Source organism: Ruegeria sp. D7, from assembly GCF_056534355.1.
The window spans coordinates 111,475-166,180 of the sequence record NZ_JBQFPG010000008.1 but is presented as its reverse complement, the minus strand read 5'-3'; the positions used below and the strand labels follow the sequence as shown (position 1 = coordinate 166,180).

At 58.1% G+C, this 54,706-nt stretch carries 61 protein-coding genes and 1 riboswitch (1 of these 62 cut by a window edge); of the genes, 28 read left to right on the top strand and 33 right to left on the bottom strand.

The features are described 5' to 3' along the window. The 4 genes from ACRZ9U_RS13260 to ACRZ9U_RS13245 form a co-directional block, all read left to right on the top strand. A protein-coding gene (locus ACRZ9U_RS13260; protein ID WP_170404863.1) for an alpha/beta fold hydrolase crosses the window boundary here: on the top strand, positions 1-500 show its 3' portion. The gene continues 250 nt to the left of window position 1, outside the view; 500 of the gene's 750 nt are visible here — the last part of the coding sequence; its start codon lies off the left edge, out of view; it ends in the stop codon at positions 498-500. Then, positions 500-1,507: an alpha/beta fold hydrolase gene (locus ACRZ9U_RS13255; RefSeq protein ID WP_170404866.1), complete on the top strand. Its 1,008-nt coding sequence runs from the start codon at positions 500-502 to the stop codon at positions 1,505-1,507. The genes ACRZ9U_RS13260 and ACRZ9U_RS13255 overlap by 1 nt, the downstream gene beginning before the upstream one ends. Positions 1,508-1,527: 20 nt before the next feature. Continuing rightward, on the top strand, positions 1,528-2,142 hold the full coding sequence (locus ACRZ9U_RS13250; protein ID WP_170406395.1) for a hypothetical protein: 615 nt from the start codon (positions 1,528-1,530) through the stop codon (positions 2,140-2,142). A 73-nt stretch (positions 2,143-2,215) separates the two neighbouring features. Next, entirely contained in the window at positions 2,216-2,926 is a 711-nt protein-coding gene (locus ACRZ9U_RS13245) for an alpha/beta fold hydrolase (RefSeq protein ID WP_170393627.1), read from the top strand. Here the strand turns inward: ACRZ9U_RS13245 and ACRZ9U_RS13240 are convergent. Both ACRZ9U_RS13240 and phaZ read right to left on the bottom strand, forming a co-directional pair. After that, a complete protein-coding gene (locus tag ACRZ9U_RS13240) occupies positions 2,923-3,507 on the bottom strand; it encodes a DUF6151 family protein (protein ID WP_170404869.1) in 585 nt (194 codons plus the stop codon). The genes ACRZ9U_RS13245 and ACRZ9U_RS13240 overlap by 4 nt on opposite strands. Next, positions 3,504-4,775, bottom strand: coding sequence for a polyhydroxyalkanoate depolymerase (gene phaZ / locus ACRZ9U_RS13235; RefSeq protein WP_170404873.1), 1,272 nt, complete (start codon positions 4,773-4,775; stop codon positions 3,504-3,506). The genes ACRZ9U_RS13240 and phaZ overlap by 4 nt, the downstream gene beginning before the upstream one ends. Before the next feature lie 111 nt (positions 4,776-4,886). On the opposite strand from phaZ, the gene ACRZ9U_RS13230 reads away from it, so the two are divergent. The 4 genes from ACRZ9U_RS13230 to ACRZ9U_RS13215 all read left to right on the top strand — a co-directional run bounded on the left by ACRZ9U_RS13230 (position 4,887) and on the right by ACRZ9U_RS13215 (position 8,724). Then, positions 4,887-6,689: a class I poly(R)-hydroxyalkanoic acid synthase gene (locus ACRZ9U_RS13230; protein ID WP_170404877.1), complete on the top strand. Its 1,803-nt coding sequence runs from the start codon at positions 4,887-4,889 to the stop codon at positions 6,687-6,689. Between the two features lie 132 nt (positions 6,690-6,821). Continuing rightward, positions 6,822-7,268, top strand: a complete 447-nt coding sequence (locus ACRZ9U_RS13225; protein ID WP_029621740.1) for a phasin family protein — start codon at positions 6,822-6,824, stop codon at positions 7,266-7,268. Between the two features lie 137 nt (positions 7,269-7,405). After that, entirely contained in the window at positions 7,406-7,960 is a 555-nt protein-coding gene (gene phaR / locus ACRZ9U_RS13220) for a polyhydroxyalkanoate synthesis repressor PhaR (RefSeq protein ID WP_170404880.1), read from the top strand. A gap of 8 nt (positions 7,961-7,968) precedes the next feature. Beyond that, the gene (locus ACRZ9U_RS13215; protein ID WP_170404883.1) at positions 7,969-8,724 is read left to right on the top strand and encodes a trypsin-like serine protease; all 756 of its coding nucleotides are present in this window, start codon (positions 7,969-7,971) and stop codon (positions 8,722-8,724) included. Between the two features lie 9 nt (positions 8,725-8,733). On the opposite strand, the gene ACRZ9U_RS13210 is transcribed toward ACRZ9U_RS13215, so the two are convergent. The 5 genes from ACRZ9U_RS13210 to ACRZ9U_RS13190 all read right to left on the bottom strand — a co-directional run bounded on the left by ACRZ9U_RS13210 (position 8,734) and on the right by ACRZ9U_RS13190 (position 14,779). Further along, positions 8,734-9,933, bottom strand: a complete 1,200-nt coding sequence (locus tag ACRZ9U_RS13210) for an aminotransferase class I/II-fold pyridoxal phosphate-dependent enzyme (RefSeq protein WP_170404886.1) — start codon at positions 9,931-9,933, stop codon at positions 8,734-8,736. A gap of 112 nt (positions 9,934-10,045) precedes the next feature. After that, positions 10,046-11,350, bottom strand: coding sequence for an NAD(P)/FAD-dependent oxidoreductase (locus ACRZ9U_RS13205; protein ID WP_170404890.1), 1,305 nt, complete (start codon positions 11,348-11,350; stop codon positions 10,046-10,048). A gap of 12 nt (positions 11,351-11,362) precedes the next feature. Further along, on the bottom strand, positions 11,363-12,721 hold the full coding sequence (locus ACRZ9U_RS13200; RefSeq protein WP_170393610.1) for a glutamine synthetase family protein: 1,359 nt from the start codon (positions 12,719-12,721) through the stop codon (positions 11,363-11,365). Further along, on the bottom strand, positions 12,721-13,401 hold the full coding sequence (locus ACRZ9U_RS13195; protein ID WP_170404894.1) for a type 1 glutamine amidotransferase: 681 nt from the start codon (positions 13,399-13,401) through the stop codon (positions 12,721-12,723). Before ACRZ9U_RS13195 ends, ACRZ9U_RS13200 begins: the two co-directional genes overlap by 1 nt. A 58-nt stretch (positions 13,402-13,459) precedes the next feature. Then, entirely contained in the window at positions 13,460-14,779 is a 1,320-nt protein-coding gene (locus ACRZ9U_RS13190; RefSeq protein WP_170404897.1) for a glutamine synthetase family protein, read from the bottom strand. Positions 14,780-14,990: 211 nt separating this feature from the next. Between ACRZ9U_RS13190 and ACRZ9U_RS13185 the strand changes: the two genes are divergently transcribed. Then, the gene (locus ACRZ9U_RS13185; RefSeq protein ID WP_170404900.1) at positions 14,991-15,800 is read left to right on the top strand and encodes a M90 family metallopeptidase; all 810 of its coding nucleotides are present in this window, start codon (positions 14,991-14,993) and stop codon (positions 15,798-15,800) included. Here ACRZ9U_RS13185 and ACRZ9U_RS13180 read toward each other — a convergent pair. The 4 genes from ACRZ9U_RS13180 to ACRZ9U_RS13165 form a co-directional block, all read right to left on the bottom strand. Next, positions 15,797-16,603, bottom strand: coding sequence for an ABC transporter permease (locus tag ACRZ9U_RS13180; RefSeq protein ID WP_170393602.1), 807 nt, complete (start codon positions 16,601-16,603; stop codon positions 15,797-15,799). The genes ACRZ9U_RS13185 and ACRZ9U_RS13180 overlap by 4 nt on opposite strands. Further along, on the bottom strand, positions 16,600-17,487 hold the full coding sequence (locus ACRZ9U_RS13175; protein ID WP_170393600.1) for an ABC transporter permease: 888 nt from the start codon (positions 17,485-17,487) through the stop codon (positions 16,600-16,602). The genes ACRZ9U_RS13180 and ACRZ9U_RS13175 overlap by 4 nt, the downstream gene beginning before the upstream one ends. 80 nt (positions 17,488-17,567) lie before the next feature. After that, positions 17,568-18,317: a transporter substrate-binding domain-containing protein gene (locus ACRZ9U_RS13170; RefSeq protein ID WP_170393598.1), complete on the bottom strand. Its 750-nt coding sequence runs from the start codon at positions 18,315-18,317 to the stop codon at positions 17,568-17,570. A 33-nt stretch (positions 18,318-18,350) separates the two neighbouring features. Beyond that, positions 18,351-19,127: an ABC transporter ATP-binding protein gene (locus ACRZ9U_RS13165; protein ID WP_170393596.1), complete on the bottom strand. Its 777-nt coding sequence runs from the start codon at positions 19,125-19,127 to the stop codon at positions 18,351-18,353. A 366-nt stretch (positions 19,128-19,493) separates the two neighbouring features. Here ACRZ9U_RS13165 and ACRZ9U_RS13160 point away from each other — a divergent pair, with 366 nt between their 5' ends. Together ACRZ9U_RS13160 and ACRZ9U_RS13155 are read left to right on the top strand one after the other, a co-directional pair. Beyond that, the gene (locus ACRZ9U_RS13160) at positions 19,494-19,649 is read left to right on the top strand and encodes a DUF5993 family protein (RefSeq protein ID WP_223118239.1); all 156 of its coding nucleotides are present in this window, start codon (positions 19,494-19,496) and stop codon (positions 19,647-19,649) included. Positions 19,650-19,658: 9 nt separating this feature from the next. Then, the gene (locus ACRZ9U_RS13155) at positions 19,659-20,237 is read left to right on the top strand and encodes a disulfide bond formation protein B (protein WP_170393594.1); all 579 of its coding nucleotides are present in this window, start codon (positions 19,659-19,661) and stop codon (positions 20,235-20,237) included. A gap of 31 nt (positions 20,238-20,268) precedes the next feature. On the opposite strand, the gene ACRZ9U_RS13150 is transcribed toward ACRZ9U_RS13155, so the two are convergent. The 6 genes from ACRZ9U_RS13150 to secG all read right to left on the bottom strand — a co-directional run bounded on the left by ACRZ9U_RS13150 (position 20,269) and on the right by secG (position 24,634). After that, positions 20,269-20,706 (bottom strand): tellurite resistance TerB family protein, encoded by a 438-nt coding sequence (locus tag ACRZ9U_RS13150; RefSeq protein WP_170393592.1) that lies wholly within the window; start codon positions 20,704-20,706, stop codon positions 20,269-20,271. Between the two features lie 21 nt (positions 20,707-20,727). Continuing rightward, complete coding sequence (locus ACRZ9U_RS13145) at positions 20,728-21,177, bottom strand: tellurite resistance TerB family protein (RefSeq protein ID WP_170393590.1); 450 nt, start codon at positions 21,175-21,177, stop codon at positions 20,728-20,730. Between the two features lie 41 nt (positions 21,178-21,218). After that, positions 21,219-21,512: a DUF1330 domain-containing protein gene (locus ACRZ9U_RS13140; RefSeq protein ID WP_170393588.1), complete on the bottom strand. Its 294-nt coding sequence runs from the start codon at positions 21,510-21,512 to the stop codon at positions 21,219-21,221. Between the two features lie 71 nt (positions 21,513-21,583). Continuing rightward, entirely contained in the window at positions 21,584-22,360 is a 777-nt protein-coding gene (locus tag ACRZ9U_RS13135; protein ID WP_170404903.1) for an isocitrate lyase/PEP mutase family protein, read from the bottom strand. A gap of 102 nt (positions 22,361-22,462) precedes the next feature. Further along, a complete protein-coding gene (locus tag ACRZ9U_RS13130; RefSeq protein WP_170393584.1) occupies positions 22,463-24,106 on the bottom strand; it encodes a CTP synthase in 1,644 nt (547 codons plus the stop codon). Positions 24,107-24,265: 159 nt separating this feature from the next. Further along, on the bottom strand, positions 24,266-24,634 hold the full coding sequence (gene secG / locus ACRZ9U_RS13125; protein ID WP_010439184.1) for a preprotein translocase subunit SecG: 369 nt from the start codon (positions 24,632-24,634) through the stop codon (positions 24,266-24,268). A 151-nt stretch (positions 24,635-24,785) separates the two neighbouring features. Between secG and nthA the strand changes: the two genes are divergently transcribed. From nthA to ACRZ9U_RS13095, 6 genes are all read left to right on the top strand, one after another. Next, the gene (gene nthA / locus ACRZ9U_RS13120) at positions 24,786-25,400 is read left to right on the top strand and encodes a nitrile hydratase subunit alpha (protein ID WP_170404906.1); all 615 of its coding nucleotides are present in this window, start codon (positions 24,786-24,788) and stop codon (positions 25,398-25,400) included. Continuing rightward, on the top strand, positions 25,397-26,074 hold the full coding sequence (gene nthB / locus ACRZ9U_RS13115; RefSeq protein WP_480902024.1) for a nitrile hydratase subunit beta: 678 nt from the start codon (positions 25,397-25,399) through the stop codon (positions 26,072-26,074). The genes nthA and nthB overlap by 4 nt, the downstream gene beginning before the upstream one ends. Further along, a complete protein-coding gene (locus ACRZ9U_RS13110) occupies positions 26,071-26,400 on the top strand; it encodes a nitrile hydratase accessory protein (protein ID WP_170404914.1) in 330 nt (109 codons plus the stop codon). The genes nthB and ACRZ9U_RS13110 overlap by 4 nt, the downstream gene beginning before the upstream one ends. 220 nt (positions 26,401-26,620) lie before the next feature. Beyond that, entirely contained in the window at positions 26,621-27,913 is a 1,293-nt protein-coding gene (locus ACRZ9U_RS13105; RefSeq protein WP_170393577.1) for an adenylosuccinate synthase, read from the top strand. Further along, the gene (locus ACRZ9U_RS13100) at positions 27,913-28,155 is read left to right on the top strand and encodes a DUF2842 domain-containing protein (RefSeq protein ID WP_170393574.1); all 243 of its coding nucleotides are present in this window, start codon (positions 27,913-27,915) and stop codon (positions 28,153-28,155) included. The genes ACRZ9U_RS13105 and ACRZ9U_RS13100 overlap by 1 nt, the downstream gene beginning before the upstream one ends. A 79-nt stretch (positions 28,156-28,234) precedes the next feature. Continuing rightward, positions 28,235-28,942, top strand: coding sequence for a YfaZ family protein (locus ACRZ9U_RS13095; RefSeq protein ID WP_170404917.1), 708 nt, complete (start codon positions 28,235-28,237; stop codon positions 28,940-28,942). A 98-nt stretch (positions 28,943-29,040) separates the two neighbouring features. Here ACRZ9U_RS13095 and ACRZ9U_RS13090 read toward each other — a convergent pair whose 3' ends face one another. Then, positions 29,041-30,729 (bottom strand): hypothetical protein, encoded by a 1,689-nt coding sequence (locus ACRZ9U_RS13090; protein ID WP_170404920.1) that lies wholly within the window; start codon positions 30,727-30,729, stop codon positions 29,041-29,043. Between the two features lie 120 nt (positions 30,730-30,849). On the opposite strand from ACRZ9U_RS13090, the gene ACRZ9U_RS13085 reads away from it, so the two are divergent. Continuing rightward, complete coding sequence (locus ACRZ9U_RS13085) at positions 30,850-31,557, top strand: thiamine diphosphokinase (RefSeq protein ID WP_170404923.1); 708 nt, start codon at positions 30,850-30,852, stop codon at positions 31,555-31,557. Here ACRZ9U_RS13085 and ACRZ9U_RS13080 read toward each other — a convergent pair. Genes ACRZ9U_RS13080 through ACRZ9U_RS13065 form a run of 4 tightly spaced genes read right to left on the bottom strand, consistent with a single transcriptional unit; the run spans position 31,502 to position 34,982 of the window. Beyond that, a complete protein-coding gene (locus ACRZ9U_RS13080; RefSeq protein ID WP_170404926.1) occupies positions 31,502-32,416 on the bottom strand; it encodes a DMT family transporter in 915 nt (304 codons plus the stop codon). The genes ACRZ9U_RS13085 and ACRZ9U_RS13080 overlap by 56 nt on opposite strands. 45 nt (positions 32,417-32,461) lie before the next feature. Further along, positions 32,462-32,878 (bottom strand): GFA family protein, encoded by a 417-nt coding sequence (locus ACRZ9U_RS13075; RefSeq protein ID WP_170404929.1) that lies wholly within the window; start codon positions 32,876-32,878, stop codon positions 32,462-32,464. Between the two features lie 27 nt (positions 32,879-32,905). After that, positions 32,906-34,279, bottom strand: a complete 1,374-nt coding sequence (locus tag ACRZ9U_RS13070) for an L-serine ammonia-lyase (protein ID WP_170393564.1) — start codon at positions 34,277-34,279, stop codon at positions 32,906-32,908. Between the two features lies 1 nt (position 34,280). Next, positions 34,281-34,982: a glutathione S-transferase family protein gene (locus tag ACRZ9U_RS13065; protein WP_170404933.1), complete on the bottom strand. Its 702-nt coding sequence runs from the start codon at positions 34,980-34,982 to the stop codon at positions 34,281-34,283. A 167-nt stretch (positions 34,983-35,149) separates the two neighbouring features. Here ACRZ9U_RS13065 and rpiA point away from each other — a divergent pair, with 167 nt between their 5' ends. The 6 genes from rpiA to ACRZ9U_RS13035 all read left to right on the top strand — a co-directional run bounded on the left by rpiA (position 35,150) and on the right by ACRZ9U_RS13035 (position 41,350). Further along, entirely contained in the window at positions 35,150-35,935 is a 786-nt protein-coding gene (gene rpiA / locus ACRZ9U_RS13060) for a ribose-5-phosphate isomerase RpiA (protein WP_170404935.1), read from the top strand. A gap of 129 nt (positions 35,936-36,064) precedes the next feature. Further along, positions 36,065-37,423: a glutathione-disulfide reductase gene (gor, locus tag ACRZ9U_RS13055; protein WP_170393558.1), complete on the top strand. Its 1,359-nt coding sequence runs from the start codon at positions 36,065-36,067 to the stop codon at positions 37,421-37,423. Positions 37,424-37,495: 72 nt separating this feature from the next. Beyond that, complete coding sequence (hflK, locus tag ACRZ9U_RS13050) at positions 37,496-38,638, top strand: FtsH protease activity modulator HflK (protein ID WP_170393723.1); 1,143 nt, start codon at positions 37,496-37,498, stop codon at positions 38,636-38,638. Next, complete coding sequence (gene hflC, locus ACRZ9U_RS13045; RefSeq protein WP_170393556.1) at positions 38,638-39,534, top strand: protease modulator HflC; 897 nt, start codon at positions 38,638-38,640, stop codon at positions 39,532-39,534. The genes hflK and hflC overlap by 1 nt, the downstream gene beginning before the upstream one ends. Continuing rightward, entirely contained in the window at positions 39,534-39,728 is a 195-nt protein-coding gene (locus ACRZ9U_RS13040; RefSeq protein WP_170393554.1) for a DUF2065 domain-containing protein, read from the top strand. The genes hflC and ACRZ9U_RS13040 overlap by 1 nt, the downstream gene beginning before the upstream one ends. A gap of 179 nt (positions 39,729-39,907) precedes the next feature. Next, positions 39,908-41,350, top strand: coding sequence for a Do family serine endopeptidase (locus ACRZ9U_RS13035; protein WP_480503421.1), 1,443 nt, complete (start codon positions 39,908-39,910; stop codon positions 41,348-41,350). Positions 41,351-41,579: 229 nt separating this feature from the next. On the opposite strand, the gene ACRZ9U_RS13030 is transcribed toward ACRZ9U_RS13035, so the two are convergent. The 5 genes from ACRZ9U_RS13030 to ACRZ9U_RS13010 all read right to left on the bottom strand — a co-directional run bounded on the left by ACRZ9U_RS13030 (position 41,580) and on the right by ACRZ9U_RS13010 (position 45,807). After that, positions 41,580-42,248: a Crp/Fnr family transcriptional regulator gene (locus ACRZ9U_RS13030; protein WP_170393550.1), complete on the bottom strand. Its 669-nt coding sequence runs from the start codon at positions 42,246-42,248 to the stop codon at positions 41,580-41,582. Between the two features lie 109 nt (positions 42,249-42,357). Next, positions 42,358-42,963 carry an inner membrane-spanning protein YciB gene (locus ACRZ9U_RS13025; protein ID WP_170393548.1) on the bottom strand — a complete coding sequence of 202 codons (606 nt, stop codon included), beginning with the start codon at positions 42,961-42,963 and terminating at the stop codon, positions 42,358-42,360. Between the two features lie 16 nt (positions 42,964-42,979). After that, positions 42,980-43,882, bottom strand: coding sequence for a DMT family transporter (locus ACRZ9U_RS13020; protein WP_170404938.1), 903 nt, complete (start codon positions 43,880-43,882; stop codon positions 42,980-42,982). An 88-nt stretch (positions 43,883-43,970) separates the two neighbouring features. Next, on the bottom strand, positions 43,971-45,110 hold the full coding sequence (gene ftsY, locus ACRZ9U_RS13015; RefSeq protein WP_170404941.1) for a signal recognition particle-docking protein FtsY: 1,140 nt from the start codon (positions 45,108-45,110) through the stop codon (positions 43,971-43,973). Between the two features lie 58 nt (positions 45,111-45,168). Continuing rightward, entirely contained in the window at positions 45,169-45,807 is a 639-nt protein-coding gene (locus ACRZ9U_RS13010; protein WP_170404946.1) for a lysoplasmalogenase, read from the bottom strand. Between the two features lie 141 nt (positions 45,808-45,948). Here ACRZ9U_RS13010 and ACRZ9U_RS13005 point away from each other — a divergent pair, with 141 nt between their 5' ends. After that, positions 45,949-46,344 (top strand): hypothetical protein, encoded by a 396-nt coding sequence (locus tag ACRZ9U_RS13005; RefSeq protein ID WP_170404949.1) that lies wholly within the window; start codon positions 45,949-45,951, stop codon positions 46,342-46,344. Here ACRZ9U_RS13005 and ACRZ9U_RS13000 read toward each other — a convergent pair. Next, positions 46,320-46,982, bottom strand: coding sequence for a glutathione S-transferase family protein (locus ACRZ9U_RS13000; protein ID WP_170404953.1), 663 nt, complete (start codon positions 46,980-46,982; stop codon positions 46,320-46,322). The two genes, ACRZ9U_RS13005 and ACRZ9U_RS13000, sit on opposite strands and share 25 nt — an antisense overlap. A gap of 3 nt (positions 46,983-46,985) precedes the next feature. Beyond that, positions 46,986-48,470, bottom strand: a complete 1,485-nt coding sequence (xseA, locus tag ACRZ9U_RS12995; RefSeq protein WP_170404956.1) for an exodeoxyribonuclease VII large subunit — start codon at positions 48,468-48,470, stop codon at positions 46,986-46,988. Positions 48,471-48,544: 74 nt separating this feature from the next. Here xseA and purD point away from each other — a divergent pair, with 74 nt between their 5' ends. Further along, a complete protein-coding gene (gene purD, locus ACRZ9U_RS12990; protein WP_170393534.1) occupies positions 48,545-49,807 on the top strand; it encodes a phosphoribosylamine--glycine ligase in 1,263 nt (420 codons plus the stop codon). 94 nt (positions 49,808-49,901) lie between these two features. Here purD and ACRZ9U_RS12985 read toward each other — a convergent pair whose 3' ends face one another. Together ACRZ9U_RS12985 and ACRZ9U_RS12980 are read right to left on the bottom strand one after the other, a co-directional pair. Continuing rightward, positions 49,902-50,693, bottom strand: a complete 792-nt coding sequence (locus ACRZ9U_RS12985; RefSeq protein ID WP_170735303.1) for an FG-GAP repeat domain-containing protein — start codon at positions 50,691-50,693, stop codon at positions 49,902-49,904. Further along, the gene (locus ACRZ9U_RS12980; RefSeq protein WP_170404961.1) at positions 50,693-51,016 is read right to left on the bottom strand and encodes a 2Fe-2S iron-sulfur cluster-binding protein; all 324 of its coding nucleotides are present in this window, start codon (positions 51,014-51,016) and stop codon (positions 50,693-50,695) included. Before ACRZ9U_RS12980 ends, ACRZ9U_RS12985 begins: the two co-directional genes overlap by 1 nt. Positions 51,017-51,326: 310 nt before the next feature. Here ACRZ9U_RS12980 and ACRZ9U_RS12975 point away from each other — a divergent pair, with 310 nt between their 5' ends. Next, the gene (locus ACRZ9U_RS12975) at positions 51,327-51,464 is read left to right on the top strand and encodes an error-prone DNA polymerase family protein (RefSeq protein ID WP_170404964.1); all 138 of its coding nucleotides are present in this window, start codon (positions 51,327-51,329) and stop codon (positions 51,462-51,464) included. Between the two features lie 40 nt (positions 51,465-51,504). Here ACRZ9U_RS12975 and ACRZ9U_RS12970 read toward each other — a convergent pair whose 3' ends face one another. Both ACRZ9U_RS12970 and ACRZ9U_RS12965 read right to left on the bottom strand, forming a co-directional pair. Then, positions 51,505-52,275: an extensin family protein gene (locus ACRZ9U_RS12970; RefSeq protein ID WP_170404967.1), complete on the bottom strand. Its 771-nt coding sequence runs from the start codon at positions 52,273-52,275 to the stop codon at positions 51,505-51,507. Positions 52,276-52,406: 131 nt separating this feature from the next. Beyond that, complete coding sequence (locus tag ACRZ9U_RS12965; protein WP_170404970.1) at positions 52,407-53,096, bottom strand: glutathione S-transferase N-terminal domain-containing protein; 690 nt, start codon at positions 53,094-53,096, stop codon at positions 52,407-52,409. A gap of 130 nt (positions 53,097-53,226) precedes the next feature. Next, positions 53,227-53,304: riboswitch (SAM riboswitch) on the top strand. Between the two features lie 62 nt (positions 53,305-53,366). On the opposite strand from ACRZ9U_RS12965, the gene metZ reads away from it, so the two are divergent. Beyond that, positions 53,367-54,557, top strand: a complete 1,191-nt coding sequence (gene metZ, locus ACRZ9U_RS12960) for an O-succinylhomoserine sulfhydrylase (protein ID WP_170393523.1) — start codon at positions 53,367-53,369, stop codon at positions 54,555-54,557. Positions 54,558-54,706: the final 149 nt, after the last annotated feature.

Here is a 54,706-nt window from a genome sequence, read left to right as displayed (position 1 = left end):
TGGCTGCAGTTTCTCGGTTAACTGATGGTCCGCTGGTTGTTGTGGGATCGTCGATGGGCGGGTGGCAAGCGCTGTTGCTGGCGCGTGTCATGCCCGAGCGGATCGCAGGTATGGTGACAATTGCGGCGGCCCCAGATTTTACCGAGGACGGGTATTGGGCGTCGTTTTCGGACCAGCAAAAATCTGAACTAGAGACGGTTGGACATGTAGAACTGCCATCGGACTACATGGAGCCCTACGTCATCACCAAGCGGATGATTGAGGATGGGCGGCAGCGGTTGGTTTTGCGCGCTTCGCTTGATCTGCCTTTCCCTGTGCGTCTCCTGCAGGGGACAGCAGATACGGCCGTCTCGACCGATACGGCAGTGCGCCTGCTGGATCATGCCGCTGGTCCGGACATGCAACTGCTGCTGGTCAAAGATGCGGATCACAGGTTCTCGGATGAGCGATGCCTCGGGCTGATTGAGCAGGCTCTGCGAGAAGTCCTGGAAGGCACCTGATGCGTCGCCTCGGCTGGGTTTTGGGGCGGGTGCTGGTGGGTTTGACGCTGGTTGGTGTGTTGATCTACGCCTTTGGCCCGCGCGAGCCAGTGGACCTGCATCCGCGTTTCGATCCGCGCAAATTTGGCGAAGGCGTTCAGGTTTACTTTGAAAGCATCGAATCCGCCTATGATGACATCGTGCCAGGTATTGAAAAGCGCGTGATCTGGCAGGATGGTTTTGTTGAACAGCGGACAGCTTTTGCGGTGCTCTACATTCATGGGTTTTCCGCCACGTCTGAGGAGATCAGGCCAGTACCTGATCGCGTTGCGGACGCGTTGGGTGCCAATCTTGTCTACACAAGGCTTCAGGGGCATGGCCGCGATGGGGACGCAATGGCCGAAGGTACGGCGTCGGGCTGGATGCAGGATACAGCCGAGGCGTTGGCTGCCGCCAGGGCTGTTGGTGAGCAAGTCATTGTGATCGCAACCTCGACGGGGGCGACATTGGCCGCCGCGGCTGCGATGGATACGGAACTGAGCACTGATGTGGCTGCATTGGTTTTGGTGTCGCCGAACTTTGGCGTAAACTCGGCTGGTTCCTGGGTGCCATCTTTGCCGTGGGCCCGGCATTGGCTGCCGCCTTTGATGGGACAGGACCGGGATGTCTCAAGCACTGATCCCGAGAAGAACATCTTTTGGACAACTGTTTATCCGTGGGAGGCGGTCGTGCCGATGTTTGCCCTTGTAGATGCGGTCAATGCGCTGGACTTCTCGGGCGCGCGGGTTCCGGCGCTGTTCTGGTTTTCTGATGATGATCAGGTGGTGCGTCCGGAAAAAATGCATGAGGCGGCCAAGACCTGGGGTGGTCAGGCGATGGTTTCATTGGTGACAATGGGGCCCGGGGATGATCCGGCCTCACACGTGGTCGCGGGGCGTCTGATGTCACCGGGTCAGACCGACGCGGCGGTCGCGGGCATATTGGAGTGGCTGTCAGAGCAGGGGATTCCGAAGCAAAGCGGGGGCTGAATATGCGTAGACCGGGCAGTATGTGGAGCCTTGAGACGTTGGGTCGCGTGCGACTATCCCGGCATTTTTTCATGCGTGATTTTCTATATTCCGAGATCGGGAACTTTCACGAATTGCAAAATATTCCCGACAACCCTGATCTTGCGATCGAGACCGGGCGCGCGTTTTGCGAGACCCTGCTGGACCCGCTGGAAGAAACCTTTGGTCGTATCGCGGTGCGCTCGGGCTATCGCTCGCGATCACTGAACCGGTTCGGGAACGAGAACAGGTTGAACTGTGCCCGCAATGACAACCCGTTGGAGTGCCACATTTGGGATTGGGGCGAAGGTGACGCACGTGTAGCAGGGGCGTCGGTGGTAATTCCGTGGATTGCAGACCGTTATGCGCAGGGGCGCGATTGGCGCGATTTGGCGTGGTGGATGCATGACCATCTGGATTATTCCGAGATTTGGTTCTTTCCCAAACTATGCGCGTTCAATCTGGTTTGGCGGCCCAAGCCTGTACGGCGGATCGACAGCTACATCGCCCCGCGCGGCTGCTTGTTGCGGGCCGGGGCGGAGCCAGATGAACCGCTGGGCCAAAGGCAGGAACGCTATGCGGATTTCCCACCGTTTCGGGCGATCAGCTATCCGTGAAGTTTTGCTTGCCCGCCGTTGGCAAACCTCTCATCCTGTAACAAAACAATAACAACGAGCGGAGGGCACCGAGGTGATCGAGCCGTTGGTTTTGCTACCCGGATTGATGTGCGATGCACGGTTGTTTCAGGCGCAGATCACCGCGCTGTCGCGTGAACGTGCAGTTATGGTCGCACCGATCACCGGCGGTGAACGGTTCGAAGAAATCGCGCCGGGCTTGCTGGATCAACTGCCGCACCGGTTTGCTTTGTGCGGGTTTGGTCTGGGTGGTGGCGTCGCGCTTGAGATCGTGCGGCGAGCACCTGAGAGGGTGACACGACTGGCCTTGCTGGCGACGGATGCGCAGGCCGACACACCTCATATCGCGGCGAGTCGCGAAGACCTGATCGTTGGCGCGCAGGCGGGGAGGTTGGACGAAGTGATGCGCAAGCTGATCGGCTCGGACATGTTGTCTCCCGGTCCGCAACGCATCCCGATTTTGAACGAAGTGTTGCAGATGGCCGAGGAATTGGGCTCGGATGTGTTTGTGCGTCAGATAAGAACCCTGCAACGCCGTCCGGACCAACAAGGCACGCTGCGCCGGATCAGGATGCCCACGCTGATCATTTGCGGTGCCCATGATGCGGAGAATCCGGTCCGCAAGAATACCTTCATGGCTGATCTCATTCCGGATGCAGAGTTGCGCGTGATTGATGAGGCCGGGCACTATCCGACACTGGAAGCACCCGAATCCGTGATTGCGATGCTGCAGGATTGGCTCCGGAAACCACTGCGGCTGACCTAGTCGTAGAAAACCGCGCGCTGGTTCTTGGTCAGAACAGTTGGTTGCACCACCGGCCGACCGGTTTCAGAGTCAAAGAATGGCGTTTTCTTCCAGCTCCCGAACAGACGCGATTTTAGTACGCGTTTAAGCAGACCCATAGCGGCATAGCGGATTTTCTCATGAGACTGCTTGCCGTCAGCCCTTGGCACAAATCCACGCGTAGTAATGGGACCCAAACTGCTGGGGTGGGGAATACGTTTGACGATAAAACCCGCGAACGGAAATTTTGGAGTTGTCGGCGTCGTGGCCAGCGGCGCGTTGCAGCATCTGGCATACCATCGCAACATGCCCTTGGGGCTAAGTTGCATAGCTGCCAAGTGCTCGACCCCTGCATCGATCTTAATGTCTTCCGGTGACATCTGAAACACCTCGACTGGGTCGGGCGCAGGGTCGGGCTGTTCAAAATACAGCTGAGCCGCGCGGCAGTCATGGCAAAAACACACGACATGAGTGCCGGATACGACGCCGTGTTCAGTAATGCGCCCCGAAAGGGCGCCGCAATTGCAACGGAAAGGAAGGTCTCCTGCCGCTGCGCGGCTCATGCAACTTTGTTGCTATTGGCGGCTCGTTGACGGGGTTTGCGGCTGTTTTCATTCATGAAATCAATCACTAGCGGACGGATGTTGTCGCGCCAGCTGCGGCCCGCAAAAATGCCATAGTGACCCGCGCCGGGTTCAACATGGCTGGCCTTTTTGCTGTCGGGCAGACCCGTGCATAAATCCAGCGCCGCAATGCATTGCCCGGGGGCTGAGATATCGTCATTCGTGCCTTCGACCGATTTCACAGCCACATCAGTGATCTTGCCGATATCTACCTTGTGGCCGGCTACAACGAACTCGTTGCGCGCGATCTCACGGTTTTTGAAGACACGTTCAACGGTCGAAAGATAGAACTCGGCAGTCATGTCCATCACCGCCAGATATTCGTCATAGAACCGGTTATGGGCATCGTGGTCGGATGCCTCGTCACGAATAACGCGCTGGATCTGATCCGAGAACGCCTTGCTGTGACGTTCGGCATTCATTGACATGAACGAAGCCAGTTGTAGCAAGCCGGGATACACCATCCGGCCTACGCCCTTGTATTTGAAGCCAACCCGCTGGATCATCGTTTCTTCCAACTGACCCATCGTTACACGGCGACCAAAATCCGTAACCTCGGTCGGAGTTGCGTCGGGGTCGACGGGACCGCCGATCAGGGTCAGGGTACTTGGCTGCGCCTTCGGCTCGACCTCGGCCAGATAGGCGGTTGCGGCCAGAGTCAGCGGTGCGGGCTGACAAACCGCAATAACATGCGTATCGGGGCCGAGCTCTTTCATAAAATCGACAAGGTAGAGCGTGTAATCCTCTACATCGAACTTGCCTTCGGACACGGGAATGTCGCGCGCGTTATGCCAATCGGTAATGTAGACCTCACAATTGACAAGCAGGCTTTTGACGGTCGAGCGGAGCAGGGTCGCGTAATGCCCCGACATCGGCGCAACCAGCAGCACCTTGCGTGGCTGTTCTTTGCGTCCATTAACGCGGAAATGGATCAGGTCGCCGAAAGGACGCTCAAGCACGGTTGTGATATCGACCAGATGGTCCTTGCCGTCTTCGCAGGTAAAGGTGCGGATGCCCCAATCAGGCTTGACGACCATACGCTGAAATGTGCGCTCGGTTACTTCGCCCCAAGCGGCCATCCAGTTGAAGGCCGGGTTGGGTGTCATCGAGAACAGGGGGTAGGATGCCATCGCGCTTGCGGTTGCACCAAGCCATTGGTTGGTGTTACGCATGGTTTCCATCAGGTCATAGGTCATCATGTAGCGCATCGAATGTGCCTCCTGAGTATCAGCCTGAGAATTCGGACCATTCGCCGCTTTGCCCCCCGACGCCAACGACGTTATTCTGCACAGCAGCGAGACTAGGGGGGAATTGTTAAAATGACAACTACCGAAGACCAGACGCCAAAACTGACCGAAGAACATATTGAACGACTTAAAGAAAATATGGACAAAGTAGAAGAACTGTCCAAACGCCTGGTCGAGGTCATGGCCGGAAAAACGCCGCACACCCCCGCTCTGGATGGCCCGAATCAAGAGCTTTTTGCAAAAGCAGCAACTGCGTATTGGGCTGAAGCGTTTCAAAACCCCACAAAGCTGTTGGAGCAGCAAATTGAGTATTGGGGAAAATCGGTTCTCAACTTTGCGGAAGCGCAGAAAGCGATGACCCAAAGCGACGGGGATGTACCCCCAGCCGCTACCAAAGATAAACGGTTTGCCAATCCAATGTGGGAAACCAACCCCTACTTTCGCCTCATTCGCCAGCAGTACCAAACCAATGCCGAAGCGATCGCGCAGGCCGTCGCATCGGTTGACGATCTGGAAACCAAGGATAAACAGCGTCTGCAGTACTTCTCGCAACAGATCATAGATATGATGGCGCCAACGAATTTTCTGGCCACCAACCCCGATGCGCTGGAAAAGGCCATCGAGACCGAAGGGCAGTCCCTGATACAGGGGCTGGAGAACCTCGTGTCGGACCTTGAGGCCAATGACGGCGAAATGGTTGTCAGGCTGGCTGACGAAAGTGCCTTTGAGATTGGCGGGAATATCGCAACTACACCCGGCGACGTCGTCTATCGCAACCGAATGATGGAACTGATCCAGTATAAACCGGTGACCGAGACGGTGCACGAAACGCCGATCGTTCTGTTCCCGCCATGGATCAACAAGTTCTATATCTTGGACCTGAAGGCTCAGAACAGCCTGATTAAATGGGTGACCGAGCAGGGCTATACCCTGTTTGTGGTCAGCTGGGTGAATGCCGATAGTTCACACGCCGATATTGGGATGGAGGACTATATCCAGGAAGGGTTCCTGACCGCCATCGAAGAGGCGAAGAAAATCTGCAAGGTTAAGCAGGTCAATGCAGTTGGGTATTGCATCGCCGGTACGACGCTGAGCCTGACGCTTTCGCTGATGAAGCAGCGCGGCGACAAGTCGATCAAATCTGCCACTTTCTTCACCACCCTGACAGACTTTGGTGAGCAGGGGGAGTTCACGCCGTTCCTGCAAAATGACTTTGTGGATGGCATCGAAGAACAGGTCTCGAAGGATGGTATTCTAAAGGCATGGATCATCGGGCGAACGATGTCTTTCCTGCGATCCAGAGATCTCATCTATACGCCGGCGATCCGCAGCTACATGATGGGTGAAACACCGCCAGCGTTTGACCTGTTGTACTGGAACGGCGACGGGGCCAACCTGCCAGGTCGGATGGCGATCCAGTATCTGCGCGGTTTGTGTCAGAGCAACGATTTCGTCAACGACGGGTTCGAATTGCTTGGCCATAAGCTGCATATCAAGGATGTCGATGTGCCTTTGATGGCGATCACCTGCGAGACGGATCATATTGCCGCATGGAAGGATTGCTATCGCGGGGTGCAGCAGATGGGCGCGAAGTCGAAGACCTTTGTGGTGTCCGAGTCCGGCCACATCGCGGGCATCGTAAATCCGCCCAGTAAGAAAAAATATGGCCATTACACCAATCCTGAGCTGAAGTGTGATGCCGATACATGGCTGAAAGAGGCTGACTTCCACGAAGGTTCGTGGTGGCCGATGTGGGAAGCGTGGTTAAAGAAGCGATCAGGCAAGCAAGTTCCCGCGCGCGATACCGGCGATTCGGATCATCCACGCCTTTGCCCGGCTCCAGGTACCTATGTTTTGGTCAAGGCAAACTGCTGATATCATTTTGAAACTCAAAAATTTCTGCATTGCAGCAAGAAAAAACTTGCAATGCTGCGATGCAGCAATCATATTGCCTTCAAGCTGATGAGAACCGGGGTGGGCCCGGAACGGCTAGAAGGATTTAGGACAATGGCAAAGACCCAAGACTTTACCGCGACCCTGAAAGACATGATGGGCGCGTTCCCGGTTGACACAACCGCTCTGGAAGACGCATTCAAATCGACCGCTTCTCTGAACGAAAAGCTGTCGGGTGTTGCTCTGGACGCAGCTGAGAAATCGGCTGAAATCTCGAACAAATGGACCAAGGAAACCCTGGCCAAACTGACCGAGATGTCGAAAGCAAAAACCGAGCCTGCGGATTACGCAAAAGCTGCAACCGATTTCGCAAGCGCGTCGGCTGAAGTTGCTGCCGAAAACCTGGCTGCTTTCGCTGAGATCGCGAAAAAAGTTCAGACCGAAACCGTTGAGCTGCTGATGGCAGCTGGCAAAGACGCTGCAGAAGATGCAACCGCAGCCGTCAAAAAAGCCACCAACGAGGTAACTGCTGCAGCCAAGAAAGCAGCAACTGCCAAGTAAGGTAATTCTGCGACGCAGCACCCATTCCTCCCAAGCGGTGTGATCGCATCAGGGCGGGTCTTAGGACCTGCCCTTTCTTTTTGTTCTGCAGTCGCATAACCTCTGCTGCAACGCATCATCCTTGGGGAGGGTACAGGGTGTCGGAACAAGACAAACCGCTGCTGATCAAGCGCTATGCCAGCCGTCGGCTGTATAACACCGAGACCAGCGATTACGTGACGCTTGAAGATATAGCCGGTTTCATACGCGATGGCCGCGAGGTTCAGATCATCGACCTGAAAACCGGTGATGACCTGACCCGTCAGTATCTGCTTCAAATCATTGCCGAACACGAAAGCCGCGGCGAAAATGTTTTGCCGATTAATGTGCTGAACGATCTGGTGCGCAGCTACATGGTGCCGGGCGGGGGCATGATGCCGCAATTCCTGCAAAGCTCGTTCGACATGCTGCGCGAGAGCCAGTCCAAGATGATGGAAAACATGAACGCCATGAACCCAATGTCCCAGATGCCGGGGTTCGAGGCGATGCAGGCGCAGCAAAAGGCCTTTCTAAAAGCCATGACCGGTGGTCTGTCGGGAAACTGGTCGGGGCCGGATGATGAACAAGAAACATCGCCCGAACCCAAAGAGGATTTGGACGACATCAAAAAGCAACTTGCCGAGCTGCAGCAAAAACTATCGAAGCTGAGCTAGCCTGACCGATGCGCTGGCTGTCTGTTCTGGGCGCGTTGATCTGGGCCCAGACTGCACAGGCCCAAGGCCAGTTTACATCCGTGTGGGAACCTATCTGCACAATGGGTCGGGATACGGCTGCGGGCTGCGACGAGATTCGCGCGCGCGAAATTCTGGATGCAACGACCCCGCCCTGGCGCGCCATTGGCCGGGTCAATTTTGCCAGCCGCAGTCAGCGGTCCCATTGTACAGGCGTGCTGGTGTCTGAGCGGCTGGTTTTGACCGCGGCACATTGCTTGTACAACAGCGCGCGCAACCGCTGGATTCCTCCGGCCAGTATCCGGTTTGCCGCAGGGTATCAGCGCGGCGAGGCTGCCGCCGTGTCCACTGTATTGGCCTATCGGCTGGATTCGGAACAGGGGCGCGACGGTGTATTCAACAATCGCGCCGATCTGGATTGGGCCGTGTTGGAGTTGGCCGAGCCAATTGGAGAGCAGGTTGGTTTTTTCGATATTTCCCGGACTGTCCCGCAGATGGGCTCGTTCGTGGGCTATCCCGGATTGCGGCCTCACGTGCTCAGTCGCACCGATAGCTGTAATGCCGCACAGGCCGGCCAAGGGCTGATGCGCGCGATCTGCCCCGTCATGATGGGGGATTCCGGTGCACCGTTTCTGACGCAAACAGAAACCGGGCTCGCCGTTGCCGGGATTTTGTCACGCGTCGCGCCAACCCCCGACGGGATCGACGCATTGTTACTTTCAGTTAACGACCTTGATCTGCAATAGAACTGACGATCAGGTCCCGTAGACTGGCACCGGGCCGACAACCTCGCCAACAGAAGCCAGCAGGATGTCCGAGATTACGTCCAGTTCATCGCGCGTCAAACGCACGGGCAGACGTACATCGCAGGCCTTCATCAGCATCGCACGGGTCTGTGGCAGTTCGAACTGTTCGGGTAGGAACTGCCAGTTCCAGAAGGCACGAGCGTTATCCTGACTCAGGCCAAAGACCTGCACCTTGACACCGCGTGCCTCGGCTGCGGCGGCAAAGGCGCGGATTTCATCGTCGCTGAGGTCAACCAGATTGAATTGGATCGAATCTGGTGCGCGCTGCTCGGGTGTCAGGGGGGCAGGGACATCGATGTAGGGCGATGTGTTCAGACGATCAGCCACATAGTCATGGTTTGCCAGCCCGTCGCGGACACGGCGGGCCAGTTCGGGGATTTGTGGGCGAATGACTGCGGCGCTGAGGTTGCTCATGCGCAGGTTATACAGTGGCAACTGGTTCTGCCATTTGGCAAAGGCCTGTTCCAGCTCTGGTGAGCCAGAGTGCTTTTTCCAGTTGTGTTCGTATGCGCCCGACATGATAACAGCGCGCGCCACAAGATCCGCATCGTCGCTGACCAGAATGCCACCTTCGCCTGCGTTGATCATTTTATAGGACTGGAACGAGAAGCAGCCGACCTTACCGATGGTGCCAATATTGCGCCCATGCCAGGTTGTGCCCAATGAGTGGGCGGCGTCTTCGATCACCGGGATATCGCGCGCTTCACACAGCTCCATGATCGCGTCCATGTCCGAGGTATGGCCGCGCATATGGCTGATGATCACTGCCTGCACGCTGTCCAGCTTGGCCGTGAAATCGGCCATATCGACGCGATAATTGTCCCCGACCTCGCACAGAACCGGAATGCAATCCGCGTGCACGATTGAAGACGGCACGGCGGCAAAGGTAAATCCGGGGATCAGAACCCGCGCATCGCGGGGCAGCCCAAGCGCCTTGAGCGACAAAAACAGCGCGGCAGAACAGGAAGAGACCGCCAGCGCGTATTTTGTGCCGAGCAGTTCGGCAAACTCTGCCTCCAGGAGAGCAACGGGCGCATCCTGAGGTGCGGTATAGCGAAACAGATCGCCTGACTTCATCAGGGCGTCGATTGCGTCTCGGGCGGCTGCGGGGATGGGTTCGGCTTCATGAACGTTGGGTACAAGCGTCATATTTGGATTTCCCGAATTTTATCTTTGGGAAATATAAATTCGATATGCAGGCAAGCCAAGTCCCAATTCGCATCGTCAGCGAGATTTCACCAATTCGTCGTAAAGAATGTGTTCAGATACCCAGCCTGTCACGCAGCGCATACCAAGTCATGGCCAGTATCAGCAACGGCGTCCGCAAAGCAGGACCACCCGGGAAGGGCACTGCAGGAACGCGGGCCATGGTATCGAACCCCTCAGCCTGCCCCTGGATCGCCAACGCCATGAGTTGCCCCGCATGGGTCGCGGTGCCGACGCCGTGGCCAGAATAACCCGAGGCGGACAGGATATTTGGCGCAACCCGGGTCAAATAGGGCATGCGCCGCATGGTGATGCCCAGCGTTCCGCCCCATGCGTAGTCGATTTTGACGTCACGCAGATGCGGGAAAATCTCGGTCATCGGCTTGCGGACTTTTGCGGCGATGTCCTCGGGGAAACGATAACCATAACTTTCGCCACCCCCAAACAGCAGCCTGCCATCGGCGCTCAGCCGGAAATAGTCTATCACGAACTTGGTGTCAGCAACGGCGATATCTTTGGTTAAAACTTTTTGCACTTCAGCGCCCAAAGGTTCGGTTGCCGCGATGAAATTGTTGATTGGCATCACGCGCGATGCAACTTGCCGGTTCAGATCTCCGAGGTATCCGTTGCAGGCCAGAATAACGTGATCGGCAGTGATCGTGCCCTTTTCAGTGCGTACAGTAACACGAGCGCCCTGATCGATGCCAAGAACTTCGGTGTCTTCATGCAGTCTTAACCCGGCTCTGACAGCGGCACGCGCAAGGCCGAGGGCGTAGTTCAACGGGTGTAGGTGCGCGGCACCATTGTCCAGATACCCACCCGCATAGGCTGGTGAGGGGCAAAGCCCGCGCGCGGCATCGGCATCTAAAGTTTCGATTTGGTCGTATTTGTATTTACCCGACAGATGCGCCGCGTGATCATGTAGCTCTGCGCGCTCCGAGTTGTTAAAGCCCAGAACCGCAATGCCGGGCTTCAGGTCGCAATCGATCTGATGTTTTGAGATCAGAGATTTGACCAGATCCTTGGCTTCTTCGGCCAGATCCCAAAGCTTTAACGCGTCTTCATCGCCGACAAGCCGTTCAAGATCCTCTTGATCCAAACGCTGCGCGCTGCCCAGTTGGCCTCCGTTGCGACCCGAAGCCCCAAAGCCCGCGCGATGAGCTTCCAGCAGGACAACATCGAACCCAGCCTCAGCCAGGTGCAATGCTGCCGAAAGGCCCGTATATCCGCCCCCGACAATACAGACGTCTGCGGAATGGTCGCCTTCAAGCGCCGGGTAGCGGTCGAAGGCGTGCGCCGTCGCGGCATACCAGCTTGGCGGGTACTCCGCCTTGCGGTCATTAGAATACAGCAGGTTCATCGCGTCTTTGCCCTAGACGTTCATCAGCAGATGCTCGCGTTCCCACGGGGAAATGACCTGCAGGAACTCTTCGTACTCAGCACGTTTGACGATGCCGTAGACACGGGCGAACTCGGGACCCAGAACTTCGTGCAGGGCAGTGGCTTCATCAAACAGATCCAGAGCTTCACCCATGATCTGAGGGATGTCGCCGTCGCCTTCATAGGCGTCGCCATAGAATTGGCGGCGTGGGCGTTCTTGCTGAGTCAGGCCCAAATAGCCACAGGCCAACGACAATGCGATACCAAGATAAGGGTTGCAGTCCATGCCTGCGATGCGGTTTTCGACCCGGCGCGCCTCGGGGCCGGACAGAGGTACGCGAATGCCAGTTGTGCGATTGTCGCGTGCCCACTCCAGATTAATCGGGGCCGCATGGTCTTTGACGTAACGGCGATAAGAATTCACATACGGTGCCATCACCGCCAGCCCTGCAGGCAGGTGGTTCTGCAAACCGGCGATGAAGTGATAAAACGCATCCGTCTCGCCACCTTGTGGACCGGAGAAGATGTTCTGTCCCGTTTCTTTTTCGATGATCGAGTGATGGATGTGCATGGCCGAGCCCGGCTCATCCTCGATCGGTTTCGCCATGAATGTCGCAAAGCAGTTGTGACGCAACGCGGCTTCGCGGATCAGACGTTTGAAGTAGAATACCTCATCGGCCAGTTTTACAGGATCGCCATGACGCAGATTGATCTCTAATTGACCGGCTCCGCCTTCTTGCGTGATCCCGTCGATTTCAAACCCCTGAAATTCGGCAAAGTCGTAGATGTCGTCGATCACCGGCCCGAATTCATCGACCGCTGTCATCGAATAAGCCTGCCGCGCCGCCGCAGGTCGGCCCGAGCGGCCCATCATCGGCTTGATCCCTTGCGCGGGATCTACATTCGGCGCGACAAGAAAAAATTCCATCTCGGGGGCGACAACCGGCTTCCAACCTTTGTCGTGATACATCTTCACAACGCGTTTGAGCACATTGCGGGGGCTGAAAGGGATCGGCTCGCCATCTCGGTCGAACGCGTCGTGAATCACCTGCAAGGTCCAGTCGCCCGTCCAAGGAGCGGCCGACGCAGTTGAGAAGTCGGGTTTCAGGATCATGTCCCGCTCAATGAAACCGTCCTCACCTGCAGCTTCGCCCCAATCCCCTGTGATGGTCTGGTAGAAAATGCTGTCGGGTAGGTGAAAATAGGATTGCTTGGCAAACTTTGACGCCGGGACCGCCTTGCCGCGGGCGATGCCGGGCAGGTCAGAGATGATGCATTCAACCTCATCCAGCCGTTTGCCTTCAAAGTAGGTGCGCGCCGCCTCAGGCAGCTGATCTGTCCAGTCGGCCATCAGGCCCTCGCTTTCTTTAGGAACTCTGCCATGTGGTGGCCGATTTTGGCATTATCATCCGGGGCGTCTTTCCGGTTCGCTGCCGCCTGCATCAACGCATCGGGAACCACGCCTTTGCCTCGGGTCTCCATCAAGCCCTGTATGAAGTCATTTCCATATTCAGGATGGGCCTGCACGGTCCAGATCGTATCGCCATAGGTGACCATGGCGTTTTGGCAAAAGTCATTCGTACCGGTGACCACCGCTCCTGCGGGCAGTTTGGTCACTTGATCCTGATGCCAAGCATTCAAGGTGACGGTCTGATCGCCAAAGCTGTATTCCGTGCGTCCTACAGCCCAGCCACCATCAAACTTTTCCACTTTTCCACCAAGCGCTTGCGCGATGATCTGATGTCCAAAGCAGACACCAATCAAGGGGTTCCCTGTCTTCCGAATATCCCGGATCAGCTGTTCAAGCGGGGGAATCCAAACGTGATCTTCGTATGCGCCATGACGAGATCCGGTGATGATCCACCCGTCGGCCTGATGCGCGTCTTCCGGAAACTCACCATCGACCACTGCGTATGTTTGGAATTCAAAGCCGTTCCCACCCAGTAATGCGCGAAACATGCCATCATATTCCCCGAATTGTTCATGCAATTCATCGGGTGGGTGGCCGGTTACAAGGATGCCGATTTTCATAGTTCACCAAATTTGATCAAATTTATTCTAACGGAGCGAAGCGAGCTGGGCAAGAGGTTCAAACGCTCTCAAGATAGCTGAGCCAGTGCTCGTCAGGAGGGTGGGACGCGAATCGTGCAATTTCCTGCCGTTTGGTCATCACCAGGTTGCGGATCAGATCGTCCGGGAAAATGCGCGCAACTACCGGGTCAGTTTCGAAAGCAGAGATGGCCGACGGCCAGTCGGCTGCTAGTTGCGGCAGATCGGTCAACTCATAGGCATTGCCCGAAATCGGGCTGGGCGGTCGCAGGCCATCCTCGATCCCAACCATTGCCGCGCCCAGAACTGCGGCCAGCATGAGATAGGGGTTGATGTCACCGCCAGCAACGCGATGTTCGATCCGTCGGGCGGCAGGGGCACCACCCGGAATGCGCAGGGCTGCCGTGCGGTTTTCATAGGCCCAGCTTGCTCCGGTGGGTGCGTGGGCACCAGGCACCAGGCGCGTGTAAGAATTGCCATGGGGAGCGAAGATCAGCGTAGAGCCGGGCATCGCGGTTAGACATCCAGCAACCGCCGAGCGCAGTTCATCGGTTCCCTCGGCCTCTCCGTCATCGAAGACATTGCGTCCATCGACATCGACGATCGAGAAATGCACATGCATTCCGTTGCCCGCATCCTCGGCATAGGGCTTGGACATGAAGGTTGCTGTGAAGCCATGCTTGCGGGCCATGCCACGCGCCAAGGTCTTGAAAAGCCACGTATCATCGGCGCAGCGCATGGCGTCCTGATGGTTCAGATTGATCTCGAACTGACCGATCCCGCTTTCAGATATTGCAGTCTGAGCAGGAATACCCATAGCGGCGCAACCATCATAGAGGTCGGTGAAGAACGCATCAAACGCGTCCATTTCGGCCATCGACAGAACGGCTTCGTCCCGCAGCCTGCGGCGCGTGACCGGGTTGATCGGAGGCTGCGGTTGGTCGCCTGAGGCGTCAAGCAGAGTGAACTCGAGTTCGGTGGCGGCGATGACCGACCAGCCCCGTTCGGAAAATCGATCTAGAACCGCAGAAAGCGCGTGTCTCGGATCGCCCGCAAAAGGCGTGCCGTCATCGTGGTACAGGCACATGGGCACCAGCGCGGTGGGTGTATCAAGCCAGGGCATGGGAACCGGACCACGCCCGGTGGGGCGCAACACACCATCTGCATCACCGCTTTCGAAGACAAGCGGGCTGCCTTCGATATCAGCGCCCCAGAGATCGACATTGAGCGCAGAGAACGGCATGCGCACGGCGCCTTTGTCCAACTTGGCACCGTATGAGGGCGGCACGCGTTTGCCACGCATCTGACCGTTGAGGTCACAGGCGGCGACGCGGAATGTATGCAGGGCGCTCAGGTCCATTGGGGGCTCCGTGGTCTAGTCACGAGAGGTTTAAATCAGGATTAGCGTCTTGTCACGAAATTTGATCAAATTACGAACAGGCGTCGCTTGCGGTGGGGCGCGAAGTTGAAAATCAACCGACTTGTACAGTGGTCGAGACCGCTGTCTTCCGAGTTGTACAACATTCAAGTGCCCGATTGTGCCGGGCGTAGCGATACCTATAGTCTCAGATATGTTCATCTTTCTTACCATAGTGTTACTGATCGCAGGCGGGGTCGGCTATTACGTCTGGTCCAAGAGACAGGCCCGCGCGGCGCTGTTGGCGACGCGTCTGACCTCGGATCAACAGGACATCATTGATCAGCAAGTTCCCATCATCCGGCGGCTGCCCGCTGGGCTGCGCAGCCACTTGGATGGCAAGGTGAACCTGTTTCTGGATCAAGTGAGCTTCTACGGCTGCGACGGGTTGGAAGTGACTGAGGAGATGGAGCTGTCGATTGCGGCGCAGGCCTGTTTGCTCGTGATCAATAGCGACATTTGGTATGACAATCTGACGACCATTCTGATCTATCCCAATGCGTTCAAGTCAAAGCAGCAGCGGCGCTCGGGCTATGTCGTGTCCGAGAAAGAGATCGTGCGGACCGGGGAAAGCTGGGATCGCGGGCCGGTCATTTTATCATGGGCACACAGCCAGCAGGGCGCTCTGGATGATCGCGACGGGCAGAACGTAGTGCTGCATGAATTTGCGCATCAGATCGATGATCTGTCCGGGGGCACAAATGGCGTACCGATCCTGAGTGAAGGGCAGAGCTTTGCCGAATGGGAAAAGGTATTCCTGACCGCCTATGACGCGCATGTTCACGCGGTTGAAAGCGGGCGGCGGACAGTCATCGATCCGTATGGCGCGACCGGGCATGAAGAGTTCTTTGCCGTCTCGGTCGAAGTGTTCTTTGAGCGCCCGAAAGCACTGAAGCACGAGGTGCCCGAGGTCTATGAGCAGCTTTCGAAACTGTTCCGGCTGAACCCGGTGGAGTGGGCTTAGCGCGCCAAATTTAGTCGGAAGCGCATCTTGGCTTTCCGCTCGGCAGGCAGGTGGCGGTTCAGGCGTTTGTTGACCCTTCCGAAGCCCCAAACGATGACCAGCGTTAGCAGGATGAAATAGAACGCCAGAATCGGGTATGGAATGAAGGGGTTAAACGTCTTGTCCGCGAAATAGCTGGCGTAGTACAGCGCGTCGCCCCGTTGTTGCCAGGCCGGGAAGGCCGAGAAGAAGACCAGCGTTGTAGACTGGAACACAAAGATCGCTTCGTTCGTATAGGCGGGCCACGCCAGCCGCAGCATTGTGGGCCAAACGATACGTCGGAAGCGGGACCAGCCGGACATGCCATAGGCGTCGGCGGCTTCGATATCACCCTTGGGGATTGAACGAAGGGCGCCATAGAAGATCTCACCCGAATAGGCGGAAGTATTCAGGAACAGCACGATCAGCGCCCCCAGCCAGGCCGAGGTGAAGGCGTCGAACATCGGATAGGGCTTCTTCAGCGAAAGGAAGAAGAAATAGGCAAAGAAGAACTGGATGAACAGCGGCGAGCCGCGGAACAAAAAGATGAACCACTCGGACGGTTTACGCAGCCATTTATTCGACGAGGCTTTGCCGACGGCCAACGCGGTGGCGAGGAAGAACCCCGTGACCATCGCCATGATCCCGAAATAGATATTCCAGATCATGCCCGAGCCGATCAGCGTGAAGTGCTCGCACAGGGTGAAATCGGTTTTGGGCAGCAGGCGCTCGCCAAAGCCCAGCGAACGGAGGCCGTAGTCCTGAATGGTCTGGATGCAGCTCATGCGGTGGTCTCCTTGCGCAGAAGCTCTCCGCCCGATGTGGCCTGACCATGGGACAGGCGGCGCATCAGTTTCTCAAGCCCGATTTCCGAGACGCGGGTCATGCCGAGGTAGAAGATCAGCAGGGCGAGGAAGTACCACATGCGCCAGTCGCCATGAGGGTAATCGGTAAAGCGGGATGTTTTTGTGCCGCCCAACTCGCGCGCCCAATAGACGATATCTTCGATGCCCAGCAGAAACAGCAGTGGCGTGGCCTTGATCAGCACCATCCACAGGTTCGATAGGCCGGGTAGGGCGTAGACCCACATTTGCGGCACCAGGATACGCCAAAAGGTCTGGCGGCGTGTCATGCCGTAGGCTGCGGCCGTCTCAAGCTGGGCGTGTGGTACAGCGCGCATGCCGCCGAACAGGACGTTGGCGGCAAACGCGCCGAACACGATAGAGAATGTGACGACGGCAAGGAAGAAGCCGTAGGTTTCATGCACCCATTCGGGTGCAGTGCCCAGCGGCAGCTTGGCGGCCTGACAGACGATGAAGTCGTTGCCCTGCCGCACCGGATCGGTCCATTCGGGGCAGAGCACTTTATGGCGCAGCCATTCAAAGCCCTGATCCAGAGCGATCACGAAGAACAGAAAGAAAGCGATATCAGGCACGCCACGCACGATGGCGATATAGGCCTTACCCAGCCAGCTAAGCGGCGGGAAATGCGATCGCGCTGCCATAGCGCCGGCAAAACCGAAGCTCAGGGCGACCGGGGCGGTGACGGCCAGCAGACCCAGCACCTTGAAGAACGACAAGTAGAACGACCAGTGGACGCCATTGGTCAGATAGCACGAGAACCAGCGGAACGTGCCCAGCGTGTCAGGATCAGCGCAGTAGGAGAACATAAGGCGTCTTTCGAACGTCTGGCCGGTCTCAGGTCCGGCAGGTCCGGCGCGCGCACGCGCCGGACAATTGGACGGAGGGCTTAGTTGGTTACGACCGAGCCGTCTGTGTTGTATGTAGCGATACCTTCGCCAAACCATTTGACCAGCATCTCGTTGAGCGTGCCGTCCGCCTTCATGGACGAAATAGCGTCATCGAACTTGCCGCGCAGTTCTGCGTCGCTCTCGCGCAGGCCCATGCCGATGCCACCGCCCAGCGGGACAAGATCGCCGACAAAGACCAGCTCGCCACCGGATTCCTCAACAATCGGGACCAAGAAGTCATAGTCCGCCAGCACCGCATCCGCTTCGCCGTTGCGCACGGCGGCGATGGTTTCTTCGGGGGTGGCGAATTCGACCAGAGTCGCGCCGGATTCAGCAACGTGACCGGCCTGAATGGTTGCGGTCTGTGCAGCGACGATGCCACCTTTCGTGTCAGCGCCATCTGAAGCAGCTACGTAAGCTGAGGCGGTCGGCGGGTAGTAGTTCTGGGTAAAGTCGATGACCTCATCGCGTTCGTCAGTGATCGACATGCCGGCGATGATGGTATCGTAGTTGCCCGAGACCAGGTTCGGAATGATCGAATCCCAGTCGTTCTTGACCCATTCGCATTCCAGACCAGCGCGCTTGCACAGCTCGTCACCGACTTCACGCTCGAAGCCGTCGATCTCACCAGCATCATTGATGAAGTTGTACGGAGGGTAGGCGCCCTCGGTGCCCATGCGCACAGTTTCGGCCATTGCGATACCGGCGGTCAACGCCAGCGCTGCGGTGGTCAGAATCAGGTTTTTCATGAGTTACTCCCCTTTATTGGTTCTGTCCGTTGGTTAAGCCGCCTGAGTGGCGGAGAGAAAGCCCTGAAGCCGTTCGGATTCAGGGGCAGTGAAAATGTCTTCGGCTGAACCCTCTTCTTCGATCAGGCCCTGATGCAGGAACACAACGTGGCTGGAGATATCCGCAGCCATCTTCATGTCATGGGTCACGATGATCATGGTGCGGCCTTCTGCGGCCAGATCCTTGATCACTTTGATCACTTCCTGTTCCAGTTCGGGATCGAGCGCTGAGGTCGGTTCGTCAAACAGCAGCGCCTGAGGTTCCATGCACAGCCCACGTGCGATTGCGGCGCGTTGTTGCTGTCCGCCCGATAGTTGCGCCGGATAGACGTCGCATTTGTCGCCGATGCCGACCTTTTCCAGATATTTGCGCGCGCTGTCTTCGACCTCGGCCTTGTCGCGGCCCATGACAGTGACCGGAGCCTCCATCACATTCTGCAGGATGGTCATATGGGCCCACAGATTGAACTGCTGGAACACCATCGACAGATTTGTGCGGATGCGCAGCACCTGCTTGGGATCGGCGGGACGGCGATGATTGTGGCTGCCAGTCCAACGGACTGGCTCGCCTTTGAACAGAATCTCGCCCTCTTGGCTGTCTTCCAACAGATTGCAGCAGCGCAGCAGGGTAGACTTCCCCGAGCCGGATGATCCGATCAGCGACACGACGTCGCCGCGATGCGCGGTGATGTCCACGCCCTTGAGCACCTCGAGTTGGCCAAAGCTTTTGTGCAGGTTCTTGATCTCAATGACGGGAGCGGCGTCTGTCACGGGCAGTCCAGATATGATTGGTGTTGGTGCGGTAATAGGGCTGAAAAATCGGGCTAATGCAATGCGCAATTGACAAGTTCACGCAGCGAAATTGCCAAATCGGGCGGTCGCGCTGTCTAAACTGTCAGTTTGTTGGGCGCATTCTGTGACTCGATGCACCATTATCGACAGGTCAGCCAGATCAATCTCTTGATTGCGGCCCAGAGATTCAGGTCACAGGATTCCGGATCAACCGAGGTGATCCTCAGCGAAACCAAATTTATTGAACTGGCTTGATCCAATCACCAAAACTGTTTGAATTTGGGAATAATTCGTTTTGAGTTAAAGATTGAAATATACGAATTCAATTCACGTAAGGGGCTTCTTGTGATCGCGCTATTATTTGCATTGTTCGCCGGCACGATGGTGCTGGCATACTTTAAGCTGGTCAGAATTTCATACGCATTGTTCGTGCTGACGCTTTTGGCGAGTGCCTACTGGCTGAAGTTTCACGCCACGACCCCCTTAACGATTCAACTGTGAGGTCGTCCAATGTCACCTGAATTTGCTCGTAACATGAATGCGATTGGTGCACTGGCGGTTTGCCTGGTTCTGGTGCTTGCCTTCTACTTTCAGCTTGTCCTTTACGAACTGCCCTGTCCGTTATGTTTGCTCCAACGCGTGGGATTCGTGGCCGTTGGGTTCGGGCTTGCTCTGAACCTGTTATGGGGTACGCGCGCCAGAAACTATGGCATCGTGCTGGTGGCAGCGATATTTGGGATCAGCGTTTCGATCCGCCAGATCCTGCTGCATATCGTGCCCGGAACAGGGCACTACGGCTCCCCGGTTCTGGGCCTACACTTCTATACCTGGGCGGGAGTTGCCTTTGGTTTGATCATCCTTGGCACCGCAATCATGCTGGTATTCGAGAAGCAGTATGATCTTGCCTCGGACGTTCGGGCAACCGAACGCTTCGGAGGAAGTACATTGGCCAAAACAGCGTTTTTCCTGATTTTGGCATTGGCCGTCGCGAACGCTGGTTCGGCGCTTTTGGAGTGTGGGCCTGGCATCTGTGACGATCCACCGACGGACTACAAGTTTCTGAATGAGCTTGAAGGCAGCGATTCATAGCGCTGACAACGCCCAAAGGCTTGCCGGTTGATCAGACCTTCGCCGCCTTTTGTCTTGCAAGCGCCGAATCCACATCGCTCACGCCGAGCAGGCTGACGACAAGGCGTAGCAGAGAATCCTCTTCACCGCTGCGGTGCCCATCCGCCAGTGCGACCGACCACATGGCCTGCACAACGGCCAGGCGGTCGTCATAGGCGATCGCCTCTTTGATGGCGCGAGTAAAGCGGACGGTGTCGGGCGCCTCGGCTTCAAGGTCTTCGGCTCGGGCGCGCAGGGCTGCGGCCTCAAATGGCGACAGGCCGTAGCGTTCGGCCGAGATGCGGTCGATTCGGGCCATTTCGGTATCGGCATAGTCGTTGTCGGACCGAGCGATACGCACCAACAGGGCGGTGAGGGCCAGACGGGCATCATCTTCGACAAGCGGGTCGGGCTGCGGCTGCGTGAGCCGGGACAGGAAATCACTGAACATAAGCGTTTATATAGAGATAGCCTAGGTCGCTTCCAAGCGGCTTTGTATCCGCTCGCGTGCCGCTTTGCTGTCGTTGAAGCTGAGGCCCATGGCAATGCGGGCTTCTTCGACGATCTTGACCTCGCCCTCGTCCGAGTTGCCATCGGCCAGCACGACCTCCCACAGGGCGTCAAGCGCGGCCAAGCGTTCCTGAAGATCGGTGGTTTCGCGGATCAGTTTGCCGAATGTATCTGTTTCCGGAGCAGCTGCGTGCAATTTTTCGCAGGTGGCGCGGACCTTGGCGGCCTCGATCGCATTGTGCTGGTAAAGTCGCGCAAGAATGCGGTCGATCAGGCTGATCTCTTCCAGCTTGTAGTCGCGGTCGGCCTGCGCGACACGTACCAGCAATGCCCCCAGGGCCAGTTCGGCATCAGGATCGGGCAGTTTGTCATGTTGCGGCGGCCGAAAGGCCTGGAAGAATTTTTTCAACATATCGGCAGGATATTCCGTAATTCGAGGCGCGCCAAGCGGTGCTAGCCCTCATAGCCCTGAATAATCACAAGATCGCCGGTCGAAACCGGATCGCGCAAGGCCTTGGCGGCTTGATAGGCATCGCTTTCATAGCAGGCCAGCGCCTGTTCATAGCTGGGAAATTCGATGACAACTGTGCGGGCGCGAGCCTTGCCTTCAGGCTCGCTCCTCTCGCCGCCGCGTACAAGAAACTTGGCCCCGTAATCGGCGAATGGGGCCGCATTGGCAGCAATGTAAGATTTGTAGGTTTCAATGTCGTCTACATCGACATGGGCAACCCAGTATCCTTTGGCCACAAGGTGTCCTCCGCTGGTATCGGATGCAAGGTGCGGAGGAACAGGTTGAAATGCAATCCCCTAAAAGTGGATCATCCACCGGATTGCAGCGCGGCGCGTGCTGAATCCTGTAACCAAGCGGTCATTTGCCGATAGGGAACCGGGCCATAGCTGATCCGGGCCACGCCGAGTTTCGCCAGCGTCGGCGTGTCAGGCGTGCCGGGCAGGGCGATGATGTTGACCGGCAGGTCGGTGGCCGCGCAAAGCTGGCCGATCATGGATTCGTCTTTCAGGCCCGGCGCGAAGAACCCGCTGGCTCCGGCATCGGCGTAGGCTGCCGCGCGGGCCATGGCGTCATCCAGCTTCGCTTGATCATGCGCGTCCGGAGCGGCTTTGAGGAAGATGTCAGTGCGGGCGTTGATGAAGGCGGGAACACCGGCCACGTCACAGCTTTCGCGCATCGCAGCGACACGCGCTGCCTGTGTTTCAATGTCATAAAGATCTTTAGTTCCAACGACCTGATCTTCGAAGTTAAAGCCGATTACTCCGGTTTCCAGCGCGCGTTTGACATTGGCCGATATGCCAAAAGTATCCTCGGCATAAGCGCCTTCGAGGTCCATGGTGACCGGTATATCAACCGCCTCGACAATGCGGCGAGCGTTGTCTAACGCCAACTCAAACGGGATGTTCTGGCCGTCCGAAAACCCCTGCGCCATCGCGACCGGAGCACTGCCAGTCGCCAGCGCTTTGGCCCCTGCATCGCGTACAGCGACGGCGCTGCCGGGGTCCCAAATGTTATAGAGGATGACCGGATCACCCTTCTTGTGCAGGGCGGCAAATGTTTCTGCTTGGGTAATCTGATCGGTCATGGCCGGTCTCCTGTCGCTGCTATGGCGGTAGTTAACCGTGCAAACCGCCGGCGCGTAAAGATATTTCGCGCCGACTGGTACAAATCTGTTATCGGCCCGTGATCAGACCAGACGCGAGGTGTCTTTCGCGGCGCGCACGAATTCGCGGAACAGGGGGTGCGGGTCGAAGGGTTTGGATTTCAGTTCCGGGTGATACTGAACACCAATAAACCATGGGTGATCCGACCATTCGACGATTTCCGGCAGGCGACCATCCGGGGACATGCCCGAGAAATTCAGGCCTGCCTTTTCCAGTTTGTCGCGGTACTTGATGTCGACCTCGTAGCGGTGACGGTGGCGTTCCTCAATCTGGGTGCCGCCATAGACTTCCGCGACCTTCGAGCCTTCGGCCAGAACCGCATCATAGGCGCCCAAACGCATGGTGCCGCCCTTGTCGTCTCCGACTTTGCGTTCGACCTTGTGGTTGCCCTGCACCCATTCTTTCAGGTGGTAAACAACGGGTTCAAAACGCTTTTTGCCAGCCTCGTGGTCGAATTCCTCGGACCCGGCTTCGGTGATTCCCGCCGCGTTGCGTGCGGCTTCGATCACGGCCATCTGCATGCCCAGACAGATGCCCAGATAGGGCACTTTGTGTTCACGCGCATATTGAGCGGCCTTGATCTTGCCTTCTGTCCCACGCTCGCCAAAGCCGCCGGGGACGAGGATGGCGTGGAAGCCTTCCAGATGAGGTGCGGCGTCTTCGTTGTCAAACACCTCGGCATCGACCCACTCGATCTTGACGCGGACGCGGTTGGCCATGCCGCCATGGGTCAGGGCCTCGGCAATTGACTTGTAGGCATCTTCAAGCTGGGTGTATTTGCCGACGATGGCTACTTTCACTTCGCCTTCGGCGTTGTGGATGCGGTCGCTGACGTCTTCCCATTTGGCCAGATCGGGCTTGGGGGCCGGGCTGATCTGGAATGCGTCCAGAACCGCCTGATCCAGACCTTCACGGTGATAGGCCAGCGGGGCGTCGTAGATGGTGCTGAGGTCTTGTGCGGCAATCACGCTGTCAGGGCGGACGTTGCAGAACAGGGCCAGTTTTTCGCGTTCTTTGGTTGGAATCGGTCCCTCGGACCGGCAGACCAGAATGTCGGGGGCTAGACCGATCGAGCGCAACTCTTTCACCGAGTGCTGGGTCGGCTTGGTTTTCAACTCGCCCGAGGCTTTGATATAGGGCAGCAGCGTCAGGTGCATGAAGATACACTGACCGCGCGGCTTGTCCTGACTGAACTGGCGGATCGCTTCAAAGAAGGGCAGGCCCTCAATATCACCTACGGTGCCGCCGATTTCACAGAGCATGAAATCAACTTCATCCTCGCCAATCGCGATGAAATCCTTGATCTCATTCGTGACGTGCGGGATCACCTGAATGGTTTTGCCGAGGTAATCTCCACGGCGCTCTTTCTCCAGCACATTGGAATAAATCCGCCCCGAGCTGACCGAGTCGGTCTTACGTGCCGCCACACCGGTGAAGCGTTCGTAATGGCCAAGGTCCAGATCGGTTTCAGCGCCGTCATCGGTGACGAATACTTCGCCATGTTCGAAGGGCGACATGGTGCCCGGATCGACGTTTAGATAGGGGTCCAGCTTGCGCAGACGCACCGAATATCCCCGGGCCTGCAACAGCGATCCCAACGCCGCCGAAGCCAGTCCTTTGCCCAAGGACGAAACCACACCACCAGTGATGAAAATAAAACGCGCCATGTTTTTCGGCTGCTCCCGTGAGACGTCATTATTAGCTGCCCGGCGGTTCGAAAAAACCGCTGCATCACGGGACTTCACGTATAAAGGATTCGCGCACATAGCGCAAGAGAACCGCAAGATGCTGTTGCAGTTCCCTTATGATTTTCTAGGTTTTGTGGCTTAGTCGGCCGCCTGCGGGATCAGCGGAGCATTGTCGCCTTGCGCCGGCGGCAACAATTCATCTGCCGATGGGACTGCCGGAGCGCTTTCCTCAGCCGGGGCCGGGGCAGGCACGCCCAAACGGTCAATCACCGAGCTGCCAGAAGATTTCTGGGCCGCCAGAATCGTCAGCGTGATCGAGGTGACGATAAAGCACGCGGCCAGGATCCATGTCAGCTTGCCCAACGCCGTTGCTGCCGCGCGGCCCGTCATGGCCCCGCCGCCACCGCCACCCATCCCAAGGCCGCCGCCTTCGGAACGTTGCATCAGCACAACGACAATCAGGCCCAAGGCCAGAAGAAGGTGGATGATGAGAACGACGTTTTCCATGGTGGTCCTGTACAGCGTGGCGTGTATCGCGTGGTACTTATGCAAGTTTGCCAGCGGGGGCAAGTCACGAGTTGGCATCACGTGCGGTGATGTTTCATATCACACCAAAGAGACTGGACAGAGCGCTGTTCTGTCGCGCAGGCTGCGCCTCATGCCACATGATGATCACGACCACCCGCACGCCCTGTTGCCTCCCGAACCCGCGCTGCGCGTCAAAGCGCTTGAGACGATTCTGACCCGCAAGGGTCTGATTGATCCTGCAGCGCTGGATGAAATCATCGATACTTATCAGAACAAGATAGGTCCACAGAACGGCGCGCATGTTGTTGCCAAGGCTTGGAGTGATCCCGATTTCAGAGCCGCGCTGCTGGCAGACGCCACATCAGTCGTGGCGGATCTGGGCTATTACGGTCGTCAGGGTGAGCATATGGTGGTCGTCGAGAACACGCCTGAACAGCACAACATGGTCGTCTGCACCTTGTGCAGCTGTTACCCGTGGCCGCTGCTAGGAATTCCACCGGGCTGGTACAAATCTGACGCTTACCGCGCCCGCGCCGTGCGAGAGCCGCGCAAGGTCCTGTCTGAGTTTGGCGTTACCTTGCCCGAAGGCACTTCGGTTCGCGTCTGGGATTCGACGGCCGAAATTCGTTACCTCGTCCTGCCGATGCGCCCAGAGAGCACAGAAGGATTGAACGCGGATGAACTGGCCGCGCTGGTCACCCGCGACAGCATGATCGGCACTGGGCTACCCAAGGTGCCGTCATGACGCGCGTACATGATATGGGAGGGCGCTTTGGTGATGGTCCGGTGAACCCGGAACCCGAAGACGCGCCGGTGTTTGCCGAAGACTGGCACGGTCGGGCGCTGGCGGTAACGCTCGCTGCGGGGTTTCTGGGGCAATGGAATATCGATGTCTCACGCCACGCGCGGGAAAGGTTGTCTCCTACGGACTACGCGCGGTTTTCTTACTATGAGAAATGGATGTCCGGTCTGGCTGATCTTCTGGTCGAAAAGGGTGTCCTGACGCTTGATGATTTGCGCGGTGTTGACGGGGATGGTGTTCATCCTCTGACTGAGCGTACCCTGAAGGCTGACGCCGTCGCAGGCGCTTTGGCCAAAGGTGGACCCGCAGATCGCCCGTCGAACGTCGAAGTTCGGCTTCAGGCTGGACAGGCCGTCCGAACCTTGGGCCAGAGCGCCAATCGACTGGTTGATGGCGGCCACACCCGGTTGCCGATCTATGCCGCGGGTGCAACGGGTCGCATCCTCAGGCTGCATGGCACTCATGTCCTGCCGGATTCCAACGCCCATGGGTTGGGTGAAGCCCCCGAGCCGCTATATGCGGTCGTGTTTCCCGCCTCAGAACTTTGGGCAAACCCCGAGCATCCGGCGGATGAAGTCGTGCTGGACCTCTGGCAGTCTTATTTGGAGCCCGCATGAGCGATTGTATCACTCACTCGGCCCCCGAGCCGGTTTTTGCCGAGCCCTGGCACGCGCAGGTTTTTGCGGTCACAGTGGCCTTGAACGAAGCGGGCCGGTTTGATTGGCCGGACTGGGCGGAACGGTTTTCCAATACTTTGAAACGGAACGGCCTCAAAAAAGATCTGGATGGTGGGGACGATTACTTTCACGCTTGGTTAGAGACCTTGGAGGCGCTGCTGGCTGAGCAGGGGGAAGCGCCCACTGATGATGTCCAGGATCTTCGCAATGCATGGGAAGAGGCTTACCTGACAACACCCCACGGTCATCCCGTACAATTGCGCTAAAAGCAGAGGGGGCGCTGCCCCCGCCGCCCGTCCGGGCGACTCCCCCGAGGTACTTTTGGCCAGATGAAGCAGGGGATCCGCTCTTCATCTGGCCAAAAACACCTCCGCCGGAGGCATCGCGCGCAGCACGATTTGTATCTGCGGCGAAATATCGGTTTCCCTGCCGTCTGTGCCCGGCTATATGAGCCGGGTTTGAATATTCAGCGCAAAAGGACCGGATATGGCCAACGTGGTTGTTGTCGGCGCCCAGTGGGGCGACGAAGGAAAAGGCAAGATCGTCGACTGGCTCAGTGAGCGAGCGGATGTGATCGCGCGTTTTCAGGGTGGACATAATGCCGGGCACACGCTGGTCATTGAGGGTGAGGTTTACAAACTGCATGCGCTACCTTCGGGCGTCGTACGCGGTGGAAAGCTGAGCGTGATCGGTAATGGGGTCGTTCTGGACCCTTGGCACCTGATCAAAGAGATCGGTACCATCCGCGCGCAGGGTGTCGATATCACGCCCGAGACGCTGATGATTGCCGAGAACACCCCGCTGATCCTACCGTTCCATGGCGAGCTGGATCGTGCGCGCGAAAGCCAGAACTCGGTGGCCAAGATCGGCACGACCGGTCGCGGGATCGGTCCATGCTATGAAGACAAGGTTGGTCGGCGTGTAATCCGGGTGGCTGATCTGGCTGATGATGCGACGCTGGCGCTGCGGGTCGATCGGGCCTTGGTCCATCACAATGCGCTGCGCAATGGGCTGGGGTTGGAACCTATTGATCGTGACGCGTTGATTGCGCAGTTGAAAGAGATCGCGCCGCAGATTTTGCCTTTCGCAGCACCGGTGTGGAAGGTGCTGAACGAGAAGCGCAAGGCAGGCAAGCGAATCCTGTTCGAAGGCGCACAGGGTGCGCTGCTGGATATCGATTTCGGGACCTATCCATTTGTGACATCGTCGAATGTGATTGCGGGCCAGGCCTCGACAGGCGTTGGGATTGGGCCGGGTTCGATCGACTTCGTTTTGGGCATCGTCAAGGCGTACACGACCCGCGTGGGTGAGGGGCCTTTCCCAACCGAATTAGACGACGAAGATGGCCAGCGCCTGGGCGAACGGGGGCATGAGTTCGGCACCACGACGGGGCGCAAACGCCGTTGTGGTTGGTTCGATGCCTGTCTGGTACGCCAAACCTGCGCGACTAGCGGTGTGAACGGCATCTCCCTGACTAAGCTGGATGTGTTGGACGGGTTCGAGACGCTGAAAATTTGTGTCGGGTATGAGCTGGATGGCGATCGTCTGGACTATCTGCCGACCGCCGCCGACCAGCAAGCACGTTGCACGCCGATTTACGAAGAGATGCCGGGCTGGAGCGAATCCACCGAAGGCGCGCGCAGTTGGGCAGACTTGCCTGCGAACGCGATCAAATACGTGCGCCGCGTCGAGGAATTGATCGAATGTCCGGTCGCCCTTTTGTCCACCAGCCCGGAGCGGGAGGACACCATTCTGGTGACCGACCCGTTTGCAGATTGATGAGCAGCAACGACAAACCCGGCCTTAGCTATAAGGCACGTCGGCGGTGGTCATTGGTGCTGCTGCTGATCGGGCTCCCCATCTATATCGTTGCGGTTGTGACAATCGTGAACTGGCTGGATCGCCCGCCGATCTGGCTGGAACTTCTGGTATATGTCGCGCTTGGCATTGTCTGGGCGTTGCCGTTCAAATTTGTCTTCCGCGGGGTGGGCAAAGAGGACCCGGATCAAGATCAAAGCTAAGCCGCCCGATTGTCTTGGTGTCTTCTGCGTGGCACGATGTTTGCGACTTTCTTTCGCGGCAACCAGAGGCAGATAGGGCATGAAAAACCGGGTATTAGCGGCGGTTACCACAACATGTATCGCGAGCAGCGCTCAGGCCGATGATTGGCGCTATACCATTGCGCCTTATTTCTGGGGGCCGGAATTCAGAACCTCACTGGACGTGGGACCAAACCCGCCGGTGAACGGGGATACCTCGATCTTCGACATTCTGAAGGGCGCGTTCCTGATCGCTGGTCAGGCCCGAAATGGGCGTTGGACCATTGGTGGTGAATTCAATTATCTCAATTTGGGTGACGATGTCTCGGTCGGTCGGTTTGACGATGCAGCCAGTTGGGATCTTGAGGGCACGATGGTCTCACTGGCGGCCAGCTATGCGGTCTATCAGGATGATCGGTCACGGTTGGAAGCGTTGGCCGGGCTGCGCCATTGGGACCTGGATGTTTCGACCACCGTGCTGGATCGCACCTTCAGCACAGATCAAAGCTGGACCGACCCGTTGATCGGCGCACGCTATAACTACGCGCTGAATGACCGCTGGAGCCTCACAGCGATGGGCAATATCGGCGGCTTCGGTTATGGCTCGGAATTCCAGTGGGAAGCGCTGGTGCAGGCTAGTTGGAAGTGGCGTGAGAATATCAACGTTGCGGGTGGGTATCGCCATCTGGATGTTGAGTTTGAAGACGGGCGCGATGTGATTGATCTGATCCTGACCGGCCCTTACGTGGCGCTGGCGTTCAACTTCTGAACTTGATTGGCTTTTTGGCTGCCAGCCACGGAACGAAAAAGGGCCAAAGTTTCCTCTGGCCCAATTTTGTCTTGAGGGGGTATTGGGGGATCTTGGTGTCAGCCAGCGGCACGCTCGTCGTCGTTCGGGCGGAACCCGATTTGGGTTGAGGCGGCGAAACGGCCACCTCCGGCCTTTTCGATCTTGCCGTCCCGCAGTAACTGACCGAATGAGCGCAAGCTTTCTTCGCGGTTGAACGAGTCCTGCTTGAGCGAGCGAACTTTGTTCATCAGCTGTGGACGCGAGAACTGCTCCTGACCTTCGATGAAGGACAGATAAGCCGCGGCAGCTTCCAGCAGGTCGAGTAGCGATTGGGCACCCTGTTCTTGCGCAAAGGCTGCAAAACCACCTTCTTCATCTGCAGATTCCTCGTCCGCTGAGGTGACACGGCGCGGTGTCACCGGGCCGGTGTCAGCCGTTTCGGTATCCACCCGCTGTTCAGCCACCAGTTTCAATGGTGCGGCAGCATCCGGGGTGGGGCGTTCACTGGTGACCTCGATCTCGGGTCGGCGTGGATTGACGACCGAGGCCAGATCACCGCGATAATCATCCTCGGGGGTCTGAGATTTGTCTGCGCCATCTTCGCGGTCTGCTTCGGTTGCAGCAACGGCAGTGCGCAGGTGAGAATATGTTTCGCGCTGACCGCTAGTGGCAGGATCATCCATATGGGCGCCCGCTTCGTCCATCAGGCGCGATACGTCCTGATCCAAACCCGTCATATCGGGCAGCTCAGCCGTCGTGTTTGCCGCCAGCTCGGATTCTACCAGCGCCATTTCGTCAAGCAGCAGCGCCTCATCCTCGGCCGAGATGACGCCATGGGCGAGGCCGGTAAGATCCGGTGATGTTTCATCTTCGTCGGTGTCGTCTTCGTCGGTGTCGTCCTGGCCATTCAGAATGTTTGACGGGCCTTCGTCTTCAGTTTCAGATTCGTCGTCGAGGTCCGAGAACAACACGTCCTTGTCCGTGACATCGGCCGACGGCTGTTCGGGCGCTTCGTCCTCGTCTTCAAATTCGGCAGTGATCGCCGGTGAGATGATCGGGGCTGCTTCGACTTCGTCCTGTTCGATAGCGGCAGGCGCGAGTGGTTCTTCGTCCTCAACCGGCAGCTCGGCGATCGTTGCCATTTGCTCGGATTCGGCAGGCTGTTCGACCTGCGGGGCCGTTGCCGGAGCGTCGTCCGCGGCCGTGTCTTCCAGATCGGCCGGGCTCAGCGCGCCGGACTCAAAAGCGGCAGAAATTGCATCGACCTTTGGCTTTACGGGCTGCAGATAGCTGACGTCTTCGTCTTCAGAGTATCCGGCAGGGGCAGCATCGGAATGCGAAACAACAGCCCGGATTCGCTGCAGCTTGGCTGCGATGCTGTCAGCGGCGGGGGCATCGTCGGATTGCGGAACAGACGGAGCAGGGGGAACAACATCCGCGACAGGCTGAACAGGTTCAGGTGTTGTGGCTGGCGCAATTGCAGCGGGGGTCGGTGCTGCAACCGGGGCGGCTTCCGTTGCGCGCAGCAACAGGCCGGTCTCGTTCTGGCTGGCTTCAACCTTCTGTGCGGCGTCCCGTTGTGCGATCCGGGTCAGCATCTCGGCGTCAGGCTGAGGGGGTTCCGATCCGAAGTATCGGTCATCCGCTGCAAGGTCCCGGAAATACTCGGCGATCGCCTTCATTGTTTCAAATGAATCGTCAAAGCCTTCGAGGGTGCACGAGAAGGTGCCGTATGAAACGGTGAGTACCTTGTTGTTCTGTACCATCAGACGCATGTCCTTTACAAACTACCAGGTCGACTACCAGACACAGCAGGGGCAACCGACTCGAAACTCTAGCCATGAAGCTATCATTTTGTGGTTTCATTATGTCCAAAACTGGAAAATATGGTCAATCTTGTGGAAAATGGGGCAATTGTTCGCTCTGGCGGGCCAATCGGGCTGTTTGGTGGGGGCGAAATCTGTTCAGAGGATGTGAATCTGGTGCTAAATCGCGTCAATTCTGCCGTTGCGGCGGATGGCGGTGCGGCTGCGTTGATTGATTCGGGACGGATGCCGGACGCAGTGATCGGCGATTTGGACTCGATTACGGCAGAATATCGGGCCCGGATTCCCAAGGATCGGTTGTTCCGGATATCCGAGCAGAACAGCACCGATTTTGACAAGGCGCTGCGCAATATGGATGCGCCTGTGGTGCTGGCAGCAGGATTTCTGGGCGCGCGGGTGGATCATCAGTTGGTGGCGTTCAATACTCTGGTTCGGTTGCAGGATCGGCCTTGTGTCCTGTTGGGCGCACGAGAAATTGTCTTTCATACGCCACCCAGGATCAGTCTGGAGCTCACAGCAGGAGACACGGTTTCATTGTTTCCGCTGCGGCGGGTGACCGGGCGCAGCGAGGGGCTGGAATGGCCGATTGATGATCTGGTGCTAGAACCGGACGGGCAGGTCGGAACCTCAAACCGAGCGCTAGGCGCGCTAAAGCTTGAGGTCGATGGACCCGGGTTGCTGACGATCCTGCCGCGCGCGGCGTTGGATCAGGTCATGCAGGCGTTTCAGTCGGGCCGGACCGAGCGTTGGCCCGCTCGTGCAGGATAACGTAGAGCCCGGCGGCGATGGTGATGCCGATGCCCAGCGCGGCCAGCCCGTTTGGCAGATCGTGGAAGATCAGCCAGCCGATCAGGGTGGCGACCGGAATCTCTAGATATTGCATCGGGGCCAGAGTCGCAGACGGCGCATAGCGCAGAGACCATGTCATAAGTAGATGCGCCACGGTGCCCAGCACACCGATCCCCAGCAGCAGCCAGAGCGTCTCGGCCGTGGGCATCGTCAGGGACATTGCGGGCAGGCCGATTTGGGAACCCAGCAGGACAATCGGCAGCAAAAAGGCGGTTGCCATGGCCCCCGATACAGCCTGCAGCGCAACCGGGTCTGTTTCCTTGGCGATCTGCCGCGTAACCAACATGAACAGGGCGAAGACCACTGCGACGATCAAGGGCAACAAGGCAGGCGCGCCCACTTGTGCAAAGCTGGGTTGGATGACCAGCAAGGTGCCGATGAATCCCACGACACAGGCGACCAGACGTCGGGGGCCGACCTGTTCGCCCAGAACGTATTTGCCCAAAAGCAGCATGATGAAGGGCATTACAAAGGCGATGGCCACGGTATCGGCCAGCGGCATATATTGCAGCGCTGTGAACATCGCTGCGATCCCAATGATGTGCAGAAGGGTGCGGATCATCGTCAGGCGCAAAACGCGCGGCGTCATCTTCCATGGCTTGCCGGTCATCGCGATCAGTGGGATCAGGATCATCGCCTGAACAGCAAACCGCACCAGTACCAGCAGTCCCAAAGCTGTGGTTTCACCCAACAGCTTTGCCATCCCGTCACCCAGCGGTGCGAGCACGCAAAAGCCGAGCATCAATATGATGCCGAGAACGGGACGATCCTGAGTCATGTGCGCGACGCTAGCGGTTTCGCGGCAGAGGGGGAAGCTCTGATCTCAGGTGTCGGGCAGGGGTTGGACTTTGGTGTAATCCGGGCCGATGCAGGTGGGCAGGCCGTCACCAAGCTGCAGCCAGCTAAGCTTTTCCTCGTGCGCGACATGCAAGGTTGGGCTGAGTGCTTCGGGTTTTTCCAGCGTCGCCACATAGAGGTGCATAACATCCGACATCACAGTCGAGCGGAAGGAGATTGGCGTGCCGCAATGGGGGCAGAAACTGCGCTCGACTCCGGGGGAGGAGTTGAACCGTTTTGGCTGTTCCCCGGTCCAGCGCCAATTGCCGTCGCGCACCCCGAAATAGGTGGTCATCGGGGCCGCGCATTGGCGACGGCAGCTGTCGCAATGGCAGGTGACACAGGACAGAACCGGAGGGTCAACCTCGTATCCAATCTTGCCGCACAGGCAATGTCCGCGCATGTCACCCCACTTGTTCTTGCTGTCAGATCAGCAGTTCGGCACGTTGACGGCCAACCCGCCCAAAGATGTTTCCTTGTATTTCTCGTGCATATCCTCGCCGGTCTGGCGCATAGTTTCAATGGCCGCGTCCAAAGGCATAAAGTGCTTGCCGTCGCCACGCAGGGCCAGCGAGGCCGCCGAGACGGCCTTGATCGCGCCCAATCCGTTACGCTCGATACACGGCACCTGCACAAGGCCCGCGACTGGGTCGCAGGTCATGCCAAGGTGATGTTCCAACGCGATCTCGGCGGCGTTTTCAACCTGCTCAGGCGTACCGCCCATCACGGCGCACATGCCTGCCGCAGCCATGGCTGACGCGCTGCCAACCTCGGCCTGACAGCCCGCTTCAGCGCCCGAGATCGAAGCGTTGAACTTGACCAGACCACCGATGGCGGCGGCGGTCAGCAGGAAATCCTCGATATGGCTTTCGGACGCGCCGGGCACGTGATCGAGGTAATAGCGCAGAACTGATGGCAGCACGCCTGCCGCGCCATTTGTAGGGGCGGTGACAACCTGCCCACCGGCTGCGTTTTCCTCGTTCACGGCCATGGCGTAAACGCTCATCCAGTCGTTGATCGTATGCGGGGCATTCAGGTTCATGCCGCGTTCTGCCAGAAGGGCATCGTGAATGCCTTTGGCGCGGCGGCGCACGCTGAGACCACCGGGCAGGATGCCATCCGTTTTTAGCCCACGCTCGATGCAGTCATTCATGACCTGCCAAAGACGCGCGGTGCCTTTGGCAAAGCTATCCGCGCAACCGCGCGCGATCTCATTTTCGCGCTTCATTTGAGCGATGCTTTTACCGTTGTCTTTGGCCATTTGCAGCATTTCGGCGGCGGATTTGAACGGGAAGGGCACAGGCGCACCTTCGTCAGTTGCCTTGCCTTCGGCCAATTCCTCTTCCGTAAGAACAAATCCTCCACCGATGGAGTAGTAGACCTGACGCAGGATGACATCGCCTTGTGCGTCAGTGGCCATCAGGATCATACCATTGGCATGACCGGGCAGATTGTTGTCGTAGTCGAAGATCAGATCGGCTTTGGGATCAAAGCTCAGCGTCGGCAGGCCTTCGGGTGTCACCGTATGGGATTCTGCGATAGCTGCCAGTGTGGCTTCGGCCTTGTCGTTGTCATAGGTGTCGGGCACAAACCCGGCGAGGCCCAGAATGGTAGCGCGGTCGGTGGCGTGGCCGACGCCGGTAAAGGCCAGCGAGCCGTGCAACGAGCCGCGCAGGCCCGAAAACTCGAACGGTGAGGCGCGCATCAGGTCAAGGAACCGTGCAGCGGCCACCATCGGACCCATGGTGTGGGAAGAAGATGGGCCGATGCCCACTTTGAACATATCGAAGACAGAGAGAAACATATCAGGTAGCTGAGCCTTCTGGAGGGTTGGCGTAGGTCGGCGAGGTGAAGGGAGTGACCCCCAGCCCCTCGGCGGCAATAGCTGCGCGGGTCGACGGGTTTGATTCTAGCTGCATCAGGATTTTTTGCAGATAAGGCGTGTCGGCGAGTTGATACCAGCTGCGGTCCGCCTTAGCGGGATAGAGCGCCATCCAGCGCATCATGCAGGACACATATATCGTCAGGACTGAAGGGTGATCAGCACTGAACCAGTCGGGCGCTTTTTGGGCTTGAGCATCCAGCAGATTCAGGTGCTGCCGCAGCCGCGGGCGGATGCCGGAGCGTAGTGTATCGGACTGATCAGCAGCGATGTATTTCTCGGCATAGAACAGCATTCGCAGATCGGCATGCAGGGTATTAGAGGCGAAGAATAGCCACTTCAGGAATGCCGCCCGATCAGGGCTGACCTGTGTCGGGGCCAATTGCCCATGCGTATCAGCCAGCCACAGCAGGATTGCGGCGGTCTCGAAGATCGGACCCTGGGGCGTCTCCAGCACCGGGATCAGCCCGTTCGGATTCAACGCCCGATACGCCGCACTATTCTGTGCATCGCGGGCGCGATCGACCAGTATGGTCTCATAGGGCAGGCCCATCTCTTCCAGCGCCAGTCGGATCACCAGCGAGGCGTTGTCGGGGGCGTAGTGCAGGCGGTATGGCGATTCCATGGCGACTATCTAGGGGGTCTGGCGATCACAATAGAGGCTGATTGCGACGTTTCCTATCGGAAACGCGTATTTCAGCGACATGTTAGCACAGGTATGAAGTGTTTTGCCTCTCGCAGTTGCGCGGGGCATTCCGTATAAGTCTGGCAGTATTCTTGGGGGAAGCTGCCATGACCAGAGACTTGTCGCCCATCGACAAAGCGAAATACGTTGCTGCCTGTCGCGCCGCCGATCTTGTTCAGGACGGGATGCGTGTGGGATTGGGGACAGGCTCGACCGCCGCGTGGTTTGTGCGCCGCCTGGGTGAACGGGTGCGCGATGGAGGGTTGAAAATCAAGGGCGTTCCGACGTCGACCGCGACGGCGCAATTGGCGCGGGAAGAAGGGATCGAGGTCGTCTCGCTGGATCAGGCCGGCTGGTTGGACCTGACAATCGACGGCGCGGATGAGTTTGATGGCGAGTTCAACCTGATCAAGGGCGGTGGTGCTGCGCTGTTGCAGGAAAAGATTGTGGCCACAGCCAGCGATCAGATGGTGGTGATCGCGGATGCAGGCAAAGAGGTTGAGACGCTGGGCGCATTCCCTCTGCCGGTCGAGGTGATCCCGTTCGGCTGGCAGACCACCCGCACCCTGATTGAAGAGGCGCTGGACACGATGGATGTGCTGGGCACCTCGGTCACTTTGCGCATGAACGGTGAAGCACCCAAGGTTACGGATGAGGGCAATCACATTCTGGACCTGCATCTCAAGCGGATCGGCAATGCCCGCCAACTGGCACTGGTGATGAATCAGATCCCGGGTGTGGTCGAAAATGGGCTGTTCATTGATATTTGCGACAAGGTTGTCATTGGTTATGGCGATGGCCGGGTCGAATTGCGTGATATCAATGAGGGTACAGTCCTGACCGATATGCTGGGCGACGCCGGGGACAACCTGTTTTCTGATCTGGCGGACTAAAGATCAGGCAGGTGGCGCGATAAACTGCAGAAGAAAAATCACTATTTCCCGCGTCAGGGGTTGGCAGTTCAGGATTTGCGCCCAGATATCCAGTGAATTTTGGACACGCGGAATAAAAGGAACTCGTACATGAGCTTTGACTATGATCTGTTCGTCATCGGAGGCGGCTCGGGCGGAGTTCGCGCGGCACGGGTGGCGGCGGGTGAAAACGGCGCCAAGGTGGCTCTGGCGGAAGAGGATCGTTACGGCGGAACCTGCGTGATCCGTGGCTGTGTACCCAAGAAGCTGATGGTTTTCGCTAGCGAGTTCGCGGATACGGTCGGGGACGCGCAGGCTTATGGCTGGGACATGCAGCCGGGTGCGTTCAACTGGAACACTTTCAAAGTTAAGCTGCACGCAGAGCTCGATCGGTTGGAAGGTATCTACCGCAATATCCTGAAGAACAATGGTGTCGAGAGTTTCGACCAGCGCGCCCATGTCGTTGATCCGCATACGGTGGAACTGGCTGATGGTACCCGCAAGACAGCCAAGCATATTCTTGTCGCAACGGGCGGTCGTCCGGTTGTACCCGAGTTCCCCGGATCTGATCTTGCGATCACCTCGAATGAGATTTTCCACCTGGAGGAACTGCCCGAATCCATGCTGATCGTTGGCGGTGGATATATCGCCTGTGAATTTGCCGGGATCATGAATGGGATGGGGGTCAAAACGACTCAGTTCTATCGCGGGGCGCAGATTCTGCGGGGCTTTGATGATGAGGCGCGCGGGCTGATCAGTGAAGAGATGTGCCAGAACGGGATCGACCTGCATCTGGGTACCAACGTGCTTGAGATGAAAAAGCAAGGCGACAAAATCTGGGTGAAGGCCACAAATGGCTCCGAGCAGCTATTCGACGTTGTGATGTATGCCACGGGCCGCGCGCCGAATGCGGATGATCTGGGGCTTGAGGCTTTGGGCGTCGCGCGCGGTCGCAAGGGTGAGATCATCGTGGATGAGTACAGCCAGACCGGCGTGCCCTCGATCTTTGCCATTGGCGATGTAACGGATCGGGTGAACCTGACCCCTGTGGCGATCCGCGAAGGCATGGCCTTTGTCGAGACCGTCTTTAAAGGCAATCCAACGCCCGTTGATCACGAACTGATCCCGACCGCGATCTTTACCCAGCCGGAAATGGGTACTGTGGGCCTCAGCGAGGAAGCGGCTGCGGAACAGGAACCGATTGAGGTTTATGCGACCTCATTCAAGCCCATGCAGAAGGCGTTTGCCGGAGGCACACAGCGCGTGCTGATGAAGCTGATCGTGTCGCAAGAGACGCGGAAAATCCTCGGCTGTCACATCGTTGCGCCGGGCGCGGGTGAGATGATCCAACTTGCCGGAATTGCCGTAAAGATGGGTGCCACCAAAGAAGATTTCGACCGTACGGTTGCAGTTCATCCGGTGATGGCCGAAGAACTGGTGACAATGCGGCAACCTGTGCGCACGGCTTGATTTGCAAGCGCGCGCACACACGTTACAAGGGAACCCGTGATCACACGGTCCAACACAAGGGAAAAGATACATATGGCGGGCAACAGCGGCGGCCCCTGGGGGGGCGGAGGCTCATCCGGAGGCGGAGGAAATCGGGGTAACAACGGGGATGGGCGCAAGCCCCCCGAAGGTGACGGCCCGCAGATCCCCGAGATCGATGAGCTGATGAAAAAGGGCCAGGAACAGCTGCGCGTCCTGATGGGCGGTCGTGGCGGCGGTGGCCGTGGTACAAATGGTTCGGGCGGCGGCGGTGGCCCCGCGTTTACCAAAGGGACCGTTGCGATCGGTCTGTTGGTTGCGGCAGGTCTGTGGGGGCTAGCAAGCTTTTATACAGTCAAACCCGAAGAACAATCTGTCGAACTGTTTCTGGGTGAGTTCTCGGCTGTCGGAAATCCGGGTCTGAACTTTGCGCCTTGGCCTTTTGTGACCGCCGAGGTCATTCCGGTCACCCGCGAACAGAACGAAGACATGGGCGGTGCCCGTGGCAGCGACGATGGTCTGATGCTGACCGGCGACGAGAATGTGGTCGATATCGACTATCAGGTTGTCTGGAACATCAATGACCCGGCGAAATTCCTGTTCAACCTGCGTGATCCGCGCCAGACAATCCGCGCCGTGTCTGAATCGGCGATGCGCGAGATTATTGCGCAGAGCGAACTTGCGCCGATCCTGAACCGGGATCGCGGTATCATTGCTGATCGCCTGCAGGAACTGATCCAAGAGACAATGGACAGCTACGATTCGGGTGTAAACATCGTTCGTGTGAACTTTGACAAGGCTGATCCACCGCAGGACGTGATTGCCGCGTTCCGCGACGTTCAGGCCGCCGCGCAGGAGCGTGACAGGTTGCAGAACGTCGCTGACGCCTATGCCAACCGCGTTCTCGCTGAGGCGCGTGGTGAAGCCGCGCAGGTACTGGAAGAGGCTGAAGCTTATCGTGCCCAGCAGATCAACGGCGCACAGGGTGAAGCCAGCCGCTTTAGCGCGGTTTTGGAGGAATATTCCAAAGCACCTGATGTGACCCGCAAACGTCTGTATCTGGAACGCATGGAGCAGGTGCTGGGTGATGTGGACAAGATCATTCTGGATGAAAACTCGACAGGATCGGGGCAGGGCGTTGTGCCTTATCTGCCGCTCAACGAGTTGCGCCGTAACCCTGCAGGGGAGAGCAACTGATGCGTAAGACAACGTTTATTCTGCCGATCATCTTTCTTGCGATAGTCGGTGTTCTGTCCTCGATCTTCATCGTGGACGAGCGTGAACGCGCTCTGGTTCTGCAATTTGGTCGCGTTGTTGCGGTTAAGGAAGATCCGGGGCTGGCATTCAAAATCCCGCTGATTCAGGAAGTGGTGCGGTATGACGACCGTATCCTGTCGATTGACGTTCAGCCGCTGGAAGTGACGCCTCTGGACGATCGTCGTCTGGTGGTCGATGCCTTCGCACGCTACCGGATTTCTGATCTGGAACAGTTCCGTCAGGCCGTTGGTGTCGGCGGTATCCCGGTTGCCGAGGATCGTCTGGACCGCATTCTGCGCGCCGAAACCCGCGAAGTGCTGGGTTCGGTTTCGTCCCGAGACATCCTGAGTTCGGATCGTGCCGCGCTGATGCTGCGTATCCGCAACAGCGCGATTGCACAGGCACGTGCGCTGGGCGTGAACGTAATCGACGTGCGTCTGAAGGCGACCGATCTGCCGCAGGCCAACCTTGAGGCGACTTTTGACCGGATGAAGGCGGAACGTGAACGTGAAGCGACCGACGAACGCGCCCGCGGTAACGAAGCCGCGCAGCGAGTGCGCGCGCAGGCCGACCGGACCGTGGTTGAACTGGTTTCCGACGCCAACCGTGAGGCCGAGATCATTCGCGGTGAGGCCGATGCCGAACGCAACGCGATCTTCGCCGAAGCCTATGGTGCCGATCCGGAATTCTTTGAATTCTACCGGTCGCTCACTGCTTACGAGAACGCTCTGCAAGGCAGCAACAGCTCGTTGATCCTGAGCCCGGACTCGGAGTTCTTCAACTACCTTGCTTCTCCGACCGGGCGTCGGGCACCGGCAGCTGCGGCCGCTGAGTGATGGGCATGATCCTTCTGGCCTTCGGGCTGGTACTGATTGTCGAGGGGCTGGCCTATGCGCTGGCCCCTTCGCTTATTGAACGCATGCTTGAGGCGCTGCGCGCGTTGCCGGAACAGGCGCGGCGGCTGGTCGGGCTGCTTTGTGTGGTCAGTGGGCTGGTGCTGCTGTGGGGCGCATATCAGGTCGGTTTTTGATGCGATGGTTTCACGCACCGGTGATTTCCCCGCGATCCCGAGTTGCGGGCCGGGACAAACTGACTACATTGGTTGCAAAGAAGGGCATCCGGGTGATGCCAACAGAGAATTAGTCAACAAGGAGACCCCAAGTGCAGGCTAAGGCGCGCAGTGTGTCCGTCCGACGGGACGATTTTGTTATGAAGATGCGGCTGATGTGGCTGACCTTAGTGGGGGTGCTGCTGGTTTTGGCTCAATCTGTGTCCGCGCAGGCGCGGGGTGATAGCCTGGCGCCGCTGGCTGAACAGATTAGCCCTGCGGTGGTCAATATCACCACGTCGACGCTGATCGAAGGCCAGACTGGCCCGCAAGGGATCGTGCCTGAGGGCTCACCATTCGAAGACTTTTTCCGAGAGTTTCAGGATCGCAATGGCGGGGACAATGAAAATCGTCCACGTCGCAGCAATGCGCTGGGCTCGGGCTTCGTGATCTCGGAAGACGGCTATATCGTCACCAACAATCACGTGATTGCCGAAGCCGATGAGATATTGGTCGAGTTTTTTCCCGGTGATGGCCAGCCCGCGAAAGATTTGGTTGCCAAGGTAATCGGCCGGGACGAAAAGACCGACATCGCGCTGCTGAAAGTCGAGGCGGAAGGGCCGCTGAAATACGTGCAGTTCGGTGACAGCGACATTGCCCGCGTGGGCGATTGGGTGATCGCGATGGGGAACCCGCTGGGGCAAGGCTTTTCGGTGTCAGCAGGGATTATCTCGGCCCGGAATCGGGCACTGAGCGGGTCATATGATGACTACATCCAGACCGATGCTGCGATCAACCGGGGCAACTCGGGTGGGCCGCTGTTCAACATGAATGGCGAGGTGATCGGCGTAAATACTGCGATCCTGTCGCCCAATGGCGGCTCGATCGGGATTGGTTTCTCGATGGCTTCGAACGTGGTGATCAAGGTCGTTGATCAACTGCGTGAGTTCGGGGAGACCCGCCGCGGTTGGCTGGGTGTGCGCATTCAGGACGTGACCGAGGATATGGCCGAGGCGATGGGGCTGGACAAACCCGGAGGTGCGTTGATCAGCGATGTACCGGACGGCCCGGCAAAAGAAGCGGGCCTGCTGGCCGGAGACGTGATCATCAGCTTTGATGGCGTCGAGGTCGAGGATACACGCGGCCTTGTGCGGCAGGTGGGAGAGACCACCGTTGGCAAATCTGTGCGTGTGGTCGTGCACCGTGATGGAGGCACCCAGACCGTGCTGGTGACGCTGGGCCGCCGCGAAGACGCCGAACGTGCCGAGAACGGCGAAGAGCCGGAAGCCGAAACGCCGACGGAGGAAGACAAGGATATTCTTGGCCTGACCATCGCTCCGCTGGGGGATAGCCAGCGCGAGGAATTGGGTCTGGATGCCGACGCCGAAGGATTGTTGGTGACCAATGTTGATGAATCCTCGGAAGCCTTTGAAAAGGGTCTGCGCGCCGGTGATCTTATCACTGAGGCGGGGCAGCAGAAGGTGACTTCGATCACTGATCTGGAGACGCGGATGGATGAGGCGCGTGAAGCAGGACGCAAATCTCTGTTGCTGCTGGTGCGGCGGGGCGGGGAACCCCGGTTCGTAGCGCTGAGCCTAGAATAATAAACTCAGCGAACAGATCTGAAATTAGAAGGTCGGGATATTTTCCCGGCCTTTTTCATACTTTGTAAAGAAAAAAGCCATATGCCGGGGAAGGCATATGGCTCTGTACAGGGAGAGGTCGGTGGACAGATATCGGGGATGATAAAACCGACCTCCTACGGTAACGGGATTGACCTTAGGGCAATCTTAAAGCTGCGTATGTGAAGCGGATCACATCTGTGCCGAAAATTTAGATTAAATCGGATTCGGCCAGTTGCCGCAGCGCGTCAAAGTCGTGGATCTGCAGCCCGCCGCGCGAAGCTTCGACGACATTGTCGCGTTTCCATGTCGAAATGGTCTTTGACACTGCCTCACGCGTCGCACCGACAAATTCGGCCAATTCGCTCTGCGAAAGCGTGATACGTGCCGTTGGGCTGTCCTGTTGTCCTGCCAGGTGCAAAAGCTTGCGCGCCAGTCGGATCGGCATCGGCAGGAATACCTGCTCGTTCAATTGAGCGCCCATATAACGCATGCGAAGACCGGCCAAGCGGATCAGATCCACCGCAAGGTCAGGATGTTCCCGGATCTGCGCCATCATGTCTTTCTGGCGAACGCGCAGGACTTTGGAGGGCTCAGCTGCTGTTACGGTTGCGGTGCGGGGACCGCTGTCGAACAACGCGATTTCCCCGAACACCTCACCTGGGCGCATCATGCTGAGAGACAGCTTGCGCCCGCTCGACGCAAGAAATGACACTTCGAGCGCACCGGAAAGAATGGCATAGAGCGCATCGCCTTCATCGTCCTGCTCGAACAGGACATCGCCCCGATCCAATGTGACTTCGGTGGCCTGGGCTGCCAGCATGGTGCGCAGCTCTTCAGAGGCTTCGGACAGGAATCCACTGTTGGGAAATGCCATCATTCGGGCGCTGATCTCCGGGGTTGAGTGGTGCGGGTGGTGACCCAACTTTTCACAGCTTCAAGCTTAAGCCAAGAAATTTTGTTAGCTTGTTACGCTTGGGCAAGAACAGTTATTGCTTGTCGGGATCATCCATATAGCTTTGCAGCAGGTTGAACTGCATCATCAGAAACGCCATCAAGGCAATGGGAAAGCCGAAGGTTTCGATCTTGACCCATAGGTCCGTTGACATCGTGCGCCAGACCAATTCATTGGCTGCGGCCAGTACTGCGAAACAGGCACACAGACGCCGGGTGAGGATCATCCAGCCCTCGTGCTGCATGGGTAGCATCTCGTCCAGAACATATGCCAGGTAGGATTTCCCCTGCAAAAGCCCGATCCCGAGGATGGCGGAAAAGAAGCCATAGACCAGCGTTGTTTTCATCTTGAAAAACCGCTCATCATTGAACCACGCGGTGAGGCCGCCGAAGAAAATCACCATGAATGCGGTGAAAATCTGCATCCGGCTGAGTTTGCCCGTCAGGTACCAGAGGATGCCCATGGCAGCCAGCATCAGCGGCACGAACAGGATGGTGGCGACGATGAACCCAGAATACTCGGTGCCGCCGATCACGAAATTGTCATCACGCAGGCGCAGGTAGATGAAGAAGAAGGCCAGTGGGGGGCCAAGTTCCAGTACCTGTTTGAGGAATGGGTTGATGTCTTTTTTCTCTGCCATGATTCCAACCTGCTGCTTACCCGCCCATTTCAACTATTACGGCGCCGAGTGCAATCAATGCCATCAACGCAATGCGTCTGGGGCCGACAGTTTCTTTCAGCACCAGCCAGCCGATGAGTGCTGCGAAAACGGTGGAGGTTTCGCGCAGGACCGCCGCCTCTCCGACCTTGTCCAGTCGCGTGGCCAGCATGATGGCACCGAAGGACATCGGCGCGATGATGCCGCCCGCGAACCCGCGAAGCATCAGAGGTCCAAGCGCGGGGCGGTGGATCATTGCGCGGTATCTGAGCGCAGCATAGATCGGCATCGCGGCCCCGTCGATCATGAAGAACCACGCAAGGAAGGTGAACGGATCGGCCGTAGCGCGGATACCGTAGGCATCATATGTCGTATAGAGCGCCACGAAGAGGCCCGTGACGACCGCCAGCACCAGCGCGATTTGCAGCGTATCACGATTGGCCTCAAGGTAGCGCAGGTTATAGGCGGCAAGGCCAAAGATGCCCGCGAGAAGCGTCGCTACTCCTAGCCATTGGATGGCCGAAAAGGTTTCACCGAACAAAAGATAAGCTCCGATCACGGTGAAGAGCGGGCCAGTACCGCGCACGACCGGATAGACAACGGTATAGGAGCCTTTGGTGTAGGCCATCGCCTGCAGCACCTTATAGCCGATATGGATCAGCCAGACGACGCCAAAGATCGGCCACATGTAAGGTTCGGGCCATGGCACGATAAAGAAGGCGAATGGCATCGCCATAAGGCAGTAGCAGGCATCGATCGCCCCGCGCGACATCCACGGGTCGTGGCGGCCTTTTTGCAGTGCACCGAAAACCGCATGCAGGAAGGCCGCCATCAGAGCGAGCGCGAGGGCGAGTTGGTGGCCTGCTTCGGTGCCTTCGAGGGAGATCAGCCAGTCGCTCAAATCGGGGCTTTCGCTTGGGCGGAGAGAGTGGGGGGCTGTCTGCCCCCCACGCCCCCCGAAGGTATTTTCGGCCAGATGAAGGGGCGGATCAGGATTGTAGGCCCGTAAGGGCGGCGGCGAATTCTTCGGGATCAAACGGGGCGAGGTCGTCGATTTGCTCACCGACACCAATGGCGTGGATCGGAAGGCCGAACTTGTCGGCGAGGGCGACCAGCACGCCGCCTTTGGCGGTTCCGTCCAGTTTGGTCATCACGAGGCCCGAGACATCGGCCAGTTTGCGGAAGGTTTCGACCTGACTGAGGGCGTTTTGCCCGGTGGTGGCGTCCAGCACCAGCAGAGTGTTGTGCGGTGCGGTGTCGTCAACCTTGCGGATGACGCGGACGATTTTGGCCAGCTCTTCCATCAGGTCGGCGCGGTTTTGCAGGCGGCCTGCTGTGTCGATCATCAGCAGGTCGGCACCTTCGTTCTGCGCTTTGGTCAGCGCATCAAAGGCCAGCGAAGCAGGGTCGGAGCCTTCGGGGGCGGTGAGCACTGGAACGCCTGCGCGGTCACCCCAGACCTGCAGCTGCTCGACGGCGGCGGCGCGGAATGTGTCTCCGGCGGCGATGACGACTTTCTTGCCGGCGGCTTTGAACTGGCTGGCAAGCTTACCGATTGTCGTAGTTTTGCCCGAACCGTTGACGCCAACAACCAGCACCACTTGCGGGCGTTTGGGGTAGATCGGCATTGGTTTGGCCACGGGTTCCATCACGCGGGCAACCTCCTGCGCCAGCAGCTGTTTGATTTCCTGGGTCGAGAGTTTGCGACCAAAGCGGCCCTCGGCCATGTTGGACGTAACGCGCAAGGCGGTGTCGACACCCATATCCGAGGCGATCAGAAGCTCTTCGAGTTGCTCCAGCATGTCGTCATCCAGCGTGCGGCGGACAACGGTCTTGGATTCATTTCGGCCGAACAGGCGACCCATCAAGCCCTTGGATTCCGGAACCTCTGGGGGTGGAGGCGCCGGTGTGGGATCAGCCGGGATCGGAGCGGGCGGCTCGACCGGTTGGGGCGCGGGCGTGGGTTCCGGCACTTCGGGAACCGGTTGCGGTTCGGGCTCAGGTTCGGGGATCACCGGATCAGGATTTGGGGTTTCCTCGCCGCCATCCTCGACAATTGCATCCAGCCCCTCTTCGAGGCGCGATGAGGATTTGAACAGCTTGTCCTTGAGCTTTGAGAAAAACGCCATTTTTGATCTCCGCAGGTGTTCCCCTCACCTAATGTGGATTGAAGGCAGTTGCAAAGGGTCAGGTGAAGGCGATCAGAAACCCGGCTTGGGCAGCCCAGTAAAGCGGCCAGACCAGATAGGGCGTAAGCTTCAGGGGCGGGTGATTGGCAGGTAGCAGGAACTTTTCAGTCGCAAGCGCCAGGTCCGAGGCGATGAAGGCCATCGCGGCGGGAAGGGCCCAGCGTAAGGCTCCAGTTTCGGGAAGGGCAAGAACGGTGATGCCCATGCCCAGGATGATTGGAATATAAGCGAGGACGGGGATTTTGAGGTCTCCGGCGCGGGGGGTGAGCAGCGTGGCCATAACGATGCCCAGGATGATAAGGGACCAGAAGATCGCGGGGTGGTCGAAGATCAGTTCAGGGTTGCTGCTGGGGCTCATCAAAAACAAGGCGATATAGGCCATATGCCCCGCAGCAAATGCACCGATGCCTGCCATGAATGTGCTGTCGGTTTCGCGTGACAGAAGGGCATCGCCTATCGCGCAGAAGGTGAGGGCGAGGATCAGGAGCCATGGCGCGCTTGCCAGTATGGCGACACCTGCCAGCAGCACGACCGATGCTGTTTTCAGCGTGCTACGCAGGGTGCCGGCCGGGCGCGTAGTAAGTGGCAGGTAGGTCAGCGCGCAGGCCGCCGCAATCCAGAAAAGAAGTGTCGTCATGGTGCGTCCCCGATGTTTTTGAGGCAATCATCGCCATGATCTCGGCGGTGCATCAAGGCGTGACGTGGAGTTATCTTGCCGATCGCCACGATGTGGAAAGGTTGAATGGCACTTGTGGGTTGCTTCTGACACAGTGTGACCATGATCCGAACTTGCATGATTCTGCTGACCCTTTTCGCTCAGCCCGTTGCGGCACAGTCGCCTCTGACAGGGCCTGAATTCGATGCGTATACGCGTGGGAAGACCTTGTATTACGGGTTCGATGGGCAGGCCTACGGGGTTGAACGGTATCTGCCAGACCGCCGAGTCATCTGGTCATTTCTGGATGGCAATTGCATGAACGGAGTTTGGTACGAGCAGGAAGATCAGATCTGTTTCATCTATGAGGATCAACTGGCGCCGCAATGCTGGGTTTTCTGGCAATCCGGGGGCGGTTTGATCGCACAATTCGAGGGCGATCCGACAGCGACCGAGTTGTACGAGGCCGAGGATATTGGCGAAGAGATGTTGTGCTACGGACCGGATGTCGGGGTCTGAAATGGTCGCAGGTCTTCATAGTCCAGCATGACGTGATGTTGAAACGCGGGCCTTTCGGTTAGCCGTTCATAGTATCGACGCAGATGCGGTAACGGTGCGCGGATGATGTCGATATCGTAGTAGCGGTAAAGGACGTGGCCGAACTGTATATCCGCCAGTGTAAATTGCTCACCCGCAAGGAACGTGTTTTGGTCCAGCTCCTTGTCTGCGATTGCCAGTTTGATTTCCAAATCGCTGACGGCCCGATGGATCGCTGTTTGGTCCTGCTGTTCAACGGGTGTTCGCACAATTTGCCAGAACACCGGAACGGTAAACGCCATCGCCACGTTGAGTTTCGCCCATTCGGCCCATTTGTCGATCGTGGCGCGCCGGGCAGGATCTGAAGGCCAGAATGCCTGTTCGCCATATTGGGTGGCCAGATATCGCAGGATGGCGCCGGTTTCCCAAAGCGGTGGGTTGTCGCCATCTTGCAGGACGGGGATGGTTTTGTTTGGGTTCAGTGCCCGAAACGCTGCAGTGTCCAGCCCGCCGAAGCGATGGCCAAGATCGTGACGCTGGTATTCTAGGCCAAGCTCACCCACGCACCACATTAGGGCCTGAACGTTCGAGGATGTATTACGGCCCCAGATCGTCAACATCGGTCAGAACAACGATCCCTGATCAGGAGGTGCCTGTTTGGATTTCTTGGGTGGCGCCTTGCCCGCAGCCCCGGTCCTGAGGCGACCGTCAGCGAATTCGATCTCAAGAACAGCGTGACCGGAGGCTTGAGCTTTGGTTGTGATGACCTCTCCTTCGGCGCGCACGACGGCGTAGCCACGCCCGAGCGTCGCCTTGTAGCTCAGCGTTTCACGTAGGCGGTCGGTGGCGTCCATCTGCTGGCGCAGGCGGTCCAATCGCGTGGATTGCCCGGTGTTCAGGCGTTCGGATAGGCGATTCAGAGCGTCGCGCCGTGTTTCCAGCTCGCGCTGGATCGGGCGCAGTGACAGGCGTGAGGACAGGTTGCGCCAGCGATCGCGGCGGGTTTCGACAAAGCTGCGCAGGGTCGAGGGGCGCAGACGCGCCGCACTGTCCAGCAGTTTGACGCGGCGGTTCTGAACACCCCGGATCAGCGCGTTGGGCAGGCGTTCCGAGATTTGGTCGAGCCTTTGGCGCGGGCTTTCCAGCAGTGTATCGGGGCGGGGCAGGGCTCGGGACAGGTCGCGCAGACGCTGGCTGCGGCGTTGCACGGCATCCGTTGAGGCGCGCGACAGGCGGGCCCCTTGTTCGTTGGTCCAAGCCAGCAGTTCCATGCGGACCGGTACGGCAAGTTCGGCAGCGGCGGTTGGCGTAGGCGCGCGGCGGTCCGAGACATAGTCGATCAGGGTGGTGTCCGTCTCGTGCCCGACGGCCGAGATCAGCGGGATTTCTGAGGCTGCAGTCGCGCGCGCGACGCTTTCTTCGTTGAAGCCCCAGAGGTCTTCTATGGACCCACCGCCGCGCGCGACGATAATCAGGTCGGGTCGCGGGAGGGCCCCGCCCGGTGTGAGTTGATTGAAGCCTTCGATGGCGCGGGTCACTTCGGGGGCACAGTTTGCCCCCTGAACCGCGACGGGCCAGATCAGTACTTTGCGCGGGAACCGATCACGCAGCCGATGCAAGATGTCTCGGATCACCGCACCGGAGGGCGAAGTGACAACGCCGATGATCTGCGGCAAGTAGGGCAGGGGTTTCTTGCGTTCAGCCGCAAACAAGCCTTCGGATTCGAGCTGCTTTTTGCGCTTTTCCAGCAATGCCATCAGCGCGCCTTGCCCGGCGACGGCGACTTCATCGACATTCAGGTTGTATTTCGACTGGGCTCCAAAAGCTGTCAGGCGCCCGGTGACGACAACCTCGAGGCCTTCTTCGGGAACAACTGAAAGACCAGAAATCTGCCCTTTCCAAGTTGTGCAGGCCAGCACGTTCCGGTCGTCCTTTATGTCGTAATACAGATGACCCGAGCGGGCCTTGAACACGCGGCCCACTTCTCCACGCACACGGATTCGGCCAAAGGTGCCCTCGAGCGTGCGCTTCACCTCGCCCGAGATGTCCGAGACAGTGTATTCGGGGGTGTTCTGACCCGGAATCGGGTCATCTAGCAGGTCGGTCATTTCAGCGCCTTGTGTCAAATCTCTGCGCAGCTTAGAACGCCGCGCAGGCAAGGCCAAGCAGATCGGAGCGTTTCATGAATATCCTCATTCTCGGCAGCGGTGGACGCGAGCACAGTCTGGCTTGGGCGGTGATGCAAAACCCCAAATGTGATCGCCTGATTGTGGCGCCGGGGAATGCCGGGATCGCCCAGATCGCAGAGTGCGCGGCGTTGGATATCGAGGATGGCGGTGCTGTGGTCAACTTTGCCGAGGAAAACGCGATTGATTTCGTGATCGTTGGCCCCGAAGCGCCTTTGGCTGCAGGGGTTGCTGACCGGCTGCGCGAAGCGGGTGTGCTGGTTTTCGGGCCCTCGGCAGAAGCGGCGCGGCTGGAGGCCTCAAAAAGTTTCACCAAGGAAATCTGTGACGCATCCGGCGCGCCGACGGCGGGTTATGCCCGGTTCACCGAGGCTGAGCCCGCCAAGGAATACATCCGTGCGCAGGGGGCCCCGATCGTGGTCAAGGCCGATGGGCTGGCTGCCGGGAAGGGCGTGATCGTTGCGATGGACGAGCAAACCGCCCTGGACGCGATTGACGACATGTTCGGCGGAGCCTTTGGTGGCGCGGGGGCCGAAGTGGTGATCGAGGAGTTCATGGAGGGCGAGGAGGCGTCTCTGTTCGTGCTCTGTGACGGAGAGGATATCCTGTCGATCGGCACAGCGCAGGATCACAAGCGCGTCGGCGAGGGCGATACCGGGCTGAACACTGGGGGGATGGGCGCCTATTCTCCGGCCCCGGTGCTGAGCGCCGAGATCGAGGCCCTTGCGATGGATCAGATCGTGCGTCCGACGGTGGCCGAGATGAAGCGGCGCGGGACACCGTTTCAGGGTGTGCTCTACGCAGGTTTGATGATCAAGGATGGTCAGCCCAGATTAGTGGAGTACAACGTGCGGTTCGGAGATCCCGAATGTCAGGTGCTGATGATGCGCCTTGGCGCTCAGGCCATGGACCTGATGCACGCGGCGGCCGAGGGTCGCTTGGCTGAGACGCGGGTGAACTGGGCCGACGATCACGCCATCACGATCGTGATGGCGGCAAAGGGGTATCCTGGTTCTTATGAAAAAGGCACTGTGATCAACGGCCTGGGCGATCTGGCCGAGGATAGTAGCAACATGGTATTCCACGCGGGGACAAAGGCGGCTGATGGAAAGGTTCAGGCCGCGGGTGGACGCGTTCTGAATGTGACTGCGCGTGGGGAAACGCTGAAAGACGCACGCGACCGGGCGTATGACATGGTTGAAGGTGTTGATTGGCCCGAAGGGTTCTTCCGTCGCGACATCGGCTGGCGCGCGCTTTAACTCAGCTGTCGGGCTGCGCCCGGCTTGATGATTTCGGGGCGAGGGGCCAGCCCCTCGCGCTCCCCGAGGTATTTATGGCCAGATGAAGATCGGATCAGCACTTTAGTGCGTTGGTAAGATCTGTGAGACTGTTGAGTGGTCCGAGGTCTTTTTGTCGCCAGCCCTTGCTGTACGAGACGCCTATGATCCGCGACCAGTCGGCGCTGGCGAGGATCAGCTCTGGGTGCGTTTCGCATTGGTGCAGGCCGCCTGAAATGAAATCTTCTCCGATCCTGTGATTGGTAAGGCCAGGGATTGTGGCGATTTCAATGAGTTCACCGTCTTTGTAACGCCAGATGCGCAGAGTTTTGGCAAGGTGTGGGCGGTCGACATAGGCGATCTCGACATGACCATCACCGTCCAGATCGGCGGCACCGATGGGGGCGAGCCAGCGGTTGCGCGTGCCGATATGGGGGGTGGCGGCGATTTTTTGACCATTGACGTCATAGATCGCCAGTTGAGCACCCGTATGCTGCTGGGTCTCTACAACGATGACTTCGGGCAACCCGTCCTGATCGATATCGGCCAGGCGTGGGGCAAGATCTTCGAATACGCGGTCTTCGGGCAGACGTATTGTAACGGTCGAGCGTTTGGAGCTATCGGCTTTTCGCTTTGCCGCCGAGGAAATACTTGTTCCGACGTCGATTTCCAAAGCACCGTATTCGACGGCGTCGCCAAGCACCCCATGGGCGTAGCGCGTTGTTGGTTCCGTGAAGCGAGCAGATACTTTGGTTTCGCCGCTGGCTGCGGGCATATTCCCCGTTAGCCAAATGCAAACCATCAGAACAGCGCCGCGCGCCCGACGGTGCCAAAGGCGGTTGGGCTGGCGCGGCGCATCAGAGTGCATCAGATCTGCTTTTCGGGCATCTGCACAACCAGACCATCCAGCGCGTCGGTGACCTTGATCTGGCAGGTCAGGCGCGAGCGGGTCGGGTCGGGTTCATAGGCGAAGTCCAGCATGTCTTCTTCCATGTCGTCCTTGGCGGGGATTCTCTCGACCCAGTCAGGATGAATATAGACGTGGCAGGTCGAGCAGGCGCAGGCGCCGCCGCAATCGGCCTCGATGCCGGGGATGTTGTTGTCGCGGGCCCCTTCCATGACCGTCAGCCCGTTGGCGACGTCGACTGTATGTTCGGTACCGCTGTGCTCGACATAGGTGATCTTTGCCATTGCTTGCGTCTTCCTTTTGCATGTGTCGGAGTCTTCATTAGTGAAGGGCGCTTGGTCTTTCCAGCATCATCTGCATCTCATGATGCCACGTCTGGACATTCCTGTAGGTTGTTCCCTATATGTTCTCACGCTTGTTGCCTCTATTTTCCCTGCGGATTCAAACTGGGACTGTCCATGCCCACCTGCTTGCCTGCCCATTATCCGGCTGAACAATCCGTCATAGAGGGCGCTGATGGCAGTGGCCGGGTTGTGATCCCGTGGCAAAGGCCTGGGACGACCAAGTTGTGAATTTGTCAAGCTGGAGGATGAGATGGACATCGTAAATGTGTTGGTCTGGAGCGAGATCTGCGAACGCTTCCGCCGTACCTTGAACTCGGGACGCCTACTAAGGATCACGAGCCGGATGCAGCTGGTGAGTTTGGTGACCCATATGATCGCGCATATCTAGGGCAAGCAATATGCTTTGATGCAGGGGCAGGAGGAACAGGCTAGCGGCAAACAGGGCCCTTGCCGCGGCGAGCAGTATCTAAATGAAAATGCCCTTTATGATTGTGGTCCGCGTCGGGGCCAAGCACCGTTCCGAACAATCCGCATGCACCTGCGTGAAGTTCGCGCATAACGTCGCTTGACCCTTCGTCGCCCCAGCCGTCAAGCACGGTAATCACGGTGCCATCCATCAATATGAAGGACGAAATATCAATCGCGCGCCCTCGTGCATGTTCTGAAATCCGTGCGCGCGGTTGATTGTTCTGTGTCTTGCACGCATAATGACCAGCCAAGCGTATTCCTTTCAGGCCGCCTCCTTGGTCCGCAAAGGCCGGTTTGGCCGTATTCTCCAACCATGTCTTCAGCGTAATGGCCGTCTTGCAATCCATCAGTGCCAACTGGCTGAGAAAGATGTTAGACACCATGCGGATAAGCACTGGATCGGCTATGCCGCACTCCCGAAACTTACCTGTAAAAGGCTTTCGGTTCTCGCCGAGTATGGTCCAGTCGCCACATACCGCGCCGCGTTGACGCATACGATCTCGCCCGATTTCAATCTGACGAAATTTGCAGGGGCGCAGTCGTGGTCTGGCGGAAACCGTCAACTCTCGTTTAGGAGGCCCATCGACGGCTTCTTCTATGATCACGTCTAGTTCAACGGGCGGTTCAAGGGCGACAAGTTCGTGAGGTTGCGCCTGCGCGGGTTCCTCGCAATCCGGTGCGGCACTTGCAATACCCGCGCATACGATAAACGAAAGGGCTAAAACTCGCATGAAGTTACTCGTTCCCTTGCAGGTCCGATCAATTGCATCCTTATCTTTCTCGGTGCCCCTGCGTTGGGCGCATCGGATGGGGCTGAATAATATCCTATTTCTGTTCAAGATGACAGTATAGCAGCGAAGTCCTACTGCTTGAACAAATTGCTTTGCGCCTGCTTGTCCCGGTTATCGCCACGCAACTCCGCATGTAGTGCGCGACCTGCCTCAACGCCGGGACGAGCGCTCATCATGTCCAGCCAGCGGGTAAAATGCGGTTTATCCTCAAGCACTTGTTGCTGGCCTTCCCATAGGCTCGCCCAGCCCCAGATCGACATATCGGCAATGGAGTAAAAATCGCCCGCGACGTATTCGTTTTCGACCAGCCTCCGGTCGAGAACGCCGTAGAGACGCCCGACCTCACTGCGATAGCGATCTTTCGGATAGGGATGGTCTTGTGGCGGGTCCAGATGTGGGGCGTATTTAAGGAAGTGATGCGCTTGGCCGGCCATCGGACCAACGCCGCCCATTTGCCACATCAACCATTCCTCGACTGCGATCCTGTCACGTTCGGAATTGCCGTAGAATCGCCCGGTCTTGCGGGCGAGGTACATCAGGATCGCGCCGCTTTCGAAGACCGAAACAGGCGCGCCGCCAGGGCCGTCCGGGTCGACGATGGCGGGCATGCGGTTATTGGGCGAGATCTTTAGAAACTCGGGATCGAACTGGTCGCCCTTGCCGATGTTGATTAAGTGGGTTTTGTAGGGCAGCTCCATCTCTTCCAGAGCGATGGACACTTTCCAGCCGTTGGGCGTGGGCCAGAAATAGAGATCAATCATGGGGCCTCCTTGAGTTTGGGCGATCATGAAGCTTTCTGCACAAACGGCAAGAGCGCGCCCGGCCGTGTTACGAAAGCGTGACCGGTGATCAGTCGGGCTTGACGTGTTCCGGGGCGGGGCGTAAACGCATCTTCATTCATGTGGCGATTTGTTACCGGATTGCGGGCCACGTTAAACAACACCGCTAAAAGGTCAGGATGAAAGACCCCTTTCGCTTGGCCGCGTCTGGGGTTTTTTGTTTGCCTCCAATGCGGGGCTGAAAGGAATGAGATGAGCGAGAGCTGGAACAAACGCACCCAAGCCGTCCATGGCGGCGTCCGTCGCAGTCAGTACAATGAAGTTTCTGAGTCGATCTTTCTGACGCAAGGGTTTGTCTACGAAAACGCCGAGCAGGCCGAGGCCCGGTTTATCGAAAGCGGCCCGGATGAGTTCATCTATGCCCGCTACGGCAACCCCACCGTGTCGATGTTCGAGCAGCGTATCGCAGCTTTGGAAGGCGGCGAGGATGCGTTTGCCACCGCTTCAGGTATGGCCGCTGTGAACGGTGCGCTGACTTCGATGCTGCAGGCGGGCGACCATGTGGTTTCAGCCAAGGCGCTTTTTGGGTCCTGTCTGTATATCCTCGAAAACATCCTGACGCGTTATGGCGTTGAGGTGACCTTTGTAGACGGCACCGATCTGGACGCGTGGGAGGCCGCGATCCGGCCTGACACCAAGGCAGTGTTTTTTGAATCCATGTCGAACCCGACGCTTGAAGTGATCGACATCACGTCCGTGTCTAAGCTGGCCCATGCGGTGGGTGCGGTTGTAATCGTGGACAACGTGTTCTCGACACCCGTGTTCTCGCGCGCGATCGAACAGGGAGCCGACGTGGTGGTCTATTCGGCGACCAAGCATATCGACGGGCAGGGCCGGGCGCTGGGCGGCGTGATCATCGGCACCAAGGAATTCATCCGTGGCACGGTCGAGCCTTACATGAAGCACACCGGCGGTGCGCTTAGCCCGTTCAGCGCTTGGATCATGGTCAAAGGTCTTGAAACCATGGCCCTGCGTGTGAATGCGCAAGCTGACAGCGCACAGAAGATTGCAGAAGCTTTGGAAGGGCATTCGGCGCTGGAGCGGACGCTGTATCCCGGGCTGAGAACCCATGCGCAAAACGCGTTGGTGCAAGAGCAGCTGGGCGGCAAGGGCGGTACGGTTCTATCGCTGGACATCAAGGGCGGCAAAGCGGCGGCGTTTGCTTTCCTGAATGCGCTGACGATCCCTGTGATCTCGAACAATCTGGGCGATGCCAAGTCGATCGCAACGCACCCGGCCACCACAACGCACCAGCGTCTGAGCGACGAACAACGCGATGAGTTGGGTATCACGCCGGGCCTGATCCGCCTTTCGGTGGGGCTGGAAGATGCCGATGATCTGCTCGCGGATATCGAACGCGCTTTGGCCGCCTCGCAGAGCTAGGACAGCGCCTATGACCCATGATCAGGCGGGTGTGATCCGCCTGATCGGGCGCTTTTGGTTGAAAAGTGACGGTTTTTCCCATCTAATTTCGATCCGGGATGATATTTGGCGCGTATCGTTCCGGAATGGTAATTAAACCTCGGTGGTAT

Coding starts and splice junctions, on each gene's coding strand:
- ACRZ9U_RS13255 (WP_170404866.1), top strand. CDS start 500: ATGCGTCGCCTCGGCTGGGTTTTGGGGCGGGTGCTGGTGGGTTTGACG.
- ACRZ9U_RS13250 (WP_170406395.1), top strand. CDS start 1,528: ATGTGGAGCCTTGAGACGTTGGGTCGCGTGCGACTATCCCGGCATTTT.
- ACRZ9U_RS13240 (WP_170404869.1), bottom strand. CDS start 3,507: ATGAGCCGCGCAGCGGCAGGAGACCTTCCTTTCCGTTGCAATTGCGGC.
- phaZ (WP_170404873.1), bottom strand. CDS start 4,775: ATGCGCTACATGATGACCTATGACCTGATGGAAACCATGCGTAACACC.
- ACRZ9U_RS13230 (WP_170404877.1), top strand. CDS start 4,887: ATGACAACTACCGAAGACCAGACGCCAAAACTGACCGAAGAACATATT.
- ACRZ9U_RS13225 (WP_029621740.1), top strand. CDS start 6,822: ATGGCAAAGACCCAAGACTTTACCGCGACCCTGAAAGACATGATGGGC.
- ACRZ9U_RS13215 (WP_170404883.1), top strand. CDS start 7,969: ATGCGCTGGCTGTCTGTTCTGGGCGCGTTGATCTGGGCCCAGACTGCA.
- ACRZ9U_RS13210 (WP_170404886.1), bottom strand. CDS start 9,933: ATGACGCTTGTACCCAACGTTCATGAAGCCGAACCCATCCCCGCAGCC.
- ACRZ9U_RS13205 (WP_170404890.1), bottom strand. CDS start 11,350: ATGAACCTGCTGTATTCTAATGACCGCAAGGCGGAGTACCCGCCAAGC.
- ACRZ9U_RS13200 (WP_170393610.1), bottom strand. CDS start 12,721: ATGGCCGACTGGACAGATCAGCTGCCTGAGGCGGCGCGCACCTACTTT.
- ACRZ9U_RS13195 (WP_170404894.1), bottom strand. CDS start 13,401: ATGAAAATCGGCATCCTTGTAACCGGCCACCCACCCGATGAATTGCAT.
- ACRZ9U_RS13190 (WP_170404897.1), bottom strand. CDS start 14,779: ATGGACCTGAGCGCCCTGCATACATTCCGCGTCGCCGCCTGTGACCTC.
- ACRZ9U_RS13185 (WP_170404900.1), top strand. CDS start 14,991: ATGTTCATCTTTCTTACCATAGTGTTACTGATCGCAGGCGGGGTCGGC.
- ACRZ9U_RS13180 (WP_170393602.1), bottom strand. CDS start 16,603: ATGAGCTGCATCCAGACCATTCAGGACTACGGCCTCCGTTCGCTGGGC.
- ACRZ9U_RS13175 (WP_170393600.1), bottom strand. CDS start 17,487: ATGTTCTCCTACTGCGCTGATCCTGACACGCTGGGCACGTTCCGCTGG.
- ACRZ9U_RS13170 (WP_170393598.1), bottom strand. CDS start 18,317: ATGAAAAACCTGATTCTGACCACCGCAGCGCTGGCGTTGACCGCCGGT.
- ACRZ9U_RS13155 (WP_170393594.1), top strand. CDS start 19,659: ATGTCACCTGAATTTGCTCGTAACATGAATGCGATTGGTGCACTGGCG.
- ACRZ9U_RS13150 (WP_170393592.1), bottom strand. CDS start 20,706: ATGTTCAGTGATTTCCTGTCCCGGCTCACGCAGCCGCAGCCCGACCCG.
- ACRZ9U_RS13145 (WP_170393590.1), bottom strand. CDS start 21,177: ATGTTGAAAAAATTCTTCCAGGCCTTTCGGCCGCCGCAACATGACAAA.
- ACRZ9U_RS13135 (WP_170404903.1), bottom strand. CDS start 22,360: ATGACCGATCAGATTACCCAAGCAGAAACATTTGCCGCCCTGCACAAG.
- ACRZ9U_RS13130 (WP_170393584.1), bottom strand. CDS start 24,106: ATGGCGCGTTTTATTTTCATCACTGGTGGTGTGGTTTCGTCCTTGGGC.
- secG (WP_010439184.1), bottom strand. CDS start 24,634: ATGGAAAACGTCGTTCTCATCATCCACCTTCTTCTGGCCTTGGGCCTG.
- nthA (WP_170404906.1), top strand. CDS start 24,786: ATGCCACATGATGATCACGACCACCCGCACGCCCTGTTGCCTCCCGAA.
- nthB (WP_480902024.1), top strand. CDS start 25,397: ATGACGCGCGTACATGATATGGGAGGGCGCTTTGGTGATGGTCCGGTG.
- ACRZ9U_RS13110 (WP_170404914.1), top strand. CDS start 26,071: ATGAGCGATTGTATCACTCACTCGGCCCCCGAGCCGGTTTTTGCCGAG.
- ACRZ9U_RS13105 (WP_170393577.1), top strand. CDS start 26,621: ATGGCCAACGTGGTTGTTGTCGGCGCCCAGTGGGGCGACGAAGGAAAA.
- ACRZ9U_RS13100 (WP_170393574.1), top strand. CDS start 27,913: ATGAGCAGCAACGACAAACCCGGCCTTAGCTATAAGGCACGTCGGCGG.
- ACRZ9U_RS13095 (WP_170404917.1), top strand. CDS start 28,235: ATGAAAAACCGGGTATTAGCGGCGGTTACCACAACATGTATCGCGAGC.
- ACRZ9U_RS13090 (WP_170404920.1), bottom strand. CDS start 30,729: ATGGTACAGAACAACAAGGTACTCACCGTTTCATACGGCACCTTCTCG.
- ACRZ9U_RS13085 (WP_170404923.1), top strand. CDS start 30,850: ATGGTCAATCTTGTGGAAAATGGGGCAATTGTTCGCTCTGGCGGGCCA.
- ACRZ9U_RS13080 (WP_170404926.1), bottom strand. CDS start 32,416: ATGACTCAGGATCGTCCCGTTCTCGGCATCATATTGATGCTCGGCTTT.
- ACRZ9U_RS13075 (WP_170404929.1), bottom strand. CDS start 32,878: ATGCGCGGACATTGCCTGTGCGGCAAGATTGGATACGAGGTTGACCCT.
- ACRZ9U_RS13070 (WP_170393564.1), bottom strand. CDS start 34,279: ATGTTTCTCTCTGTCTTCGATATGTTCAAAGTGGGCATCGGCCCATCT.
- ACRZ9U_RS13065 (WP_170404933.1), bottom strand. CDS start 34,982: ATGGAATCGCCATACCGCCTGCACTACGCCCCCGACAACGCCTCGCTG.
- rpiA (WP_170404935.1), top strand. CDS start 35,150: ATGACCAGAGACTTGTCGCCCATCGACAAAGCGAAATACGTTGCTGCC.
- gor (WP_170393558.1), top strand. CDS start 36,065: ATGAGCTTTGACTATGATCTGTTCGTCATCGGAGGCGGCTCGGGCGGA.
- hflK (WP_170393723.1), top strand. CDS start 37,496: ATGGCGGGCAACAGCGGCGGCCCCTGGGGGGGCGGAGGCTCATCCGGA.
- hflC (WP_170393556.1), top strand. CDS start 38,638: ATGCGTAAGACAACGTTTATTCTGCCGATCATCTTTCTTGCGATAGTC.
- ACRZ9U_RS13040 (WP_170393554.1), top strand. CDS start 39,534: ATGGGCATGATCCTTCTGGCCTTCGGGCTGGTACTGATTGTCGAGGGG.
- ACRZ9U_RS13035 (WP_480503421.1), top strand. CDS start 39,908: ATGAAGATGCGGCTGATGTGGCTGACCTTAGTGGGGGTGCTGCTGGTT.
- ACRZ9U_RS13030 (WP_170393550.1), bottom strand. CDS start 42,248: ATGATGGCATTTCCCAACAGTGGATTCCTGTCCGAAGCCTCTGAAGAG.
- ACRZ9U_RS13025 (WP_170393548.1), bottom strand. CDS start 42,963: ATGGCAGAGAAAAAAGACATCAACCCATTCCTCAAACAGGTACTGGAA.
- ftsY (WP_170404941.1), bottom strand. CDS start 45,110: ATGGCGTTTTTCTCAAAGCTCAAGGACAAGCTGTTCAAATCCTCATCG.
- ACRZ9U_RS13010 (WP_170404946.1), bottom strand. CDS start 45,807: ATGACGACACTTCTTTTCTGGATTGCGGCGGCCTGCGCGCTGACCTAC.
- ACRZ9U_RS13005 (WP_170404949.1), top strand. CDS start 45,949: ATGATCCGAACTTGCATGATTCTGCTGACCCTTTTCGCTCAGCCCGTT.
- ACRZ9U_RS13000 (WP_170404953.1), bottom strand. CDS start 46,982: ATGTTGACGATCTGGGGCCGTAATACATCCTCGAACGTTCAGGCCCTA.
- xseA (WP_170404956.1), bottom strand. CDS start 48,470: ATGACCGACCTGCTAGATGACCCGATTCCGGGTCAGAACACCCCCGAA.
- purD (WP_170393534.1), top strand. CDS start 48,545: ATGAATATCCTCATTCTCGGCAGCGGTGGACGCGAGCACAGTCTGGCT.
- ACRZ9U_RS12985 (WP_170735303.1), bottom strand. CDS start 50,693: ATGCACTCTGATGCGCCGCGCCAGCCCAACCGCCTTTGGCACCGTCGG.
- ACRZ9U_RS12980 (WP_170404961.1), bottom strand. CDS start 51,016: ATGGCAAAGATCACCTATGTCGAGCACAGCGGTACCGAACATACAGTC.
- ACRZ9U_RS12975 (WP_170404964.1), top strand. CDS start 51,327: ATGGACATCGTAAATGTGTTGGTCTGGAGCGAGATCTGCGAACGCTTC.
- ACRZ9U_RS12970 (WP_170404967.1), bottom strand. CDS start 52,275: ATGCGAGTTTTAGCCCTTTCGTTTATCGTATGCGCGGGTATTGCAAGT.
- ACRZ9U_RS12965 (WP_170404970.1), bottom strand. CDS start 53,096: ATGATTGATCTCTATTTCTGGCCCACGCCCAACGGCTGGAAAGTGTCC.
- metZ (WP_170393523.1), top strand. CDS start 53,367: ATGAGCGAGAGCTGGAACAAACGCACCCAAGCCGTCCATGGCGGCGTC.